At 70.5% G+C, this 55,379-nt stretch carries 50 protein-coding genes, 1 tRNA gene and 3 pseudogenes (2 of these 54 cut by a window edge); 17 read left to right on the forward strand and 37 right to left on the reverse strand.

Going from position 1 to position 55,379, the window contains the following annotated elements:
* The 7 genes from DEW08_RS12665 to DEW08_RS12690 form a co-directional block, all read right to left on the reverse strand.
* A protein-coding gene (locus DEW08_RS12665) for a glycosyltransferase family protein (protein WP_245986189.1) crosses the window boundary here: on the reverse strand, positions 1-538 show its 5' portion. The gene continues 101 nt to the left of window position 1, outside the view; the window shows 538 of its 639 coding nt (coding positions 1-538); the start codon lies at positions 536-538; the stop codon falls past the left edge of the window.
* Positions 499-726: a glycosyltransferase family protein gene (locus tag DEW08_RS32305; RefSeq protein WP_245986190.1), complete on the reverse strand. Its 228-nt coding sequence runs from the start codon at positions 724-726 to the stop codon at positions 499-501. Before DEW08_RS32305 ends, DEW08_RS12665 begins: the two co-directional genes overlap by 40 nt.
* Entirely contained in the window at positions 723-3,593 is a 2,871-nt protein-coding gene (locus DEW08_RS12670) for an SLBB domain-containing protein (RefSeq protein WP_245986193.1), read from the reverse strand. The genes DEW08_RS32305 and DEW08_RS12670 overlap by 4 nt, the downstream gene beginning before the upstream one ends.
* Positions 3,594-3,775: 182 nt before the next feature.
* Positions 3,776-4,405, reverse strand: coding sequence for a glycosyltransferase (locus DEW08_RS12675; protein WP_109327615.1), 630 nt, complete (start codon positions 4,403-4,405; stop codon positions 3,776-3,778).
* A 47-nt stretch (positions 4,406-4,452) separates the two neighbouring features.
* On the reverse strand, positions 4,453-4,833 hold the full coding sequence (locus DEW08_RS12680; RefSeq protein ID WP_146214688.1) for a glycosyltransferase family protein: 381 nt from the start codon (positions 4,831-4,833) through the stop codon (positions 4,453-4,455).
* 88 nt (positions 4,834-4,921) lie between these two features.
* The gene (locus DEW08_RS12685; RefSeq protein WP_109327619.1) at positions 4,922-6,025 is read right to left on the reverse strand and encodes a CgeB family protein; all 1,104 of its coding nucleotides are present in this window, start codon (positions 6,023-6,025) and stop codon (positions 4,922-4,924) included.
* 108 nt (positions 6,026-6,133) lie between these two features.
* Positions 6,134-6,484: a hypothetical protein gene (locus tag DEW08_RS12690; RefSeq protein WP_109327621.1), complete on the reverse strand. Its 351-nt coding sequence runs from the start codon at positions 6,482-6,484 to the stop codon at positions 6,134-6,136.
* Between the two features lie 263 nt (positions 6,485-6,747).
* On the opposite strand from DEW08_RS12690, the gene DEW08_RS12695 reads away from it, so the two are divergent.
* Entirely contained in the window at positions 6,748-8,076 is a 1,329-nt protein-coding gene (locus tag DEW08_RS12695; protein ID WP_109327623.1) for a lytic murein transglycosylase, read from the forward strand.
* 88 nt (positions 8,077-8,164) lie between these two features.
* Here the strand turns inward: DEW08_RS12695 and DEW08_RS12700 are convergent, their stop codons facing one another.
* Complete coding sequence (locus DEW08_RS12700) at positions 8,165-8,518, reverse strand: hypothetical protein (protein WP_109327625.1); 354 nt, start codon at positions 8,516-8,518, stop codon at positions 8,165-8,167.
* Positions 8,519-8,583: 65 nt separating this feature from the next.
* On the reverse strand, positions 8,584-9,297 hold the full coding sequence (phoU, locus tag DEW08_RS12705; RefSeq protein ID WP_109327627.1) for a phosphate signaling complex protein PhoU: 714 nt from the start codon (positions 9,295-9,297) through the stop codon (positions 8,584-8,586).
* A gap of 206 nt (positions 9,298-9,503) precedes the next feature.
* On the opposite strand from phoU, the gene DEW08_RS12710 reads away from it, so the two are divergent.
* Both DEW08_RS12710 and DEW08_RS12715 read left to right on the forward strand, forming a co-directional pair.
* Positions 9,504-10,823, forward strand: a complete 1,320-nt coding sequence (locus DEW08_RS12710) for a pentapeptide repeat-containing protein (protein ID WP_109327630.1) — start codon at positions 9,504-9,506, stop codon at positions 10,821-10,823.
* 134 nt (positions 10,824-10,957) lie between these two features.
* Positions 10,958-11,299 (forward strand): GIY-YIG nuclease family protein, encoded by a 342-nt coding sequence (locus DEW08_RS12715; protein WP_109327632.1) that lies wholly within the window; start codon positions 10,958-10,960, stop codon positions 11,297-11,299.
* Between the two features lie 16 nt (positions 11,300-11,315).
* Here DEW08_RS12715 and DEW08_RS12720 read toward each other — a convergent pair whose 3' ends face one another.
* On the reverse strand, positions 11,316-11,849 hold the full coding sequence (locus DEW08_RS12720; RefSeq protein ID WP_109327635.1) for a MarR family winged helix-turn-helix transcriptional regulator: 534 nt from the start codon (positions 11,847-11,849) through the stop codon (positions 11,316-11,318).
* 472 nt (positions 11,850-12,321) lie between these two features.
* Here DEW08_RS12720 and aguB point away from each other — a divergent pair, with 472 nt between their 5' ends.
* The gene (gene aguB / locus DEW08_RS12725; protein WP_109327636.1) at positions 12,322-13,215 is read left to right on the forward strand and encodes an N-carbamoylputrescine amidase; all 894 of its coding nucleotides are present in this window, start codon (positions 12,322-12,324) and stop codon (positions 13,213-13,215) included.
* Between the two features lie 9 nt (positions 13,216-13,224).
* Here the strand turns inward: aguB and DEW08_RS12730 are convergent, their stop codons facing one another.
* Positions 13,225-13,896 carry a putative metalloprotease CJM1_0395 family protein gene (locus DEW08_RS12730; protein WP_109327638.1) on the reverse strand — a complete coding sequence of 224 codons (672 nt, stop codon included), beginning with the start codon at positions 13,894-13,896 and terminating at the stop codon, positions 13,225-13,227.
* Positions 13,897-14,066: 170 nt separating this feature from the next.
* Here DEW08_RS12730 and DEW08_RS12735 point away from each other — a divergent pair, with 170 nt between their 5' ends.
* The 6 genes and pseudogenes from DEW08_RS12735 to DEW08_RS12755 all read left to right on the forward strand — a co-directional run bounded on the left by DEW08_RS12735 (position 14,067) and on the right by DEW08_RS12755 (position 19,062).
* Positions 14,067-15,731, forward strand: coding sequence for an intermembrane phospholipid transport YdbH family protein (locus DEW08_RS12735; protein WP_245986194.1), 1,665 nt, complete (start codon positions 14,067-14,069; stop codon positions 15,729-15,731).
* Positions 15,732-15,739: 8 nt separating this feature from the next.
* Entirely contained in the window at positions 15,740-16,006 is a 267-nt protein-coding gene (locus DEW08_RS12740; RefSeq protein ID WP_109327641.1) for a YnbE family lipoprotein, read from the forward strand.
* Positions 16,003-16,338, forward strand: coding sequence for a YdbL family probable chaperone protein (locus DEW08_RS12745; protein WP_109327643.1), 336 nt, complete (start codon positions 16,003-16,005; stop codon positions 16,336-16,338). Before DEW08_RS12740 ends, DEW08_RS12745 begins: the two co-directional genes overlap by 4 nt.
* A 16-nt stretch (positions 16,339-16,354) precedes the next feature.
* The gene (locus tag DEW08_RS32310) at positions 16,355-16,684 is read left to right on the forward strand and encodes a tetratricopeptide repeat protein (protein WP_245986195.1); all 330 of its coding nucleotides are present in this window, start codon (positions 16,355-16,357) and stop codon (positions 16,682-16,684) included.
* On the forward strand, positions 16,684-18,336 hold the full coding sequence (locus DEW08_RS12750) for an O-linked N-acetylglucosamine transferase, SPINDLY family protein (protein WP_245986196.1): 1,653 nt from the start codon (positions 16,684-16,686) through the stop codon (positions 18,334-18,336). The genes DEW08_RS32310 and DEW08_RS12750 overlap by 1 nt, the downstream gene beginning before the upstream one ends.
* A gap of 29 nt (positions 18,337-18,365) precedes the next feature.
* Positions 18,366-19,062 (forward strand): annotated as a pseudogene (locus DEW08_RS12755) (DUF6065 family protein).
* 31 nt (positions 19,063-19,093) lie between these two features.
* Here DEW08_RS12755 and DEW08_RS12760 read toward each other — a convergent pair.
* The 9 genes from DEW08_RS12760 to DEW08_RS12800 all read right to left on the reverse strand — a co-directional run bounded on the left by DEW08_RS12760 (position 19,094) and on the right by DEW08_RS12800 (position 28,272).
* A complete protein-coding gene (locus DEW08_RS12760) occupies positions 19,094-20,728 on the reverse strand; it encodes an NTP transferase domain-containing protein (protein ID WP_109327645.1) in 1,635 nt (544 codons plus the stop codon).
* Positions 20,729-20,743: 15 nt separating this feature from the next.
* Entirely contained in the window at positions 20,744-21,457 is a 714-nt protein-coding gene (locus DEW08_RS12765) for an XdhC family protein (RefSeq protein WP_109327647.1), read from the reverse strand.
* Positions 21,454-21,783, reverse strand: a complete 330-nt coding sequence (locus DEW08_RS12770) for an XdhC family protein (protein ID WP_168220355.1) — start codon at positions 21,781-21,783, stop codon at positions 21,454-21,456. Before DEW08_RS12770 ends, DEW08_RS12765 begins: the two co-directional genes overlap by 4 nt.
* Positions 21,780-23,015, reverse strand: coding sequence for a vWA domain-containing protein (locus DEW08_RS12775; protein WP_109327649.1), 1,236 nt, complete (start codon positions 23,013-23,015; stop codon positions 21,780-21,782). Before DEW08_RS12775 ends, DEW08_RS12770 begins: the two co-directional genes overlap by 4 nt.
* Positions 23,012-23,947 (reverse strand): AAA family ATPase, encoded by a 936-nt coding sequence (locus DEW08_RS12780; RefSeq protein ID WP_109327651.1) that lies wholly within the window; start codon positions 23,945-23,947, stop codon positions 23,012-23,014. Before DEW08_RS12780 ends, DEW08_RS12775 begins: the two co-directional genes overlap by 4 nt.
* Positions 23,948-24,078: 131 nt before the next feature.
* Positions 24,079-24,402: a hypothetical protein gene (locus DEW08_RS12785; protein ID WP_109327653.1), complete on the reverse strand. Its 324-nt coding sequence runs from the start codon at positions 24,400-24,402 to the stop codon at positions 24,079-24,081.
* Between the two features lie 115 nt (positions 24,403-24,517).
* Complete coding sequence (locus DEW08_RS12790; RefSeq protein ID WP_109327655.1) at positions 24,518-25,309, reverse strand: FAD binding domain-containing protein; 792 nt, start codon at positions 25,307-25,309, stop codon at positions 24,518-24,520.
* Positions 25,310-25,320: 11 nt separating this feature from the next.
* A complete protein-coding gene (locus DEW08_RS12795) occupies positions 25,321-27,708 on the reverse strand; it encodes a xanthine dehydrogenase family protein molybdopterin-binding subunit (RefSeq protein ID WP_109327657.1) in 2,388 nt (795 codons plus the stop codon).
* 63 nt (positions 27,709-27,771) lie between these two features.
* Positions 27,772-28,272 carry a (2Fe-2S)-binding protein gene (locus DEW08_RS12800; RefSeq protein ID WP_109327660.1) on the reverse strand — a complete coding sequence of 167 codons (501 nt, stop codon included), beginning with the start codon at positions 28,270-28,272 and terminating at the stop codon, positions 27,772-27,774.
* Between the two features lie 326 nt (positions 28,273-28,598).
* Here DEW08_RS12800 and DEW08_RS12805 point away from each other — a divergent pair, with 326 nt between their 5' ends.
* The 4 genes from DEW08_RS12805 (at position 28,599) to DEW08_RS12820 (ending at position 33,602) form a co-directional block, all read left to right on the forward strand.
* Entirely contained in the window at positions 28,599-29,552 is a 954-nt protein-coding gene (locus DEW08_RS12805) for a TAXI family TRAP transporter solute-binding subunit (RefSeq protein WP_109327662.1), read from the forward strand.
* A gap of 25 nt (positions 29,553-29,577) precedes the next feature.
* Entirely contained in the window at positions 29,578-31,671 is a 2,094-nt protein-coding gene (locus DEW08_RS12810) for a TRAP transporter permease (RefSeq protein ID WP_109327664.1), read from the forward strand.
* 10 nt (positions 31,672-31,681) lie between these two features.
* Positions 31,682-32,086, forward strand: coding sequence for a DUF1850 domain-containing protein (locus DEW08_RS12815; RefSeq protein WP_109327666.1), 405 nt, complete (start codon positions 31,682-31,684; stop codon positions 32,084-32,086).
* A gap of 70 nt (positions 32,087-32,156) precedes the next feature.
* Positions 32,157-33,602 carry a sodium:proton antiporter gene (locus tag DEW08_RS12820; protein ID WP_109327668.1) on the forward strand — a complete coding sequence of 482 codons (1,446 nt, stop codon included), beginning with the start codon at positions 32,157-32,159 and terminating at the stop codon, positions 33,600-33,602.
* Positions 33,603-33,630: 28 nt separating this feature from the next.
* Here DEW08_RS12820 and mazG read toward each other — a convergent pair whose 3' ends face one another.
* Positions 33,631-34,440, reverse strand: coding sequence for a nucleoside triphosphate pyrophosphohydrolase (mazG, locus tag DEW08_RS12825; RefSeq protein ID WP_109327670.1), 810 nt, complete (start codon positions 34,438-34,440; stop codon positions 33,631-33,633).
* A 218-nt stretch (positions 34,441-34,658) separates the two neighbouring features.
* On the opposite strand from mazG, the gene DEW08_RS12830 reads away from it, so the two are divergent.
* Positions 34,659-35,840, forward strand: a complete 1,182-nt coding sequence (locus DEW08_RS12830; RefSeq protein ID WP_168220356.1) for a lysozyme inhibitor LprI family protein — start codon at positions 34,659-34,661, stop codon at positions 35,838-35,840.
* 9 nt (positions 35,841-35,849) lie between these two features.
* Here DEW08_RS12830 and DEW08_RS12835 read toward each other — a convergent pair whose 3' ends face one another.
* The 8 genes from DEW08_RS12835 to DEW08_RS12870 form a co-directional block, all read right to left on the reverse strand.
* Positions 35,850-36,617: an MBL fold metallo-hydrolase gene (locus tag DEW08_RS12835; RefSeq protein WP_109327674.1), complete on the reverse strand. Its 768-nt coding sequence runs from the start codon at positions 36,615-36,617 to the stop codon at positions 35,850-35,852.
* Between the two features lie 47 nt (positions 36,618-36,664).
* Positions 36,665-37,474 (reverse strand): TatD family hydrolase, encoded by an 810-nt coding sequence (locus tag DEW08_RS12840; protein ID WP_109329814.1) that lies wholly within the window; start codon positions 37,472-37,474, stop codon positions 36,665-36,667.
* Between the two features lie 7 nt (positions 37,475-37,481).
* Positions 37,482-39,038, reverse strand: a complete 1,557-nt coding sequence (metG, locus tag DEW08_RS12845) for a methionine--tRNA ligase (RefSeq protein ID WP_109327676.1) — start codon at positions 39,036-39,038, stop codon at positions 37,482-37,484.
* 39 nt (positions 39,039-39,077) lie between these two features.
* A complete protein-coding gene (locus tag DEW08_RS12850) occupies positions 39,078-40,193 on the reverse strand; it encodes a DNA polymerase III subunit delta' (protein WP_245986199.1) in 1,116 nt (371 codons plus the stop codon).
* Positions 40,194-40,556: 363 nt separating this feature from the next.
* On the reverse strand, positions 40,557-41,198 hold the full coding sequence (tmk, locus tag DEW08_RS12855) for a dTMP kinase (RefSeq protein ID WP_109327680.1): 642 nt from the start codon (positions 41,196-41,198) through the stop codon (positions 40,557-40,559).
* The gene (locus DEW08_RS12860; RefSeq protein ID WP_109327682.1) at positions 41,198-42,358 is read right to left on the reverse strand and encodes a D-alanyl-D-alanine carboxypeptidase family protein; all 1,161 of its coding nucleotides are present in this window, start codon (positions 42,356-42,358) and stop codon (positions 41,198-41,200) included. The genes tmk and DEW08_RS12860 overlap by 1 nt, the downstream gene beginning before the upstream one ends.
* A 61-nt stretch (positions 42,359-42,419) precedes the next feature.
* A complete protein-coding gene (locus DEW08_RS12865) occupies positions 42,420-43,376 on the reverse strand; it encodes a septal ring lytic transglycosylase RlpA family protein (protein WP_109327684.1) in 957 nt (318 codons plus the stop codon).
* Between the two features lie 100 nt (positions 43,377-43,476).
* A complete protein-coding gene (locus tag DEW08_RS12870) occupies positions 43,477-44,271 on the reverse strand; it encodes a YdcF family protein (RefSeq protein WP_109327686.1) in 795 nt (264 codons plus the stop codon).
* Between the two features lie 1,157 nt (positions 44,272-45,428).
* Here DEW08_RS12870 and DEW08_RS33945 point away from each other — a divergent pair.
* Positions 45,429-46,427 (forward strand): annotated as a pseudogene (locus DEW08_RS33945) (methyl-accepting chemotaxis protein); the annotation flags it as partial.
* An 8-nt stretch (positions 46,428-46,435) separates the two neighbouring features.
* Here the strand turns inward: DEW08_RS33945 and DEW08_RS12880 are convergent.
* The 8 genes and pseudogenes from DEW08_RS12880 to DEW08_RS12910 form a co-directional block, all read right to left on the reverse strand.
* The gene (locus tag DEW08_RS12880) at positions 46,436-48,022 is read right to left on the reverse strand and encodes a tetratricopeptide repeat protein (protein ID WP_245986201.1); all 1,587 of its coding nucleotides are present in this window, start codon (positions 48,020-48,022) and stop codon (positions 46,436-46,438) included.
* A 78-nt stretch (positions 48,023-48,100) separates the two neighbouring features.
* A pseudogene (locus DEW08_RS33790) lies at positions 48,101-48,220 on the reverse strand (ATP-binding protein); the annotation flags it as partial.
* A gap of 156 nt (positions 48,221-48,376) precedes the next feature.
* A complete protein-coding gene (locus tag DEW08_RS12885) occupies positions 48,377-48,841 on the reverse strand; it encodes a hypothetical protein (protein WP_109327692.1) in 465 nt (154 codons plus the stop codon).
* Positions 48,842-49,028: 187 nt separating this feature from the next.
* On the reverse strand, positions 49,029-51,680 hold the full coding sequence (locus tag DEW08_RS12890) for a valine--tRNA ligase (RefSeq protein WP_181449420.1): 2,652 nt from the start codon (positions 51,678-51,680) through the stop codon (positions 49,029-49,031).
* A gap of 63 nt (positions 51,681-51,743) precedes the next feature.
* Positions 51,744-52,436, reverse strand: coding sequence for a DUF2497 domain-containing protein (locus DEW08_RS12895; RefSeq protein ID WP_109327696.1), 693 nt, complete (start codon positions 52,434-52,436; stop codon positions 51,744-51,746).
* 114 nt (positions 52,437-52,550) lie between these two features.
* Positions 52,551-53,936 carry a TolC family outer membrane protein gene (locus DEW08_RS12900; protein ID WP_342760731.1) on the reverse strand — a complete coding sequence of 462 codons (1,386 nt, stop codon included), beginning with the start codon at positions 53,934-53,936 and terminating at the stop codon, positions 52,551-52,553.
* 8 nt (positions 53,937-53,944) lie between these two features.
* The gene (locus tag DEW08_RS12905) at positions 53,945-54,271 is read right to left on the reverse strand and encodes a rhodanese-like domain-containing protein (RefSeq protein ID WP_109327700.1); all 327 of its coding nucleotides are present in this window, start codon (positions 54,269-54,271) and stop codon (positions 53,945-53,947) included.
* 120 nt (positions 54,272-54,391) lie between these two features.
* On the reverse strand, positions 54,392-55,048 hold the full coding sequence (locus DEW08_RS12910) for a protein-L-isoaspartate O-methyltransferase family protein (RefSeq protein WP_109327702.1): 657 nt from the start codon (positions 55,046-55,048) through the stop codon (positions 54,392-54,394).
* 258 nt (positions 55,049-55,306) lie between these two features.
* On the opposite strand from DEW08_RS12910, the gene DEW08_RS12915 reads away from it, so the two are divergent.
* Positions 55,307-55,379, forward strand: a tRNA-Cys gene (locus DEW08_RS12915); it runs 1 nt beyond the window's last position.

Genomic DNA, 55,379 nt, shown 5'->3' on the forward strand with positions numbered 1-55,379 from the left:
GCCATTGAACGCCGTTTATTGCGTAGCTAAACCACAATCCGTGGTTCAGAACGTCGCGCCTGATCCGCGACTGTTCGCTGCGCCCCAATGCCGGACTCCTCTGCGACAGGCCGCCGGAGGCGAAGCGGCAGACGGAAAAGGGAAGGCGGACGGCACTCGCCCCGGTGCGCAACAGCCGCAGGGTGAGGTCGTAATCGGCAGCGACTCGATACCGTCCGTCGTAGCGCAGGCCGGCGAGGGCGTCGCAGCGATAGAGCATCGCCTGATGGTGGGTGAACATGCCGTAGGGCGCCGTCCGATGGGACCGCGCCCGTTTCAGAACCGGCCGGCCGTCCCATCCCGTCTCCAGCGCGTCGCCGTAGAGCAGGGCGGCCTCCGGCCGGTCGAATGCCGCCCGGCGGAGAAGTCCCGCCGTCCCCGGCCCGGCCAGCCGGTCGCCGGCATTGAGGAACAGCACGTGGCTGGTGCCGAGGCGCAGGGCCGCCTCCAGCCCGGTGTTCATGGCATCGAACGGGCCGTCGTCGGGGCGGAGCGCCACCAGTGCGGCTCGCCGCCATGGGCGCGCAGCCAGCCGGCGGTCCCGTCGGTCGACCCGCCGTCGACCACGATCCAGGCGAAATCCTGCCGCCGCTGGATGCGCAGGCTGTCGCGGGTGGCGAGCAGGCCGGGAAGGTCGTCGCGGACGACGGTGACGAAGGCGATGACGGGACGCGGCGGGCCGCTCATCGCGTGATGACCGCGATGGACGCGGCGGTGATGGCGAGCTGGCTGAAGATGCTGCCGAGCGTCTTGGAGAGGTCGAGGAACTCGAAGGGCTTGGGGTCGCGCGGCACGACCAGGACCGATCCCGGCGGAATCACCTCCACCCGGTGGTTCCAGGAGGACAGCGACAGAGGCTGCGCCCGCCCGTCCGGCAGGACGAGGTAGGCGCGGCCGGTATCGGCGTTGCGGGTCGGCCCGCCCGCCTCGGCGATGTACGCGGAGGCGTCCTTGCCGCTGATGAACTGGACGGCGGCGGGATGCTGCACCTCTCCCGCGACGGCGACGGTCAGCGGGCGCTTCGGGATCACGATGCGGTCGCCGGCCTCCAGCAGGACGTCGAGTTCCGGCCGGCTGCGCAGGACCACGGGATCGGCTTCCACCACGATGCGGCCGAGCGGCTCCATGCCGCGGAGCTGGGCGGCGAGCTGATGGGCCAGCGCGGCGTTGCCGGAGCTGACCTGTTCGCCCTTCTCCAGTTCCAGGGTCAGCGCCCGTTCGAGTTCGCGCGCCTGCTGGGCGAAGCTCTCCTTCTCGCGGCGCCTCTCGCTTTCCCGGGTGAAGACGGCGCCGGCCGGGTAGGCATCCTCGGTCAGGCCGCCGGCCCGCGCGATCAGCGAGGACAAGACCTCGCCACGGCCGACGTCATAGCTGCCGGGCCGGCGGACGGCGCCCTCGATGGCGACGCTGCGCGGCTCCAGCGCCTGGGCGATCGGGTTCACGCGCAGGGCGTCGCCCGGCCCGACCGTGCGCCGCGCTTCGGCCGGTCTGCCGAGGTCGAGGGTGGACCGCACCCCGTCGGCCATGGTCACCTCCACCGCCGCCGGGTCGGCATCGCTCGACAGGCCGCCGGCCGCGGCCAGCACCGCCTCCACCGGCGTGGCGTCGGCGACGGGATAGGCGCCGGGTTGCAGGACGGCGCCGCGCACCTGCACCCGCCGCTCGGTCACCAGAGCCAGGATGGCGGGATCCGGCGCCTCCTCCGCCTCCTGCACCCTGTCCTTGGGCGTGAGGAGGTCGCGGATGCGGGAGGCGGCGAACAGATGGATGCGGTCGCCGTCGGCGAGGCGGCGGTTGCTGCGTCCGGCCCGCACCTCCTGCGGCGAGAAGGGGATCAGGCTGCGCGTGAGGCTGTGGCGGTCGAACCGCTCGATGACGCCGAGAAGCGGATAGACGTCGCGCTTCACCTCTCCTTCGCCACCCAACGCCGAACGCAGGGTGGCCCCCTGGACCAGCGGCCGGATGCCGGGTCGGCGGACATGGCCGACCAGCTCGTAGGACGGCGCCTTGTCCTCCTGGATGGCGGCGCCCGGACCGGCGCCTTCCTCGTCCGGCCCGGCCGCTCCGCCGGTGCGGGGATAGAAGCCGGGGCGGGGGACGCCGGTCAGCATCAGGACGGAGTGGCGAAGGGCGAAGGGCAGCAGGTCCGGCACTTGGGCGAACAGGGCGGGGCAGGCCTGCCGTCCGCCGGTCAGGCCGGTGGCGGCGCGGGCCTGCGGTCCGGCGGCCAGCGGTCCGTCCGGGGCGGCATCGAGCGTGCGGGCGAGCAGGAGCAGGCCGGGGCAGGCGTCGGGAGGCGGCGGCCGGGTGCCGCGCAGCAGATCCAGCACCGGCTCGCTGGTCAGGTAGCCGACCTCCTCGCTGCCGAAGACATGGAGCGTGTCGCCTTCGGACAGGCGGCGGCCGTCCCGCCCCTTCAGCACCGCGGCGAGGTCGACGGCCTGCAGGCGCCGGCCGCGTCCGGCGCCATCCGGCGAGGACAGCACGGCGAAGGGCAGATAGGCGTCCGGCCGCAGGTCCGGCCGGCCGACCAGCGCGTCCAGACTGCGGGCGTGCGCCAGGGCACGCGGGCCGGGCCGCCGCACATGGCCTTCCAGCCGGACCTCGTTGCGGCGGTCCTCGCGCTCCGGGGCGAGCATCAGCAGGTCGCCGTCGCCGAAGCGGGGAGAGTCGGGATCCGCGATCTCCTCCACCGTCTCCTCGCCGGCGGGGCCGATGCCGAAGCGCAGGGCCCGGTGCGCGCCGGGGCGCAGCAGGCCGCCGGCCAGCATGCGCAGATCCGCCACCGCCTGGATGGGGCGGTCGGGCGGCAGCTCGTAGATGGCCGGGCGCTTGACGGCGCCGGCCACCGCGACGGCCGCGCCGAGCGGCGGGACGAACAGCCGGTCGCCATCGCGCAGACGCAGGTCGGCGGCCCCGCCTCCGGCCAGCAGAAGGTCGTAGAGGTCGACCGGCTGCCCGCCCCCGGGCGTGCCGGCGCGGATCAGCCGGATGCGGCGGAGCGACCCCGTCGGCGCGACGCCCCCGGCGGCCGACAGGGCATCCAGCACCGTCGCGAAGGCGTGGAGGTCGTGCCGCCCCGGCCGCGGCACGGAACCGGTGACGAGCACGCCGATGCGGCGGACCTCGGCCAGCGAGACGAAGGTCTCGGTGTTCGGCAGGGCGGCGGAGACGGCCGCCGCCAGTTCCCCCCGCAGGACCGAGAGAGGGAGCCCGGCGGCGGTGACCGGCGCCACCTCGTCGACGATCAGCAGGCCGGCGCTGTCGACGGCGAAGCGCTTGCTGAAGGACTTCTGCCCGCGCAGCGTCACCAGCAGCTCGTCGCCGGTGTTCAGCACATAGTCGCCCTGGATGCCGCCGGGCGGCTGGCGGGGATCGGCCGGCCTGCCGAACAGCTCAAGCCCGAACAGGCGCAGCGTCTCCCCGGCCCGGGCGGAGAAGGCGGCTTCCAGCGGGGAAATCCCGTGCTCCGCCGCGAACGGCGGTTGGGCAGGCGGACCGGGGGACGCCGGCTCCGCTGCCCGGACGGCGATGGCCCACAGCAAAGGTGCCATGAGCGGCACCATGAGGATGAGGAGTCGGCACGCGGTTGCGAACATGGAGTGTCTACAGGATGCCACGGCCAGCCGCCTGCGGGTGCGGCGGTTGCCTGAATACACTCATGCGTGTGTTTTCGAGGAAATGCAACCTGATCCTGCCGGCCGGCGGCGGGCAGCCCGGTGGCGTCGGTCGGGGCTCAGGCCACCCCGACCGCAGGCTCCCGGCCCATCGCGAGGTCGTCGTAGAGCGTGAGGTAGCGCTCCGCCATCACGTCGATGGAGTGGCGGGTGCGGGCGGCGGCGCGGCAGGCGTCGGGGTCGATGGTCGCGGCGGCCTCCACCGCCTTGACGAAGCCCTCGACATCCTCGGCGAGGAAGCCGGTCACGCCGGGCTCGACGATCCCGGGAAGCGGGCCGGCGGGGTAGCCGACGACGGGCGTGCCGCAGGCCAGCGCCTCCAGCGCCGCCAGCGAGGTCGGCTCGACGCTGCGGCGCGGCGAGATCAGGCAGCGCGCCGCACCCAGCATCCAGCGCTTGCGCGCGAAGCCGATCGGGCCGAGGAAGCGCCGGCGCTGGTCGAGGCGCGGGCGGATGACGTCCTGGAAATAGCTGCGCGCCTCCGCCGTCGCCGGCACCTCGCCGCTGAGGACGAGCTGCATGTCGCTGGCGTGCGCGGCCTCCAGCGCGAGGTCGAAGCCGCTGTCGGGATCGACGCTGCCGAGCCCGACGACGAAGTTGCGCTTGGGAATGCGGATGTAGAGCCGGTCGACCGCGACCCCGATCTCGATCGGCGGCAGCAGGGGGGCGGCGGGCGGGGCGTCGCGCATTTGCCAGGCGGACAGGCCGGTCAGCCAGACGTCGGGCCGGTCGGGCGTCAGGGCGTCCGCGGATAGTCGTCCAGCGGACGGTGGAGCGTGACCAAGGTGGGGAGCCCCGTCGCCGGCAGGCAGACGGGAAAATCCTCGAGATGCAGATGGACCAGATCGACCGGATGGCGCTCCAGCGTCGAGGCGATGGTCGCCGCGACGCGCTTCGCGACGATGCCGCGCGCCCGCTGGTTCACCGCCCCCGCGACGCGCGGCAGCGGGATCAGCGATCCCGACACGGCCGACCCTTCGACCCCGATCACCAGGGAGCGATGACCTGCCCTGACCAGCGCCGCGTCCAGGGCCGCGACCATGAGCCCGTCCGTGGCACCGGAATCCGGATCGACCGGCGCATAGGGTGATGCAACGCTGAGGATCGTAAGGGTCATCACACCGCCTTTAACCGTTCAGGGTATGGGTGGTGAGGAGGCGCCGGGAATGGAAGGCTCCCGAAAGGAGAGGTCGCCGGAAGAACGCTCAGTCGTCGCCGCCGCCTCCCTTGAGGTCGAGCAGGCTGCGCAGGTCCTGCACCCGCCGCTCCGCGCTGTGCTCCGCCAGGACGCGGCGGCGGGCGCGGGCGCCGAGATCGGCGAGATGGCTGCGCGGCAGCATCAGGGCGGTGGTGACGTCGTCGCTCTGCGACGCGGCGAGGATCTCGCGGCCGGGATCGAAGAAGCTGTCCAGCCCCTCCCAGCGGTCGGAGACGATGGGCACGCCGCAGGCCGCGGCCTCCAGCAGCCGGGCGGGCGGGCACCAGCCGGCATCCCGCGCGTCGTCGCGCACCAGGGCCAGCGTCAGGGTGGAGGAGGCGAGGAAGGCCGGCCGGTCCCGCGGCGGCAGGTCGGGCACGGTCTTGATGTTGGCGGTGCGCCCCACCTCGTCCGGCAGGCCGGATCCGGCGATGACGAACCGGCGGCGCGACAGCCGCTGCGCCGGGTCGAGGAACAGCCGCTCCAGCCCCTTGCGCAGGACCGTCCCGTCCGGGGCGAGGCAGCAGAGGTCGCCGAGGAACTCCTGACGGGCATCTGCAGGTCGATGCAGATCCGGAACGATCCACGGGTAGAGCGGCGCCACATCGCGTGCACCGGTTCGGATGCGCAACGAGTCGAGAAGGGAGCCGCCGGCCGCCGCCAGGACCATGTCGAAGCCGGAAAGACCGTCGGCGGGAAGATGCGCCGCCTGCTCCCCGGCAGCCAGCGCCGCGACGGTCGAGGGCGTTTCGGGGTCGTAAAGAACCTTGCGCGCCGCCTGGGAGTTCAGGACCAGCCCGGCCGCGGCGACGGCGTCGGGTCCATGGGCGACGACCAGCGCGACGGCCGCGTCGTCGCTCTGCCGGGCGGCCTCGGCGGAGATCTCGTCCCAGTCGCGATAGGCCAGCCGGTCGCCGCCGGGGATCGCCCAATCGACCGCCGCCCCTCCCGCCATGGGATCGGCGGACTGGGCGGCAGGATCGGCGAGCCGTTCCACGGCGACCACGCGATGACCGCGGCTGGCGAGCGCCTGGACCAGGGCGCGCCATCTGGCGCCGTGGCCGGTCTCCTCGCGATAGCCGTTGGTCAGTCCGAAAATCACGATCTTCATTGCGTCGGCACCCCGCTGCAGCCCGTCTGGCTGCCCTCGGTTTCGGTTGCAGGCCGATGGGTCCCGGTTCCCGTTCCCCGCTATTCGTCTGCTGTTCCTATAATCCGATCAATGAACGGCAGCCGCGGTGCCCGTGTTCCGCGAACAAGCGTGGAACAGGGGCATCTCTTTCGACAGGCTGCCCTTCGCGCGCAGGGCCTTGTCCCGCTCGTACAGCGGCCGGTACTTCCCGACATAGCCCTTGCGGCAAGCCCGGTGGAACCGCTCGCCGGCGGTCCTCCAGTCGTCGCCGGGCCGCACCCAGCTCACATAGGTGGTGCCGGTCCGCGGATCGGTGCGGAGATAGCGGCCGCTGCCCTTGCCGCCCCGCACCCATTGGCCGGGGTTCAGCCGCAGCATGCCGCGCGCCAGCAGCATGGAGACCTGAGGCGTCAGGTCGATGGTCGGGACATAGGGCATCGCAACTCCTCCGGGCCGGGCAGGGGCCGGCCGCGATCTGATCTTCCGCTTGTTTCGGTATGCAAACCATATGGTGCCGCGACGTCTTCCGTTCAAGGTTCGTTCCCGGTTCCACGGCCGCCGGAAACCAGGATTCCCAAGCCTTGCGCAGTTGTCCGTTGAGCCGGGGAGCGGAGCGTCCTAGGGTCTGCGGATCCGGTCTTCCCGGTCCGGCCCCGCCGGTTCGGGAGGGGCAATCCCCAAGCAACGGCTTCGACACGCGCATGCGCATCCAGTTTCCTGCCCTCGTCCGCCATCGCCCGTCCCGGCTGCTGATGGCGGCGCTCCTGCTCGCCGGCTGCCAGACCACCGGCGCCTCCTCGCAAGCGACGGCGACGACCGCCGGCACGGCTGCCGCGGCGCCGGCCCTCTCCGCCGCCCAGACCGCCGCACAGCCAGCATCCTTCGACGACTGGCTGCGCGGGCTGCGCGCCGAGGCGCTGGCCCAGGGCATCCGGCCGCAGACCTTCGACCGCGCCTTCCAGAAGGTGAAGCTGTCCGACCGGGTGGTCGAGCTGGACCGCAGCCAGCCGGAGTTCACGCGCCAGCCCTGGCAGTATCTCGACAGCGCGGTCAACGAGCGTCGGGTGCAGGCCGGCCGCCAGCGGATCCAGGAGAACGCCGCGCTGCTGCAGCGGATCAACCAGCGCACCGGCGTCCCGCCCGAGATCCTGATGGGGTTCTGGGCGGTGGAGAGCGACTTCGGCAACTCCATGGGCAATTTCCCGGTCATCGACGCCCTGACCACGCTGGCCTTCGAGGGGCGTCGCGCCGCCTATTTCCGGACGGAGCTGCTGGCGGCTCTGCGCATCCTCGATGCCGGCGACATCCCGCTGGAGCGGATGAACGGTTCCTGGGCCGGCGCGATGGGCCAGACGCAGTTCATGCCGACCGTGTTCCTGAAGAACGCGGTGGACGAGGACGGCGACGGCCGCCGCGACATCTGGGGCAGCATGCCCGACGTGCTGGCCTCCACCGCCAAGTTCGTCCTGGCCAACGGCTGGCGCGCCGGCGAACGCTGGGGCGAGGAGGTGCGGCTCCCCTCCGGCTTCCCCTACGAGCTGGCGGAGCTGAACGTGACGCGGCCGGTATCGGAATGGCGCCGGATGGGCGTCGTCCCGGCGGCCGGCAGCGACCTGTCGGGCGACGACCCCGCCGCGATCCTGGTGCTGGCCGGCCATCGCGGGCCGGCCTTCCTGGTGCGGGAGAATTTCCGCGCCATCATGCGCTACAACCCCTCCACCAGCTATGCGCTGGCGGTGGCGCTGCTGGCCGACCGCATGTCGGGCCGTCCGGGCATCATCGGAATCTGGCCGCGGGAGGAACAGGCGCTGAGCCGCGACGAGCGGATGGAACTGCAGCAGCGGCTCGCCTCGCTCGGCTACGAGCCGGGAACGCCGGACGGCATCGTCGGCGCCAACACGCGCAACGCCGTCCGCCGCTTCCAGAAGTCGGTGGGCGCCATTCCCGACGGCTTCGCGACCAAGGGCCTGCTCGACCGCCTGCGCCAGTCGGGCACCGGCACACCGGCGCCGGGCGCCACCCCGGGCTGAACCGCGCGAGGGCGTCAGGCCGCGCCGCGCAGCCGCGCCACCTCCTCGTTGAGGGCGGCGAGGTCCGGTCCGGCCAGAACATCGCGGATCAGGGGGAGGAGAACCGTCTCCTCCCGTCCGCACTGGTATCGAACAGGGCGCGCAACGTCTCGAAATCGGCGAGCCAGCGGTGATCGGCGTCGCGCTGCGGCGCGCGGCGGGCGAGGTCATCGGCCATCGCCGCGACGCGGCGGCTGCCCTCGGCCACCGAGGTCACCCGCTCGTCGGCCGGCAGGCGGCGCAGCACGGCCTGCTCCAGCATCGCCGTGTGGGCCTGCCAGCGCCCGGCGAGCGCCCGCATCTCCCCCTCACGCTCCGCCCAGGCCTGCTGGGGCGCGTTTCCCACCGCGGCGAAGAGTTCGCGTCCGGCCCGGTGGTCGGATTGGATGAGGTCGGCGATCATGGCCCGGTCTCCGCTGGCTTGGTTTCAGCGGAAAACCGGGCGGAGGACGCCGGGGTTCCCGTGGATCAGTCCTTCGGCGGCACGACGGTGGAGCTGGAGAGATCCTCCTTGTGCCGCTCCTCGCTCGGCAGGCGGCCCTTGACGAGGAAGCAGACATTCTCCGCCACGTTGGTCGCGTGGTCGCCGATGCGCTCGATCGACTTGGCGGCGAACAGCAGGTGCGTGCAGCCGCTGATCTGCTGCGGCGTCTCCATCATGTAGGTCAGCACCTCGCGGAACAGGCTGGTGTAGGCGGCATCCACCTCGCCGTCGCGGTCGCGCACCGCGGTGGCGAGCGCCGCGTCCTGCTCGGCGTAGGCGCGCCGCATGTCGCGGATCATGCCCAGCACCATCTGCCCCATCCAGGACAGCGAGGAGAGCGGCGGCGCCACCGGCAGGCCGGCGAGCGTGATGGCACGCTTGGCGACGGAGCCGGCGAAGTCGCCCATCCGTTCCAGGTTGGAGGCGATCTTGAGGGCCGAGACGATCTCCCGCAGATCCTTCGCCATGGGCTGGCGCAGGGCCAGCATGCGTACGACCATCGCCTCCACCTCGGCCTCCAGCCGGTCGATGGCGGCGTCCTCCTTGACGATGGCGGCGGCGCGGACGGAGTCGCGGGCGGCCAGCGCCTCGATCGCATCGCCGACCTGACGTTCCACCAGCTCCGCCATGCTGTCGATGGTCCGGCGCAGAGCGGCAAGTTCCGCATCGAAGGCCGCTACGGTGTGGCTGGTCGTCATGCCTGATCCCCCTCAACGCGTTTCGCCGGAGCATAGATGGCGGCGGCGGCGGCCGGCTGCCATGGCCCCACCCCCCTTAACCTTTGGAATAGATTATTTCGGGAGAGTGGTCTATCGATTGGAGTGACCTTGCAGCCATCCTCGACCGGTACCGGCCCAGCGGGCTGGCAGCCCCATGTCGAGGCGGCGGAAACCGGACCGGGCCCATGACGCCACATGAGTTGGTCGCCGTGCTCGAAAAGCACGAGCGCTGGCTGAAGAACAAGCCGGGCGGATCGCGCGCCAACCTGACCATGGTCAACCTGGAGGGGGCCAACCTGTCCGGCGTCGACCTGACCCAGGGCAAGCTGTCCGGGGCCGTCCTGACCCATTGCGATTTCAGCCGGGCCAACCTCAGCCATGCCGACCTGTTCGCCGCCCACCTGACCAAGGCGGACCTGACCGGCTGCAACCTGTTCCGCGCCGACCTGCGCGGCGCCCATATGCGGGGCGCCAAGCTGAAGGGCGCCATCCTGAAGGAAGCCGACCTGCGCGGCGGCGCGCTGCTCTACGGCGGCGGCGCCCCCGGCACCGGCGCCGGGGCGAAGGGGCTGGACTTCGTCCGCTCCGACCTGTCCGGCACCAATTTCGACGACGCGTCGATGACCAACGCGAACCTGTCGGGCGCCGACCTGACGGACGTGTCGATGAACGGGGCGGACTGCGAGGGGGCGCTGCTGACCGGCGCCACGCTGCTGCGCTCCACCATGAAGAACTGCAACCTCGCCCGCGCCGACCTGCGGAGCTGCAACCTGTCCGGGGTGAACCTGCAGGGGGCGGTGCTGCGCGACGCCAATCTGGCCGGGGCGCATCTGACCGGGGCCAACCTGCGCAACGCCGACCTGCAGGGCGCCAAGCTGGAGGGGGCGGACCTGTCGGGCGCCGACACGACGGGGGCCAACCTCGCCCGCTCGGCCGACAATTTCTCGATCCAGATCCAGCACGCGCTGCACGACCACTACAACTGGATCAACACCAACGGCTCGCTGGGCGCACGGGCCGACCTCAGCGGCGCCGACCTGTCGCACATCGACCTGCACGGCGTGAACCTGTCGGGCGCCAGCCTGAAGGGCGTGAACCTGTCCGGCGCCAAGATGGGCGAGGCGCTGCTGATCATGTGCGACCTGTCGGAAGCCAACCTGTCCGGCGCCGATTTCGCCGGGGCGATCCTCGACGGGTCGAACCTGCGCGGCGCCAACTTCAATGGGGCGCGGCTGGACGGGGCGGGGATCGGCTGGGTGGACATAAAGGGGCCGGACGGCAAGCCCACCGGGCGGCTGTGGGCGGCCAACCTGACCGGCTGCAGCTTCGTCGGGGCGTCCTGCGTGCGGACAAACATGCGCGGGGCCAATCTGGCGGGCAGCAACTTCGCCAATGCGAACCTGACCGGCGCCATCCTGAGCGACGCCAACATCCGCGACGCCGGCTTCACCAACGCCAACCTGACCGGCGCCAGCCTGCCGCCGCCGCCCGACCCCGACGACTGAGCCCGAGGACTGATCCCGACGGCCGGCCGCGACAATCGGGAATTTTCCCTGGGTAAAAACTTTACCGGTATTTGACCCGGGTATAAATCTCCCGGCGCGGCGTGTCCTTTGCGCCGCCCGGGAAGGAGCGGGTCATGAAGGGTGAAGAGCGGCGGGCCGCCGTATCGGCCTACAAGGAGCGCAAGGTGTCCGCCGGCGTCTATGCGGTGCGCTGCGCCGCCAGCGGGCAGGTCTGGGTCGGCACGGCGCCGGACCTGGCCACCATCCGGAACCGGCTGTGGTTCCAGCTCCGCATGGGGGTGAGCCCGCACCGCGACCTGCAGGCGGCCTGGACGGCACACGGTCCCGACGGCCTGGCGTTCGAGGTGGTGGACCCCGTCGAGTTCAAGGAGGAGGAGCCGGCCTATGCCCGTGCCGCCACGCTGAAGGAGCGCCTCGCGCACTGGTCGCGGACGCTGGAGGCGGGAAGGCTGTGATCCGCGTCCGGCGGGCTCAGTCCTGGTCGAGGGCGAAGGGGGAGCGCTCGCCCGCCGTGACGCCCAGGTTGGTGCCGATGCGGCGCAGGATGTCGATCGCCTGCGCGATCTCCTGCGACTCGACCCCCCGGGTCGCCTGGGTGGCGATGTCGGCCACTCCCGGAAGCACCTCGTCGCGCAGGGCGCGGCCCTTGGCGGTGAGGAAGACGTTGACCTTGCGGCGGTCGTGGGCGTTGCGCACGCGCTGGACGAGGTCCTGTTCCTCCATCGCGTTGATGGCGGTGACGGTGGTGGGCTCCATCATGCCGGCGCGGTGGCTCAACTGCCGCTGGGTCAGCCCGTCCTCCTCCCACAGCGCGCGCAGGAAGAACCAGTGGCCCATGCTGACGCCATAGCTGGCGATCCGCGCCTGGACGGTGCGCGCGAAGGCACGGTTCACGTCGCGCACCACCTGCAGAAGGGTGTCGTCCTGCCGTACCGGAACGCAAGGCGCAAGCGTCTCCGCCCCCTCGACATTCTTCGGCCCGGCGCTCTTGAAACTCGCCACCATCCCGACAATCTCTCAGCCGTCATTGGCCCGGCCGTGCGGCGATCGACAGGACGATCTGCCACCTTGGCATGAACGGGCGCCCTGGTTTCTCCCGATCATAACGGGCAGGAGCCAAAGAGCAAAGAAATTGCGCCAAGCAAACGTTGTGGCCGCAGTGACCGGAGCATCGGCACGCGACGTCGCGCGGCCGGACGCAGTCGAAACCATGGTTGCGGGTGGAACAGCTTTCGCCCGCGGGGTGGAAGAGGGGGCGAGCTGCGACCGTTCCGGTCATATTGGGATATGTAGTTCAATGGAATGGATACGAGTTCTTCCCCGGTGACCGCGATACCTCCGATGTCTACACGGGTTTCGTGACAGCCGGATGAAATCAGCAGGGGCCGGTGCGCAGGGCTGTTGCGCTGCCGGCGGTTCGACGCCAAACAGCACGCAGTTTCCGTCTTCCAGACGCATTCCAGGAGATGCCAGCGCCATGACCACCGCGTCCCGCACCGTCACCGTCGCCGCCACCCAGACGTCCTGCAGTTGGGACCGCGACGCCAACGTGGCCTCGGTCGAGCGCCTGGTCCGCGAGGCGGCTGGCCGTGGCGCGCAGATCATCCTGCCGCAGGAGCTGTTCGAGACTCCGTACTTCTGCAAGGACCAGAAGCAGTCGCTCTTCTCGCTGGCCGCCCCGGTCGAGGACCATCCGGTCATCGCGCGGATGAGCGCGCTCGCCCGCGAGCTGTCGGTGGTGATTCCCGTCAGCTTCTTCGAGAAGGCGCGCAACGCCTATTACAATTCGGTCGCCATCGTCGACGCCGACGGCACGGTGCTGGGCGTCTACCGCAAGTCCCACATCCCCGACGGGCCGGGCTACCAGGAGAAGTTCTATTTCAGCCCCGGCGACACCGGCATCCAGGTCTACAAGACCCGCTACGCCACCATCGGCTGCGCCATCTGCTGGGACCAGTGGTTCCCGGAGACCGCGAGGGTCATGGCGCTGAAGGGGGCGGAGGTGCTGCTCTATCCGACCGCCATCGGGTCGGAGCCGCAGGATTCCGGCATCGACAGCCAGGGCCACTGGACCCGCGTGATGCAGGGCCATGCCGGGGCGAACCTGATGCCGCTCGTCGCCTCCAACCGCATCGGGCGCGAGGAGGGGGAGACCTGCGGGATCACCTTCTACGGCTCGTCCTTCATCGCCGGGCCGCAGGGCGAGATCGTCGCCCAGGCCGACCGGGAGAGCGAGACGGTGCTGACGGCGACCTTCGACCTCGACCGGATCGCCCTGCAGCGGGCGTCCTGGGGCGTATTCCGCGACCGCCGGCCGGAGCTGTACGGCCCGCTGCTGACGCTCGACGGCGAGACGCCGGTCCGGCGATAGGGACGGCGGCTATACCACGAGGCCGGCGCCGCGATTCGGCGCCGCGCCGAGGCCCTGGGCAGACGAATAGGCGGCGATGCCCCTGGCCATGGCCGCCATGCCGCCTGCGGGGCCATCGGTCTCCCGCGAGCCGGACCCCGGCGAACCACCGGCCTGGGTTCCGTTCGCCTGGGTTCCGTTCGCCTGGGATTGGGCGCGGCTGAGTTCCTGCCGGGCCTGCGCCTTGGTGGCGTCGGCCTGGGCGGCCACGCGGAGATCCTGCGGCGACGGGTCGGCGGGGGCGAGGGCGGCGGCCTTGACCTGCTCCATCTTGGCGATGGTGGCCTGCGGGTCGGCTTCCCTGCTGATGTCGATGGGGACCTCGCCGCCGGTGGCGTAGGTCTTGCCGTCCGGTCCGCGGGTCGTGGTGAAGGACGCGCCGCCGGCCAGCCCGCCGCCGGCCGCCTGATGCGCCGCCTCGTGCTGGCGGACGCGGCTGTCCGTCTCCTTCAGCTTCTGGATCTGCTGCTGGATCTCCGGCGACTGCAGATCCGGCGACTGCGGGCCGCCGGCGGCCTGCGTGGCCGCCTCCCGGTCCGTTTCCTGGCCGCCCTTGCCGGCACGCGCTTCCGCCCCGCCGCCGAGGCGCGGCAGGCCGTAGGAGGCCGCAAGCGGCGACAGGGAGGACAGGCCGCCAACCATGGTCCGGGCGTTCCGCCAGAGTCGATCCGTTATGGAAATTACTCCGACTCGCGCCCCGCCGCAATCGGCTGTGGCGAAGCTCTGGCCGGATCGGCTACCCACCAAAGGTCACGGACGAAACGGATGGATCCCGGCGTTCATGTCGGCAGACCGATGGGAGGAGGCGGACCGTGCGGCAGACGGGGAAGTGGCGGAAGAGGCTGCGGTGGAGCGCGCTGGGCGTCGTGACGCTCGGCGCGGCCGGCGTCCTGTTCGCCAGGCCCTTGGCCGAGGCCATCGCGACCGCCGCTCTGCGCGACTCCGGCTTTCCGGAGGCGCGGGTGTCGATTGCCGGCATCGGGCTGGACGGGGCGCGGCTTCGGCTGGACAGCCTGGTCGCGTTCGGCGCTCTCGGCCCGGCGGGGGAGCGCTATGGGCTGGCGCTGGCGGGGCGCGGGACGCTTTCCGGACCGTTGCTGATCGGGTTGACGCCGGAGGGCGTCGTGGCGAGCCCGCTCGGCTGTCTGGAGGGAAGCGTCGAGGGGCTGGAGGTGGCGGGCGAGGCGGTCGCCGCGCCGCAGGGCCTGCGCGTCTGCACGCCGGCCGCCGGGGAGGTGCTGCGCTGGGGATCGGCCGGATTGCGGCTCGCCGCCCGGATCGAGAGCCCGCGGATCGAGCTGACCGGCCGCAGAATTCTGGCCGAAGGGGTGGAGGCCGATCTGGCGCAGGACGCCGCCGCCCAGGCGGCCGACCTGCGCGTCGCCTCCCTCCGGCCGACCGGCAAGCCGGCCGACTTCGCCCCGCTGGCGCTTGCCGTCCGGGCGGAACAGCCGGCGGGGCAGGCGATCGCGCTCACCGCCACGGTGACCGGCGCCGACGGGGTGTTGTCCGCCGGCGGAGAGGGCCGGCACGATCCGGCGAGCGGCGAGGGGCGGTTCGTCCTGACCGCGAAGCCGATCCGGCTGAAGCCCGGCGGGCCGGGGCTAGGCGCCCTGTCGCCGCGGCTGGCGGCCCTGGTCGACGAGGCCGCGGGGACGATCGGCGGCAGCGCGACCTTCGCCTGGACCGGGAAGGGGTTGCGATCCGGCGCCCAGGTGAAGCTCGCCGGAGTGACGGGGCGGGTGGGGCCGGTGACGGTCGCGGCGGCCAGCGGCACCATCGCGCTCACCAGCCTGCTGCCGCCGGAGGTGCCGGCCGGGCAGATTCTGAAGATCGGGCTGCTCGACGTCGGGGTTCCGCTGACCGACGGGACGGTGCGCTTCGGCTACGGCCGCGACGGACGTCTGTCCATCGAGGAGGCGCAGTGGCATTGGGCCGGCGGCCTCCTGCGCTCCGACCCCGTCGCCTTCCGGCCGGAGGCGCCGAAGGGAGCGGTGACGCTGCATGCCGAGGGGGTGGACCTCGCCCGGCTCTTCGCGATGATCGACGTCGACGGGCTGGAGGCCAGCGGACGGCTTGGCGGCTCGTTGCCGGTCACGCTGGCCGGCGACGTGGTCCGGGTCGACGGCGGGATTCTCGAATCGGCCGGACCGGGAACGCTGCGCTATGATCCCGAGAAGCCGCCGAGCGCCCTGCAGGGCGATCCCGGCAGCCCCACCGGCATGCTGCTGGGCGCGCTGACCGACTTCCGCTATGAGAGCCTGCGCCTGACGGTGGACGGGCAGGCGGGCGGCGAGCTCAGCGTCGGCGTCGCGGTGCGCGGCGCCAACCCGGCATTCTACGATGGCTATCCGGTCGCGCTTAACCTTAAGCTCTCCGGCGCGCTCGACCGGATCCTGCGCCAGAGCCTGGACGCTGCCCGCATTCCCGACGCCGTGCGGGAAGGCATGACCGATTTCGGACGAAAGGACCGCTGACCCAGACCATGACGACCCGCCTTTTCCGCCGCGGCCCCGCCGGGCTTGCCGTGACGACCCTGCTGGCGCTCGCCGCCTGCGCCCCGACGGTGAAGATCGAAGCGCCCGACAAGCCGATCGAGATCAACCTGAACGTCCGGATCGAACAGGAGGTCCGCGTGAAGCTGGAACGCGACGTGGACAAGGCCATCGCCAGCGATCCCGCCCTGTTCGGCCTGCCGCCGGCCGCCGTGAAGGAAGCGGCCGAGAAGAGCGGAAAGGAGAAGACGAAATGAAGCGCCTGATCGCTCCGGTCCTCATCGCGCTGTCGCTGGCCGGCGCGCCGGCCTTGGCGCCGGCCCAGGACGCCCTGTCCGCCGCCAAGGCCGCCGGCCAGATCGGCGAGCGGCCGGACGGGCTGGTCGGCGCGGTGCCGGGTGCGCCCGCCGCCGCCCAGAGCCTCGCCGCCGAGATCAACGGCCAGCGCCTCGCCCGCTACCGCGACATCGCCCAGACCAACGGCACGGCGCTGGACAAGGTGCAGGCGGTGGCCGGCAAGCAGTTGATCGACCTGACGCCGCCGGGCCAGTTCGTCATGACGCCGGCCGGCCAGTGGCAGCGCAAGTGAGGGGGCACCCCCCGACGTGACCAGCGAGGCCAGCCTGCGCGCCGCCGTCGCCCTGCACCGCCGCACCCTGGCGACCCGCCCGGACGATGCGGCGGCGCTGGCCGGCCTGTTCGACGCGCTCGACGCGCTGGGCGAGCCCGGCCGGCCGGAGGAGGCGGTGGCCCGCACCAACTTCGGGGAGGCGCTGCGCCGACAGGGCCGGGTGACGGAGGCGGAGGCACATCACCGCAAGGCCCTCGGCTGGCTGCCGGGCTTCGGCGGCATCCACTTCAACCTCGGCGTCGTGCTGCAGGCGCGGGGCTGCTCGCCGAGGCTGCCGAGTGCTATGGCGAGGCGGCGCGGCTGATGCCGGCCTTCGCCGCCGCCCCCTGCAACCAGGGCGCCATGCTGCGCGACCTGGGCCGGCTGGCGGAGGCGGAGGCGGCGCTGCGCCGCGCGCTCGCCGTCGACGCCGGGCTGGTTCCGGCCTGGCTGAACCTCGCCGCCGTGCTGCGCGACCGCGGCGACATCCAGGGCGCTGTCGGTGGCGTCCGCATCGCGCTGGCCCTCAAGCCCGATCTGGCGGAGGGGCATGCGACCCTGGCGCTGGCGCAGCGCGACGCCGGCCGTCTGGCGCAGGCGGTCGCCGGCCTCACCCGCGCGCTGGCGCTCGGTCTGCCCGATCCGGGCGGGGCGCTCGCCCAACTGATCCAGCAGAAGCGTCACCTCTGCCGCTGGGGCGGGCTGGCGGATCTGTCCGCCCGGCTGGTCGCGCTGGTCGCGGAGGGACGGACGCAGCAGGCCCATCCCTGGATCTTTCTCGGCGAGGGGGCCGGGCCGGCGCTGGAGCGGGTCTGCGCCGAGCGCTACAGCGCCTGGAAGACGCGCGGCATCGTCCCGGCCGTCCACCACACGGCGGGACCTCGGGAGCGGCTGCGCATCGGCTATCTCTCCGCCGACTTCCACGAGCACGCCACCGCAATCCTGATCGCCGAACTGATCGAGCGGCACGACCGGGCGCGCGTCGAGCCGGTCGGCTGCTCCTACGGGCCGGACGACGGCGGGCCGCTGCGCCGCCGGCTCAAGGGGGCCTTCGACCGATTCCTCGACCTCTCGACGCTGCCGGACGACGAGGCGGCGCGGGCGATCCGGGTGGCCGGCGTCGACATCCTGGTCGACCTGAAGGGCCACACCAACCACGCCCGGCCCGGCATTGCGGCGCGCCGTCCGGCACCGGTGCAGGCGCAGTGGCTGGGCTATCCCGGCACCATGGGGGCGCCCTTCATCGACCATGTCATCGCCGATCCGGTGGTGGCGCCGCCCTGGCTGCAGCCCGCCTTCAGCGAGCGGATCGTCGCTCTGCCCGACTGCTATCAGCCGAACGACCGCAGCCGGCCCATCGGCACCACCCCGCCCAGGAGCGCCTGCGGCCTGCCGGAGGACGGCTTCGTCTTCTGCTGCTTCAACGCCGCCTACAAGATCACCCCCGTCTGGTTCGATCTGTGGGCCCGCCTGCTGGCCGCCGTGCCGGGCAGCGTGCTGTGGCTGCTGGAGAGCCATCCGGAGGTGCCGGGCAACCTGCGGCGGGAGGCGGTGCGGCGCGGCCTGTCGCCGGAGCGGCTGGTCTTCTCGCCGCGCCTGCCCTTGCCGGACTATCTCGCGCGCTACCGGCTGGCCGACCTGTTCCTCGATACGTCGCCGGTCGGCGCCCACACCACGGCCAGCGATGCGCTGTGGGCCGGCCTGCCGGTGCTGACGATGGCCGGCGACAGCTTCGCTTCGCGGGTCGGGGCCAGCCTGCTGACGGCGGTGGGGCTGCCGGAGCTGGTGACCGCCGGCCCGGCCGGCTACGAGGCGGCGGCGCTGGACCTCGCGTCGCGGCCCGAGGTCCTGGCGGCGCTCAAGGCCCGCCTCGCGGCTGCGCGTGACACGGCCCCGCTGTTCGATACCGATCGCCTCGCCCGCGCGCTGGAGGAGGCCTATGCGGCGATGTGGCGCGAGAGGATGGGGCGGCCATGAGCCTGGTCGCCTACCCGCTGTCCGGAGTGATGCCGGCGATCCGGCCGGCCCGCCCGACCCGCGACTGGATCGACGCGCTGCCCGACCAGTACGGCTACCGCTGCCTGCCGCTGAACATGGCGAGCATGCATGGCTGGGAGATCCTGTGCCCGGTGCGGGTCACGGCGGTGTGGGACGGCGGGACGGGCACCGAGGCCATCACCGTCACGGAGGACGCGCCGCATCCGCTGCTGCCGGCCAGCCATTTCGGGGCGGGCATCCTGACCTTCCACGTCGCGGTGCTGTTCCGCACGCCGCCGGGGATCAACCTGATGGTCACCGGACCGGTCAACCACCCAAGCACGGCATCGCCGGCCTGTCCGGCATCATCGAGACGGACTGGTCGCCCTATCCCTTCACCATGAACTGGAAGTTCACCGCCCCCGACACGCCGGTGACCTGGGAGACGGGGAGCCCTTCGCGACGCTGATGCCGATCCAGCGCACGTTGATCGAGAGCCTTGAGCCGGAGGTGCGCGACCTCGACAGCGATCCCGAGCTGGCAGCGCGCTACCGGCTGTGGGCGGGATCCCGCGCGCAGTTCAACGAGGATCTGCAAAGCCCCGGCAGCGAGGCGGCACAGGCACGCTGGCAGAAGGGTTATTACCGCGGCCGGCAGCCCGACGGCGGCGACGGTCCGCCGGACCATCAGACGAAGGTGAGGCCGAAACCGTTTCCCGGCCCCTGATTGGCGGATGCCTGACCGGAGCGGCGCGGGGTCAGCCGGCCGTCCGCAACTGCGCCAGCAGGTCCGGCGTGTCGACGTCGAACAGGACGCCGGCATCGTCCACCGGCACCTCGCACAGCCGGTCGGCGTGGGCGCCGATCAGCCGCTTGGCCCCGGCATCGCCGCTCAGCGCCGCCATCTCGGCGAAGAAGCCGCGGTCCCACAGGACGGGGTTGCCCTGCTTTCCCTGGATCGTCGGGATGCAGATCGCCCGGCCCTCCAGGGGGTTGTAGGCGGCGATCAGCCGGTCGATCACCGCGGCGGATACCAGCGGCATGTCGCCCAGGCACACCACCACCCCGTCGGCATCGCCGGGCACGGCGGCCAGCCCGGCGCGCAGCGAACTGCTCAGCCCCTCGGCGAAGGAGGGGTTGTGGACCAGCGTGACGCGCCGGTCGGCCAGGGCGGCGCCGACCGCCTCCCCCTGGTGGCCGGTCACCACGATGACCTGGACGGCCTGGGACGCCAGGACCGCATCCACCGTCCGGGCGACGAGCGGGCGGCCCTCCACCTCGGCCAGCAGCTTGTTGGTGCCGCCCATGCGGCTCGACCGGCCGGCGGCAAGGACCAGGGCGGCGATGCGCGGGGCGCGCGGCGCCTCGGTGACGCCGGCCCGCGGCAGGGGACGGGTCGGAATCTCGGCGAGCAGGCCACCGAGCCCCATGCGCATGACGTCCTGCCGCGTCACCGGCAGGCCGGCGGCGATGCGCTGGAGCACCCAGTCGAAGCCGTTCAGCTTGGGCGAGCGGGCACAGCCCGGCAGGCCCAGCACGGGCATCCCGCCCAACCGGGCGAGCAGCAGCAGGTTGCCCGGATCGACCGGCATGCCGAAATGCTCGACGCTGCCTCCGGCCAGGGAGATTCCGGCCGGCAGCACGTCGCGCCGGTCGGTGATCGCCGAGGCTCCGGCGATCAGCAGCAGGCCGAGCGGTGCCTGTCCGGCCGCGCCCCGCTCGGCGAGGAGAGAGCCGATGCAGGTGGCGAGCGCCCCATCCTCGTGATCGCAGCGCGTCTCGACCATCAGGCGGCCGCCCAGCGCCTCCAGCCGCTCGGCGGTGACCGCGACGGTCTTGTCGAGCACGCTGTCCTTCATGCCCGGCAGGCGGGTCTGGATCAGCCCGGCCGCCAGCGATCCGAAGGGCTTCACCGACAGGGGCGGGTCGCCGGCCGCGAGCGCCTCGGCAGACGCGACGGTCGCCTCGGGAGCGGCGAAAGGGATGATCTTGACGGTCGCCACCATCTGCCCCGGCTCGACCGGCGAGAAGGCGGGCAGGGTGGCGACGGTGACGCTCTCGTCCAGCAGGTTGATCGCGTCGATCCGTCCGCCGTCGAGCACCAGCAGGCCACGGGTCGCCGCGAAGAGGTTGACGCGGCCGGTGAAGGCGGCGCCGGCCGTGACGTTCCCGCCCGCCAGCACCGCCGCGATGCGGGTCGCCGCGGCATCCTCGCCGAGATCGCCGGGGCCGAGCCTGGCGGCGGTGACATGGGTGACGCCGGCCTCGGCCAGGGTGGCGAGGTCGGCGGCGGTGAGGACGCGCCCCTTCTTGAAGACGGCCCGCCCGTGCCGCAGCGAATGCGCCAGGATGGCGCCTTCGGCATCGCTCAGCGGCAGGGGGCCGAACTCCATCGGGTCAGGGCTCCGTCAGCAGGGATGGCGCTCCCCGCGGCGCGCGCAGGTGATCTGCGCCATGATCGACAGGGCGATTTCCGGCGGAGTGACGGCGCCGATCGACAGGCCGACCGGCCCGCGGATGCGCATCACCTCGGCCTCGCTCAGCCCCATGTCGCGCAGCCGGTCGAGCCGCTTGGCATGGGTGCGCTTGCTGCCCAGCGCCCCGACATAGAAGGCGGGCGAGCGCAGAGCGGCCACCAGGGCCGGGTCGTCCAGCTTGGGATCGTGGGTCAGCACGACCACGGCGGTGCGGCCGTCCGGCTTCAGCGCGGCGAGCGCCTCGTCCGGCCAGTCGGTGTTCAGGGTGACGCCGGGGAACCGCTCCGCCGAGGCGAAGGCGGTGCGCGGGTCGATGACCGTGACGTCGTAGCCGGTCAGCCGGGCGACGGGGGCCAGCGCCTGGGCGATGTGCACGGCGCCGACGACGAAGAGCCGCATCGGCGGATTGTTGACCTGGACGAACAGGCGATCCTCGTCGCCCGCCATGTCCTCCATCATGCCGGAACGGTCCTGGCGCAGGCGGCAGCGCACCTCCTCCAGCCGCGGCTCCTCCAGCGAGAAGGCGCCGTGCACGGCATCATGGAAGACCAGGGTCTGCAGGCCGGTCGCAAGGTCGGTGACCAGCGCGACCGGAGTGCCGGCGGTCTTGGCCGCCAGCAGCCGTTCAAGGATGTCGCGTTTCATTCCACCGCCTCGACATAGACCTGCACCTGCCCGCCGCAGGCCAGCCCGACTTCCCAAGCCATCTCGTTGGTCACGCCGAAGGAGAGCAGGCGCGGCTCGCCGTCCTGCATGGTCTTCCGCGCCTCGTGCGCGACGGCCCCTTCGATGCAGCCGCCGGAGACCGATCCGGCCATGGCGCCGGCCTCGTCGACCGCCATCTGGCTGCCGACCGGGCGGGGCGACGAGCCCCAGGTGGACACCACCGTCGCCAACGCGACCCTGCGGCCCTGCGCCCGCCAAGCGGCGGCCCGCTCCAATATGTCGTCCGCCATCAGGGTGTCGCTCATCCTGCCGCCTCCTTCAACCACCGGCGCATGCCCTCATGCCTGCGCGGACCCTCGCGCGACAGGACGTCGGCTAGTTCCGCCAGGCTGTTCAGGCTGTGCGCGGCACGAAAATCGTCCACATGCGGCAGCAGCGCCCGGATTCCCGATGATTTCGGGGCGAACCCCTCCCAACGCAACAAAGGGTTCAGCCAGACGAGCCGCCGACAGCTTTTGTGCAACCGATCAGCCTCGTCTGCAAGCCCTTCCCCTGCATCCCTGTCCAGCCCGTCGGTAATGAGAAGGACGATGGCCCCCTGGCCCAGCACCCGCCGCGCCCACACGCGGTTGAAGCTGCGCAGCGCCGAGCCGATGCGGGTGCCGCCCGACCAGTCGGCGACGGCCTGCGACACCGCGTCCACCGCGACATCCACGTCCTTGTGCCGCAGGTGGCGGGTGATGTTGGTCAGCCGGGTTCCGAAGACGAAGCTGTGGACGCGGTCGCGGTCGTTGGTCACCGCATGCATGAAGTGCAGCAGCATGCGGGAATAGCGGGTCATCGAGCCGGAGATGTCGCACAGCACCACCAGCGGCGGCGGCCTGGTGCGGCGCCGGCGGCGGGCGAGGTCGGTGAGGTCGCCGCCGGCGCGCAGCATGCGGCGCAGCGTCGCACGCGGGTCCACCCGCGGCCCGGAGGGGTCGGGGCGGAAGCGGCGGGTGGTCGCCTCGGCCACCGGCAGGGCGATGCGGGCCAGCATGCGCTTGGCCTCCGCCATCTCCGCCGCGGTCATCGTCTCGAAGTCCTTGGACTGCAGCCGTTCGGCGGCGGAGACGGTGAAGGAGGCCTCCAGCTCGATCTCCGTCTTCTCCGGCGCCTCGACCCCCGGTGCGGCCTCGCGCAGGGCATCGGCGACGCGCTGGGACATCTCCGGCTGGTTGGTCGTCGCCTCCGTCCGCACGGTCGGCAGCATCATCGCCATCATCCGTTTCAGGATGTCGGGATTGCGCCAGAAGACATGGAAGGCCTGGTCGAACAGCTCGCTCTGGTCGTGGCGGGTGACGAGGACGGCGTGCAGCGCCCAGTAGAAGTCGGCGCGGTTGCCGAGCCCGACCGCCTCCACCGCCTCGATCGCCTCCAGCAGCTTGCCCGGCCCGACCGGCAGGCCGGCGGCGCGCAGCGCGCGGGCGAAGTGCATGAGGTTGAGGGCGAGGCGGTCGCCGGGCTTGCGCGCGGCCGGGGTGTCGGCGGCGCTCATCGCGCGGTGGTCGCGGCCAGCTCGGTCTTGACCTGCGCCAGGATGCGTGCTGCCTCGCTGCCCTGGATGCGGGCGATGTCGTCCTGGTACTTCAGCAGCGTGCCGAGCGTGTCGTTGATGACCGTCGGCTCCAGCTCGAGCTGGTTGAGTTCGACCAGGGCCTGGGCCCAGTCCAGCGTCTCCGCGACCCCGGGGGCCTTGTAGAGGTCCATCCCGCGCAGCGACTGGACGAAGCCGACGACCTGGGCGGCCAGCCGGGCGTCGGCCTGCGGCGCCTTCACCGCCAGGATCTCGCGCTCGCGCGCCGCCGAGGGGTAATCGACCCAGTGGTAGAAGCAGCGCCGCTTCAGCGCGTCGTGAATCTCGCGGGTGCGGTTGGAGGTCAGGATGACGATCGGCGGCTCGGCGGCGCGGATCGTGCCGTATTCCGGGATGCTGACCTGGAAGTCCGAGAGGATCTCCAGCAGATAGGCCTCGAAGGGCTCGTCGGTGCGGTCCAGCTCGTCGATCAGCAGGACGGGCGGACCGGCGAGGTCGGGCTCCAGCGCCTGGAGCAGCGGTCGCTTGACCAGGAAGCGGTCGGAGAACAGGTCGGCCGACAGCGCGTCCCGGTCGCGGTCACCCGTCGCCTCCGCCAACCGGATCTCCATCATCTGGCGGGCGTAGTTCCACTCATAGACCGCGGCGGCGGCGTCCAGCCCCTCGTAGCACTGCAGCCGCAGCAGCTTCCTCCCCAGCGTGGCGGAGAGGACCTTGGCGATCTCCGTCTTGCCGACGCCGGCCTCGCCCTCCAGGAACAGCGGCCGCCTCAGCTTCAGCGCGAGATAGAGCGATGTGGCCAGCGAGCGGTCGGCGACGTAGCTGCCGCCCGTCAGCAGATCCAGCGTGGCATCGACGGAGGCGGGGAGGGGGGCGGGACGAGGATTGGGCATGAGGGGATGCGCCGTACCGTGGGTAAGTGTTCGACCTCTCCAACATCATCGCGCCGCAAAAAGCGTCGACACCGTCGGTGAGGCAGGGGAGGCGGCCCGGATGGCGTCGGGGAACGCCGGTGCCGGTGCGGTCAGTGGAACGCCGGGCGCTGGTGGGTCAGATCGCCGCCTCCCCTGGAGAAGAGCATCGTCAGTTGCCCCGACAGGTCCTGCTCGGACTCCGCCCAGTCGCCCGCGGCGGGCCGGTCCAGGATGAACCCGGCCTCGACAAGGGAGCGTGCGAACGCCTCGGCGCGGTTGGCTGGAATGACGAACGCGATCATGGCCATGACGTCCGAGAGCAGGTTGTGGTCCTCGATCCATCCCCCGGCCGCCGAAATCGCGTCGCCGGCCGTCTTCAGGGCGGCATGCCGTTCCGTGTGAACCACCGCCTCCAGCCTCAGACAGCGTCTCATGGCGAGTTTCCCGTTCCGCGACAGACCAGCGGAGGATGGGCGGCGACCGCAGCGACGTCAACCCGAGGGTGGGCGGCCGGTCGGGCGGGGGTGTCGTGCCCCCGCCCGAAGGTCATCACCCCGCCGCCTCCACCGCCCGCTTCGCCATGACGGTGACGAGGTGGGCGCGGTAGTCGGCGCTGGCGTGGATGTCGGCGTTCAGGCCGTCGGACGGCACGGTGATGCCGTCGAGCGCGCCGGCGCGGAAGTCGGCGGCCAGCGCCGCTTCCATGTCGGTGGCCCGGAAGACGGAACCGGCCGCACCGGTCACCGCGACGCGCACCTCCGCCCCGAACCGCGCGACATAGACGCCGACGATGGCGTAGCGGCTGGCCGGGTTGCGGAACTTGGCGTAGGCCGCCTTGTCCGGCCGGCGGAAGCTGACGGCGGTGAGGACCTCCTCCGGTTCCAGCGCGGTCTCGAACATGCCGGTGAAGAAGTCGTCGCCGGCGATCTCGCGCCGGTCGGTGCGGACCGTCGCCTTCAGCGCCACCACGGCCGAGGGATAGTCGGCCGAGGGGTCGGCGTTGGCGATCGACCCGCCCATGGTGCCGAGATTGCGCACCTGCCGGTCGCCGATCCCCTCGGCCAGCGCGGCCAGCGACGGGATGACGCGCTTGACGAGGTCGGAATGGGCGACCTCGGCATGGCGGGTGAAGGCGCCGATCTCCAGCCCGTCGGCGGTCTCGCGGATGCCCTTCAGCTCGGGCACGCCGCTGAGATCGACCAGCAGGCTGGGGCGGGCGAGCCGCTGCTTGAGCGTCGGCAGCAGGGTCTGGCCGCCGCCGAGCAGCTTGGCGTCTTCCGTCTTAAGGGCCGCCAGCGCGTCGGCGACGGTGCGGGGCCGTTGGTACGAGAATGCGTACATGGGCTTCTCCTTTACTCCGCAGCCATGGCCGGCGTGGCGGCCTGGATGGCGCGCCAGACCTTCTCGGGCGTGGCGGGCATGTCGAGGTGGGTGATGCCGTGGTCCGACAGGGCGTCCATCACCGCGTTCATCACGGCGGCCGAGGCGCCGATGGTCCCGGCCTCGCCGCAGCCCTTCACGCCCAGCGGGTTGTGGGTGCAGGGCTGGTCCTCGTGATAGGCCACGGTGAAGGACGGCACGTCGTCCGCCCGCGGCATGCAGTAGTCCATGTAGGAGCCGGTGATGAGCTGGCCGGACTCGTCATAGACGCAGTTCTCGAACAGCGCCTGGCCGATGCCCTGGACGATGCCGCCATGCACCTGCCCCTCGACGATCAGCGGGTTGATGACCCGGCCGAAATCGTCCACCGCGGTGAAGGCGACGACCTGGGTGACGCCGGTCTCCGGATCGATCTCCACCTCGCAGACGTGGCAGCCGTTGGGATAGGTGAAGTTCTTCGGGTCGTAGAAGGCCTGCTCGTCCAGGCCGGGCTCCAGCTCGTCGAGCGGGAAGTTGTGCGGGACATAGGCCTGCAGCGCGATGTCGCCGATGCCCAGCGCCTTGTCGGTGCCGGCGACGGTGAAGCGGCCGTCCTTCACCTCGATGTCGGTCTCGGCGGCCTCCAGCATGTGGGCGGCGATCTTCTTCGCCTTGCGCTCCACCTTGTCCATCGCCTTCACGAGCGCCGAACCGCCGACCGCCAGCGAGCGGGAGCCGTAGGTGCCCATGCCGAAGGGGATCCTGCTGGTGTCGCCGTGGACGATCTCGACATTCTCGATCGGGATGCCGAAGCGGTCGGCGACGAGCTGGGCGAAGGTCGTCTCGTGGCCCTGGCCGTGGCTGTGGGCGCCGGTGAAGACGGTGACCGAGCCGGTGGGGTGGAAGCGCACCTCGGCGCATTCATAGAGCCCGGCACGGGCGCCGAGCGCGCCGGCGACGTTGCTCGGCGCGATGCCGCAGGCCTCGATGTAGGTGGCGAAGCCGATGCCGCGCAGCTTGCCGCGGGCACGGGCCGCCGCCTTGCGGGCGGGGAAGCCGGCGTAGTCCACCATCGGCAGCGCCATGTCGAGGTTCTTGGCGAAGTCGCCGGTGTCGTACTGCAGGGCCACCGGGGTCTGGTACGGCATCGCCGCGGCGGGGATGAAGTTGCGGCGGCGGATCTCCGCCTTGTCCAGCCCGACCACGCCGGCCGCCACGTCGACCAGCCGCTCGATCAGGTAGCAGGCCTCGGGACGGCCGGCGCCGCGGTAGGCGTCGACCGGGGCGGTGTTGGTGAAGACCGCCTTCACCTCGGCATAGATCGCCGGGGTCTTGTACTGGCCGGCGAGCAGCGTGGCATAGAGGTAGGTCGGAATGGACGGCGCGAAGGTCGAGAGATAGGCGCCGAGGTTGGCCAGGGTGGAGACGCGCAGCGCCAGGAAGTTGCCGTCGCGGTCCATCGCCAGCTCGGCATGGCTGACATGGTCGCGGCCGTGGGCGTCGGTCAGGAAGCTCTCCGAGCGGTCGGCGGTCCACTTCACCGGCCGGCCGACCTTGCGGGCCGCCCAGGTCACCGAGGCCTCTTCGCCGTAGTGGAAGATCTTCGACCCGAAACCGCCGCCGACATCCGGCGCCACCACCCGCAGCTTGTGCTCGGGGATGCCCAGCACGAAGGCGCCCATCAGCAGGCGGATGACGTGCGGATTCTGGCTGGTGGTGGTCAGCGTGTACTCGCCGGTCGCTGCGTCGAACTCGCCCAGCGCCGAGCGCGGCTCCATGGCGTTGGGGACGAGCCGGTTGTTGACGAGGTCGATGGTCGCGACATGCGCGGCCTGGGCGAAGGCCGCGTCCACCGCCGCCTTGTCGCCGAGGTGCCAGTCGTAGCAGAGGTTGCCCGGCGCATCGTCATGGACCAGCGCGGCCGAGGCGTCGGACGCGGCGGTGGAGGAGGCGACCGCCGGCAGCTCCTCGTAATCGACCATCACCAGCTCCGCGGCGTCGCGGGCGGCGTCGCGGCTCTCGGCGATCACCATCGCCACCGCGTCGCCGACATAGCGCACGCGGTCGCGCGCCAGCGGGTAGTGCGGCGGCTCCTTCATCGGCGAGCCGTCCTTGGAGTGGATCTGCCAGCCGCAGGGCAGGCTGCCCACATTGTCCGCCGCCATGTCGGCGCCGGTCAGCACCGCGACGACGCCGGGGGCGGCCAGCGCCTCCGTCGCGTCGATGCCGGCGACCCTGGCATGGGCGTGGGGGGAGCGGACGAAGACCGCATGGGTCATGCTCGGCCGCTTGAAATCGTCGGTGTAGCTGCCTCGACCGGTCAGGAAACGCGCATCTTCCCGGCGGCGCACGGAGGCGCCGATGCCGTTGGGGTTGGCCATAACTTGATTCCTCCCGTAGGAAACCTCGCCTTCGGTCCTGCTCGCGCCTTGCCCGTACGCTTGTTATTCGGCGGCCACCGGGGCGGGTGCCGCCGTCTTCATCGCCTCGGCCCCCGCCTGCACCGCCTTGACGATGTTGTGGTAGCCGGTGCAGCGGCAGATGTTGCCTTCCAGCCCGTCGCGGATGTCCTGCTCGGTCGGGTTCGGGGTGTTGGCGACGAGATCGACGGCGCTCATCACCATGCCCGGCGTGCAGAAGCCGCACTGCAGGCCGTGATGCTCGCGGAAGGCCGCCTGCATCGGGTGCAGCGTGCCGTCGGCGGCGGCCAGCCCCTCGATCGTGGTGATGCTGGCGCCGTCGGCCTGGACCGCCAGGATCGTGCAGGACTTGACCGAGCGGCCGTCGAGATGGACGACGCAGGCGCCGCACTGGCTGGTGTCGCAGCCGATGTGGGTTCCGGTCAGGCCCAGATGGTCGCGCAGGAAACTGACGAGGAGGGTGCGCTCCTCCACCTCGCGCGAGACCGTCTTGCCGTTGACGGTGATCGTAACGGTACTCGGCATGTCGTTCCTCCCTCCAAGGTCCGGACCCGTGTCCGGCGGGTCTCGAGTCGTGTCGGCGGCCGGTCCCGGCTTGTCCCCGGCGGCGCGTTCGGCCGTGCCATGCCAAGCATAGGGGATCACCACCCGTTTTGGTCAAGGTTCCGAACAGTCCGTGAGACGAAAGAATCGGACCGGGGCCGTCCCGCTATCGGATTGTACGTACTGGCGCGCTATTTTGGCCCGCGTTACAGTGGCTTGGGAAACCATACGCCCCGGGATGTGCGCCTGCATGTCCGCGACTCCGCGCGAAGAACGCGCCCATGAACAACGTCTTGGGAGGACACCCGATGAAACGCCTGCTCGCCGCGGTCGGACTCTGCCTGATCGCCTCGTCTCCGGTCGCCAGCACCCAGGCCAGGGCCGAATCCTTCATCACCGTCCTGACCGGCGGCACGAGCGGCGTCTATTACCCGCTGGGGGTGGCGCTCTCCAACATCTACGGCAAGGCCCTGCCGGGCGCCAAGGTGACCGCCCAGGCGACCAAGGCATCGGTCGAGAACCTGAACCTTCTGCAGGCCGGGCGCGGCGAGATCGGCTTCACGCTCGGCGATTCGCTGGGCGACGCCTGGAAGGGCAACGAGGAGGCCGGCTTCAAGAGCAAGCTGGACAAGCTGCGGACCATCGCCGCCATCTATCCCAACTACATCCAGGTGGTCGCCAGCAAGGAATCGGGCATCAGGACCCTGGCCGACCTGAAGGGCAAGCGCGTGTCGGTCGGCGCGCCGAAGTCGGGGACGGAGCTGAACGCGCGCGCCATCTTCGGCGCCGCCGGCCTGACCTACAAGGACTTCGCCAAGACCGAGTATCTGCCCTTCGGCGAATCGGTGGATCTGATCAAGAACCGCCAGCTCGACGCCACGCTGATCTCCGCCGGGCTGGGCGTGGCGGCGATCAAGGACCTGTCGTCCTCGCAGGAGGTCACCATCGTGTCGATCCCGGCCGAGGTGGTGCAGAAGGTCGGCGATGACGCCTACATCGCGGAGACGGTGCCGGCCAACACCTATCCCGGCCAGACCGAGGCCGTGCCGACCGCCGCCGTCCGCAACCTGCTGGTCAGCCATTCCGGCGTCTCGGACGAGGCGGCCTATGCCATGACCAGGACGCTGTTCGAGAATCTCGACGCGCTGGCCGCCGCCCACGTCGCGGCGAAGCAGATCAAGCTGGACCCGGCCGCCACCCGGTCGCCGGTGCCCCTGCACCCCGGAGCGATCAGGTTCTACAAGGAAAAGGGCCTGATGTAAGCGCCGCGCCCCCGGAGTCCTTCTGTTGACTGCCAAGCAGAGCGAGGCGGACGCCCAGATCCGCCAGGCGATCGACCGCGAGAATCCGGCAACCGTCGCGGCCTTCGAGGGCTTCGACGGCAAGCTCGTCTTCGCGATCGCGGTCGCCTTCTCGGCCTTCCAGATCTGGACGGCGGCGTTCAACCCGCTGTCCACCGTCGTGGTGCGGTCGATCCATGTCGGATTCCTGCTGCTGATGACCTTCACCCTGTTCGGGTTCCGCAAGGTGGGCGAGCGGCGGCGGGTTCCCTGGTACGACTGGCTTCTCGGCCTCGGCGCCTTCGCCATCGGGCTCTACCACTATGTCTTCGAGGTTGACCTGATCCAGCGGGCCGGCGATCCCAGCGGCGCCGACATCGCCGTCGGCATCGTCGCGGTGGCGCTGGTGTTCGAGGCGGCCCGGCGGATCATGGGGCTGGCGCTGCCGATCCTCTGCGGCGTCTTCATCCCTTATGCGCTGTTCGGCCGGTCGCTGCCCTTCGGGCTGGCCCATCGCGGCTACGACCTGGACCAGGTGATCGACACGCTGTTCCTGTCGACCGAGGGCATCTACGGCACGCCGACCTTCGTTTCCTCCACCTACATCTTCCTGTTCATCCTGTTCGGCGCCTTCCTGGAGCGGGCCGGGATGATCAAGCTGTTCAACGACGTCTCGCTCGGGCTGGTCGGCCACGCCAGGGGCGGGCCGGCCAAGGTGGCGGTGATCTCCTCCGGATTCATGGGGACGATCAACGGGTCGGGTGTCGCCAATGTGCTGACGACGGGCCAGTTCACCATCCCGCTGATGATGCGCTTCGGCTATCGCCCGGCCTTCGCCGGTGCCGTGGAGGCGACAGCCAGCATGGGGGGGCAGCTCATGCCGCCGGTGATGGGGGCCGCCGCCTTCATCATGGCGGAGACCATCGGCGTGCCCTACAGCCAGGTCGCCCTGGCCGCGACCATCCCGGCGATCCTCTATTTCGGCAGCGCCTTCTGGATGGTTCATCTGGAAGCCGGGATGCGCAACCTGGTCGGCCTGCCGAAGGACCAGTGCCCGAGCGCCTCGCGGGCGCTGGTGGAAGGCTGGTACCTGATCCTGCCGCTGGCGGCGCTGGTCTATCTGCTGTTCGCCGGCTTCACGCCGCTGTTCGCCGGCGTCATCGGCATCGCGGCGACGGTGGCGCTGATCCTGGGGATGCGGGTGGTCACGACGATCGGGCCGGTGGTACTGCGCGCCCTGTTCTGGATCGCGCTCGGGCTGGCCGCCGCCGCGCTGTGGCGGGCCGGATTGCGGACCGAGCATCTGGCCTTCGCCTTGGTCGCCCTGCTGGTGGTGCCCTGCCTGCTGTTCAAGGGCGGGCGGGAGACGCTGGCGCTGGTCGTCCATGCCGCCGCGGACGGTGCGCGCAACGCCATCGGCGTCGGCATCGCCTGCGCGTTGGTCGGTGTGCTGATCGGCATGATGACGCTGACGGGCCTCGCCTCCAGCTTCGCGACGACCATCGTGAACTGGTCCGGCGGCAGCCTGCTGGCGGCGCTGGTGCTGACCATGGTCACCTGCATCGTGCTGGGCACCGGCCTGCCGACCACCGCGAACTACATCATCACCGCCTCGATCGCGGCACCGGCCCTGCTGACCATGGGGGTGCCGCTGATCGTCAGCCACATGTTCGTCTTCTACTTCGGCATCATGGCCGACCTGACACCGCCGGTGGCGCTCGCGGCACTCGCCGCCTCGTCCATCTGCCGGGCCGGGCACATGCAGATCGGCTTCATCGCCACGCGCATCGCCATGGCCGGCTATGTCGTGCCCTTCATGGCGGTCTACGATCCGGCGCTGGTGCTGCAGAGCGGCGACTGGATGGCCGTCGCCTACATCTTCGTGAAGGCCTGCATCGCCATCGGCCTGTGGGGCGCTGCCGCCATCGGGTTCTTCTGGACGCCGCTGAACTGGGCGGAGCGGGGCCTCGCCACCGCGGGCGCCTTCCTGTTCGTCGTCGCCCTCCCGATCACCGACGAGGTGGCGTTCGCCGTGACCGCGTTGTTCGTCCTCTGGCAGTATCGCCGCCGCAAGGGCGTGCAGGCGGCCCAGCCGGCATGACGGCCGGCCGGTGAGCACGGCGCTGTGCATCGCGGCGCTGGGCGGCGCGGTTTTGGCGAGCCTGCCGGGGCCGCTCGTCACCCTGTCCTGGACCCACTCCGTCGAGAAGACGCAATGGCGGGAGGTCTGGCGGGTGGGGGAGGGGCTCCTTCATCCGGTGGAGGCCCGCGTGAAGGGGACGGGCGCCGGCATGGAACCCGGACCGGACGCCCGGCTGCGCGACGGCTGGCTGGTCTGGGTTCCGAACCTGCCGCCGCAGGAGCGGATCCTGCTGGCGGCCTCCGCCTTTACCGGCGACCACCGCCTCTGCGCAGGCGGGGAGTGCAGGGCGCTGTCCGGCTGGACCGGGCCACGGGCCGACGGGCCGGTCGAACTGCGCGCCTGCCGTGCCGGCGAGGCGCCTGCCCGGCCTTAAAGGCTTGCGGCCACGCCTTCGCTTTGCCAAACACTTACGACCCCTGATCATTTCCCATCCGGCTGAACCAATGACCCGAACCAGCGTCGCCCGCCTTCTTCCCCTCGCGGCCAGCGTCCTTCTGGCAGCCTGGCCCGGACCAGCCATGGCGGTGGAAGGGGCGGGGGTGCCGCATCTCGACGGGCGGGAGCTCGGAGTGCTGTGGGTGCTGCCCTTCGCCGGGATCCTGCTGTCGATCGCGCTGCTGCCGCTGATGGCGCCGGGGCTCTGGCACCACCATTTCGGCAAGATCGCCGCAGCCTGGGCGCTGGCCTTCCTGCTGCCCTTCGCCGCGGTGTTCGGGGTCGATCTGGCGGCCTACGAGCTGGCCCATACGGTGCTGCTGGAATACATACCCTTCATCGTGCTGCTGACAGCCCTGTTCACGGTGGCCGGCGGGGTCCGGATCGCCGGATCGCTGGTGGGAACGCCGCTCGCCAACACGCTGGGGCTGGCGCTGGGAACGGCGCTGGCCAGCCTGATGGGGACGACCGGGGCGTCGATGCTGCTGATCCGCCCGTTGCTGCGCGCCAACGAGCATCGCAAGCACAAGGTCCACACCGTCGTCTTCTTCATCTTCCTGGTGTCGAACGTCGGCGGATCGCTGACTCCGTTGGGCGACCCGCCGCTGTTCCTGGGCTTCCTGAAGGGCGTCGACTTCTTCTGGCCGACCGTCCACCTGCTGGCGCCGATGGGATTCCTGGCGGCCTGTCTGCTGGCGATCTATTTCGTGCTGGACGTCTGGCTGCACACCCGCGATCCCGGCAAGCACCCGCTGATCGAGGGGGTGCACGAGCGCGAGCCGGTACGGATCGAGGGGGCGGTCAACCTGCTGCTGCTGGTCGCCATCGTCGGCGCCGTCCTGCTGAGCGGCGTCTGGCATCCCGGCGTCGGCGTCACGATCTACCATGTGCCGGTGCCGCTGGAGACCATCGTCTCCCAGTTCCTGCTGATCGGGATCACGCTGCTGTCGCTGCGGCTGACCAGCAAGAAGAGCCGCAGCCTGAACGCCTTCAGCTGGGGGCCGATCCTGGAGGTGGCGAAGCTGTTCGCCGCCATCTTCCTGACCATCATCCCGGCCATCGCCATCCTGAAGGCCGGCACCGACGGGGCGCTGGGCGGCATCATCGCGGCGGTGAACGAGGGCGGACGGCCGAACCCGGCCGCCTATTTCTGGGCGACCGGGCTGCTGTCGAGCTTCCTCGACAACGCACCGACCTACCTGATCTTCTTCAACACGGCGGGAGGCGATGCGCAGGTTCTGATGACCGACCTGTCGGTGACGCTCGCCGCGATTTCCGCCGGGGCCGTCTTCATGGGCGCCAACAGCTATATCGGCAATGCCCCGAACTTCATGGTCAAGGCCATCGCCGAGGAGCGCGGCGTGGCGATGCCCAGCTTCTTCGGCTATCTGCTCTGGTCCTTCGGCATCCTGGTGCCGCTGTTCGTCCTGGTGACGCTGATCTTCTTCCGGTAAGGGCAGGGGCGGGCGGGGGCAGGCGGCATCAGCCCTCGCCCCGCTCCTCCCGCTTGGCCTGCTGCCAAAGTGCTTCCATCTCGTCCAGCGTGGCGTCCTGCGGCTTGCGGCCCTGGGCGGCCAGAAGCGCCTCGATCCGGTGGAAGCGGCGCTCGAACTTGGCGTTGGTGCCGCGCAGGGCCGTTTCCGGCTCCACCTTCAGGCGGCGGGCGAGGTTGACCAGGGCGAAGAGCAGGTCGCCCATCTCGTCCGCCACCCGCTCAGGGGCGGCATTCGCGTCCATTTCGGCGCGCAGTTCACCGATCTCCTCCTCGATCTTGTCGAGGATGTCGCGGGCGTCGGTCCAGTCGAAGCCGACGCGGGCAGCGCGATTCTGCAGTTTCAGCGCGCGGGTGAGGGCAGGGAGGCCGGTGATGACGCCCTCCAGCGCGGACGGGGCGCGCCCTTCCTCGGCGGCCTTGGCGGCGCGCTCGGCGGCCTTGTGCTCCTCCCAGCGGGAGGTCTGGTGGTCGGCCGTCTTCACCTCGTCGGCGCCGAAGACGTGGGGATGGCGGCGGATCATCTTGTCGGCGATGACGCCGGCCACCTCCTCGAAGTCGAACAGGCCTTCTTCCCGCGCCATCTGGCTGTAGTAGACGACCTGGAACAGCAGGTCGCCCAGCTCCTCGCGCAGGGCCGGCATATCATTCTTCTCGATCGCGTCGGCGACCTCGTAGGCCTCCTCGATCGTATGGGGGGCGATGCTGCGGTAGGTCTGCTCCAGGTCCCAGGGGCAGCCGCCGTTAGGGTCGCGCAGCCGCGCCATGACGTCGAGAAGCCGGTCGATGTTGCGGGACATGTGAATTCCGGTCACTGTTTGGACCGGCCGACCATAGCCCACACCCGGCGGTCTTGAGAAGGCCGCGACTAAAATCGCATAACCTAGATTATGGAAATAAAGCGTGCCTTCGGAATAGGGGCCATCGTATGGCTTCCGGTCTCCGGGGGCATCGATTATCGTCCGCGCTGCTCGCCGGACGGCTGAGGACGGCCGGCTGTCGCCAAAGGTATCCCGTAATGCTCCGTATCGCTTCGTGGCTTCTGGCCGGCATTGCCGTCGCCACCGTTTCCGCCGGTGCCGCGATGGCGGCCGATGCCGTGTCCTGCGCCAAGCCGGCCTCGCCAGCCGAGCGGACGATCTGCGGCAGCGCCGACCTGAAGCTGGCCGCCGAGGATATCGCCACCTCGCTGCGGAGCCTCACGGGCAACACGCCGGTGGCGGAGCGCGACGGCGTGCAGCGGGCGCAGCAGGCCTTTCTGGCGGAACGCGACCGGGTCTGTGCCGACAAATCCGGCCTGCAGGCCTGCCAGCGCCTGCACGAAAGGCGGGTTGCCGAGCTTCAGAGCCAGGACAGCGCGGCGCAGAAGAGGGTCGGCGCCATTGCCGCCGGGATCCCGAAGGATGCCAAGGCCGCGGCGGCGGCACTGCAACGCTACGACGGGGCGGCGGCCAAGGCGTGGCTCGTCTACCTCTATCACAGCGGCGCCGTGCCGGTGGCCGACCGCGAGTCGGCCGAGCGGGCCCTGGTCGGCGCGGTGATCGACCGCGACCTGCCGCCCGATCGTGAACTGGCGGAGGAGATGCGCAACCTCGGCGATGTCGCGGCGGCGCCGCTGGCGACGGCGCTGCTGTTCCTGCGTCATGTGCTGTCGACCACGGAGCTGGAGGCGCCCTGCTTCCTGTTCACCAGGCATGGGCAGCCGGCCTTCGAGGCGTTCGGCGCCTTCTGGGGCAACAGCCGGGACGACTCCCCTGCCCTCTGCCGGGCGCCAAGTTCGGTCTACGACATGCCGGAGTGGAAGAAGGTCGCCGCCCACATCGATCCCGTCCTGGAGCCGGCGCTGGAGGAGCGCGGCAGCATCCGCCTCGGCTACGAGCGGCAGTTCGACGTCGACGACCTGCAGGCCTCGCTGGTGCCGTCGACCCTGCTGGAATCGCCGATGTCGCCGGATGCCAGGCGGGCGGCCGAGCAGCGGCAGCGCGCCATCGCCCTGTTCCGCAACTGGAAGGATTTCGGCCTGTGGCGGGAGGCGGACTACAAGGCGACGCTTGCCGCCCTGCCCGCCGCCGTCTCGGCTACGGCGAAGCTCTACCGCGAGAGGTTCGGCATGAATGGCCCGACGGCGGAGCAGGCGGCGAAGGCGGCCGCCGACCGCTTCATCGCCGGCCGGCTCGCCCTGCTCCTGCCGGAGGAATGAGGCGGCGGGTCAGAGCGTGATCACCAGCCCGTCATGGGCGGGCTCGACCCCTTCGGGGACCAGACGGCGGACGGTGTCGTAGTCCATCGTGTTGTCCATGTGGGTCAGGTAGGCGCGCTTCGGCCGGACACGGGCGATCCACTCCAGGGTCAGTTCGAGATGGGCGTGGACGACGTGCGGCGGCTTGATCCGCGCACAGTCGACGATCCAGACCTCGATCCCCTCCAGTGCGGCGAAGGCCGCATCGTCCAGCCGGACCACGTCCGTCGAATAGGCGAAGCGGCCGAACCGGAAGCCCAGCGTCTCCATGTAGCCGTGATCCTGGGTGAAAGGAATCACGCCCAAGCCATTGATCGAAAACGGTCCCTCGATATCGTGAGGCGTCAGGGCGGGCCGGTAGAAGGGATAGCTGCCGGACAGCGGCTCGAAGCAGTAGGCGAAGCGGGACTTCAACTCCGCCAGATGGTCCGCCCGGGCATAGGCGGGGATCGGCGCATGCATGAGGGCGCAGATCTCGCGCAGCTCGTCGATCCCGTGGCAATGGTCGGCGTGGGCATGCGTCCAGAGGACGGCGTCGAGCCGCCGCACGTCGTTGACCAGCAGCTGCTGGCGGAGGTCAGGAGAGGTGTCGATCAGGACGCTCACTCCGCCCTGCTCCACCAGGATCGACGGCCGCATCCGCCGGTTCTTCGGGTTGGCCGGGTCGCAGGCTCCCCAGCCGAGACCGACGATCGGCACGCCGCGCGACCCGCCGCAACCGAGCACGGTCACGCGCATCGCCTCATCGGACCGGGTGCCCGCCGGCTCTCCGGCCGGTGTGGAGGTCACGCAGCGGCCCGCGCGTCGCCGCGCGCCGCCCGGTCGGCGCGGGTGAACAGGCGGAAGAAGTTGTCGGTGGTGCGGCGGGCCAGCTCGGTCGGGTCCACCCCCTTCACCTCGGCCACGCAGGCGGCGGTGAGCGCAGTGAAGGCCGGCTCGTTCCGCCTGCCGCGGTGCGGCACCGGGGCAAGGTAGGGCGCGTCGGTCTCGACCAGGATCCGGTCGAGCGGCACGTCCTTCACGATGGCGCGCAGGTCGTCCGACTTCTTGAAGGTGACGATGCCCGACAGCGACAGGTGGAAGCCGAAATCGAGTGCTTCCTCAGCCAGTTGCCGGCCGGAGCTGAAGCAGTGCAGCAACCCGGTCACCGGCCGGCCCGCGGCCTCCTCCCTGACGATCCGCATCGTGTCGTCATCGGCGTCGCGGGTGTGGATGATCAGCGGCAGCCCGGTCTCCAGCGCCGCGCGGATGTGGCGGCGGAAGCAGTCCTGCTGAACGTCGCGCGGGCTCTTGTCGTAGAAGTAGTCGAGGCCGGTCTCGCCGAGCCCGACGACCTTCGGATGGGCGGACAGCTCGACCAGCCGCTCCACCGTCAGCAGGGCGTCCTCCTCGGCGGCCTGATGCGGATGAACGCCGAGCGAGCAATAGACGTCGTCGAACCGCTCGGCCACCGCCGCCACCCTCTCGAACCGGCTGAGGTGGGTGCAGATGGTGACCATCCGGCCGATGCCGGCCTGCCGGGCACGGTCCACGACCGCGTCCAGCTCCTCCGCGAAGTCCGGGAAGTCCAGGTGGCAGTGGCTGTCAACCAGCATCGTCATCTCAGGCTTTGGTCTCTTCGACATAGCGCGGGAACACACCCTGCGGTGCCGGCAGCGGCGTACCGGCCACCAGCGCCCCGCCCGCCCCCAGGCTGCCGAAGCCGCGCGCCCCGGCCGGCTGGGCGAGCTGGTCGAGGATCTTCGCCGAAGCGTCGGGCATGAAGGGCTGCGTCAGGATCGCCACGTGACGGATCGTCTCCGCCAGGACGTAGAGGACGGTCGCCATGCGCGCCGGATCGGTCTTCTTCAGCGCCCAGGGGGCCTGCTCGTCCACATAACGGTTGGCATCGCCCACCACCGCCCACAGGGCGTCGAGCGCCTTGTGGAAGGCCTGGGCGGTGATCTCCGCGCGCACCGTGCCGAGCAGCGCATGAGCCGCCCCCAGCAGGGCGTCGTCGGCCTCGGTGAAGGGACCGGGGGTCGGGACGGCGGCGCCGCAGTTCTTGTTGATCATCGACAGGACGCGCTGCACGAGGTTGCCGTAATCGTTGGCGAGGTTGCCGTTGATCCGGTTGACCATCTGCTTGTGCGAGAAGTCGCCGTCGTTGCCGAACGGCACCTCGCGCAACAGGAAATAGCGCGTCTGGTCCAGGCCGTAGGTGGTGACCAGCGTCTCCGGCGCGATGACGTTGCCGAGCGACTTCGACATCTTCTGGCCTTCGATGGTCCACCAGCCATGGGCGAACACGCGGCGCGGCGGCTCCAGCCCGGCGGCCATCAGGAAGGCCGGCCAGTAGACCGCGTGGAAGCGCAGGATGTCCTTGCCCACCATGTGCAGGTCGGCCGGCCAGTATTTGGCGTAGGGGCTGCTCTCGCCCGTCTCGGGATAGCCGACGGCGGTGATGTAGTTGGCCAGCGCGTCGAGCCACACATACATGATGTGCGCGTCGTTGCCGGGAACCGGGATGCCCCACTTGAAGGTGGTGCGGCTGACCGACAGGTCCTTCAGCCCGGACTTAACGAAGGCCATGACCTCGTTGCGCTTGCCGGCCGGGGCGATGAAGTCCGGGTTCTTCTCGTAGAACTCGATCAGCCGGTCCTGCCAGGCCGAGAGGCGGAAGAAGTAGGACGGCTCCTCCACCCACTCGCACTCGGCACCGGTCGGTGCGATCTTCTTGCCGGCCGGGCTGGTGGTCAGCTCGTCCTCGCCATAGAACGCCTCGTCGCGCACCGAATACCAGCCGGCATAGGAGCCGAGATAGATCTCGCCGTTCTCCTCCAGCTTGCGCCAGAGCGCCTGCACCGACCTGACGTGGCGCGGCTCCGTCGTCCGGATGAAGTCGTCGTTCGAGTAGTTCATCAGCGAGACGAGGTCGCGGAAGTTCTGCGACACCCGGTCGGTGAACTGCTGTGGCGGGATGCCGGCCTTCTCCGCCGATTTCTCCACCTTCTGCCCGTGCTCGTCGGTGCCGGTGAGGAACTTCACGTCATAGCCGTCGAGGCGCATGAAGCGGGCGAGCACGTCGCAGGCCAGGGTCGTGTAGGCGTGGCCGATGTGCGGCACGTCGTTCACGTAATAGATCGGCGTCGTGAGGTAGAAGGTCTTCGACCCGGCCATCGTCAGGCACTCTCCCGAGGGGTTACTTCGGCACATAGTTCAGGCGGCGGCTGCTTCCAGCGTCGCCAGGGCATTCAGCACGACCTGCTTGCGGTCGAGATTTGCGGATTCCGCACGGGCGAAAAGGCGCTGGACCTTTTCCCACACCTCCACCCAGCGTTCAAGACCGCGAGCGTGGGCCAGACGGGTCATCAGGGCAGCCTCGCCCGCCACCACCTCGGCCGGCCAGGCGCCGCGGGCGAGCGAGCGGGCGAAGCGGGCCAGCCACCAGACGAGGAGCCCGGTCGCCGTCTCGTACATCCCGTCGTCCTGCTTGCGGGTCAGCTTGTCGCCGAACGCATGGGCGGCGACGATGTCGAGCCGCGGCAGCGAGGACAGCAGCCCGACCATCTCGCGGTAGAGCGCCAGCCCGCCGGCGTCCGCCAGTTCGATCGCCCGGCCGATGCTGCCCTCCGACAGGCGGGCAAGCGCCGCCCGATCCTCCGCGGCCACGTCCGGGCGATGCGATTCCAGCAGCTTGACGACGGTGTCCTCAGGTAGCGGCTTAAGAGTGAGCTTGCGGCAGCGCGAGCGGATGGTCGGCAGCATGCCGCCCGGATTGTCGCTGACCAGCAGAAGCAGGGCTCCGGGCGGCGGCTCTTCCAGAATCTTCAAAATGGCGTTCAAGCCGCTGAGATTCATGCGGTCTGCGCCGTCGATCACCGCGATGCGCCAGCCGCCCTCGGCCGAGGTCCGGCGCAGGAAGGGGCCGATCTTGCGGACGTCGTCCACGGCGATGTCGCGCTTCAGCCGATCACGCTTCTCGTCGCGCTGACGCTCGACGGTCAGCAGGTCGGCATGGCCGCCGGAGGCGACACGGCGGAAGACCGGATGGCCAGGATCGATCCGCAGGCTGGACGGCGGTGCGGCGTCCCCGAACAGCCCCGCCGCCGGCTCCCCGCCCTGGGCGAGGACGAAGCGGGCGAAGCGGAAGGCCAGCGTCGCCTTGCCGATGCCCGGCGCCCCGCCGATCAGCCAGGCGTGCGGCAGCCGGCCGGAGCTCCAGGCCTCCAGCAGCAGCCGCTCGGCCTCGTCATGGCCGGTCAGGTCGGGGTTGCGGCGCGGGTCGAGCAGGTCGGCCTCGACCGGCGCCTCGGTACGGGCCGCACGGCTCAAGGGGCTGGTCCTTCCGGTTGATCGATCTGGGGCGAGAGAGTGGCGCAACGGAGGACGCGGGTCCAGCGCTACGTCATGGCGGCCGGAGCGGACGAGACCGGACGGCGCCGCCGGGCGCATCGTGCAGCGCGTCGATCGCGCACAACAGGATCCAAGGCGACATTTCCGTGACGGAGCAACGACTTCCAGGCGATCATTCGCGTGCCTTCATTGTGCGTCGGCTGCACAATGCGGGGTGCGGTCCGCCATCGCACAGGCCTTGCCGGCCCGGCGGCGCGGCGAGGGACTGCGGGACGCGCGATGATCGGACAACTCTATCCGCCGTCCGGAATCCGGGCAAGCGCCGCCCGAAACGTGGCGAGGTCAGCCCCTCAGCCGCGCGTCCACCGCGTCGAGGATCGCCGCATGCACCTCGTCGAGGCTGCGGCTCGCGTCGATGACGACGCAGCGGTCGGGCTCGCGCCGGGCGATGTCGAGGAAGCCGTCGCGCAGGCGGTGATGGAAGCTGGTGTCCATCCGCTCGTAGCGGTCCTCGCCGCCCCGGCGGGCGGCGGCGCGGTCGAGGCCGGTTTCCACCGGCAGGTCGAGGATCAGCGTCAGGTCGGGACGGAAATCGCCCAGCGCCACCCGCTGGAGCCCGGCGACCAGGTCGCGGCCAAGGCCGAGCCCGTAGCCCTGGTAGGCCATGGTGCTGTCGAAGAAGCGGTCGCACAGCACCCAGCCGCCGGCCTGCAAGGCCGGCCAGACCGTCCGCTCCAGATGGTCGCGGCGGGCGGCGGTGTGCAGCAGCGCCTCCGTCACCGGACCCCAGCGGCCGGTCTCGCCGGAGACCAGCAGGGCGCGGATCTCCTCCGCACCCGGCGAGCCGCCGGGTTCCCGCGTCACGGTCACGGGCAGGCCGCGGCCCTCCAGCACCCCGGCGAGGCGGCGGAGCTGGGTGGACTTGCCCGCCCCCTCCCCGCCTTCCAGGGTGATGAACCGGCCGCGCGAAGCGTCGCCGGTCATCACGAACCGAAGACGAGGTATTTGGCCGCCGCGAAGGCACGGCCGATGAAGCCGAGCTTCTCGACATCCTGGGCGGCCACCACCGGCACCTCCTTGCCCGGGAAGCCGGGGGCGGTGATCACCACCTTGCCGACCACGTCGCCCTTCCTGATCGGGGCGGCGACCGGCGCGTTGCTGACCAGCGACACCTTCATGCCCGGCCGGTCGGCGCGGGCCAGCGTCACCTTCATGTCCTGCGGGACGGTGACCGGCACGGTGTCCTGCGCGCCCAGCCAGACCGGGACCTGCTCGATCGTCTCGCCGGCGCGGAACAGCGCATAGGTCGAGAACTCGCGGAACCCCCACTCGATCAGGCGGGCCGATTCGTCGGCGCGGGCCTGCATGCTGGGCAGGCCGTTGACCACCAGGATCAGGCGCCGCCCCTCGCGCTCGCCCGACGCCGTCAGGCCGTAGCCGCCGGCCTCGGTGTGGCCGGTCTTCATGCCGTCCACGTTGATGCCGCGGTAGAGCAGCGGGTTGCGGTTCCCCTGGTTGATCCCGTGATACTTGAAGTCGCGGATCGAATAGTAGTGGTAGTATTCCGGGAAATCGCGGATCAGCCGCTCGGCCAGCGTCGCAAGGTCGCGGGCGGTCATGTAGTGGTTGGGGTCGGGCCAGCCGGTGGAGTTCACCAGGTTGCTGTTCCTCAGCCCCAGTTCCTTCGCCTTCTTCGTCGCCAGCTCGGCGAAGCTGGGTTCGGAACCGGCGAGACCTTCGGCGAGCACGATGCAGGCGTCGTTGCCCGACTGCACGATCATGCCCTTGATCAGGTCGTCGACCTTGATGTTGTTGTGCAGCTCCACGAACATCTTGGAGCCCTGCATCCGCCAGGCGCGCTCGCTGACCGGCAGGGTGCTGTCCAGCGACAGGCGGCCCGTCTTCAGGGCGTCGAACACCATGTAGCCGGTCATGATCTTGCTCATCGACGAGGGCGCCATGCGCTCGTCGGCGTTCTTCTCGAACAGGACGGTGTTCGTCGTCATGTCCACCAGGATCGCCTGCTTGGCGATGGTCTCCAGCGGCGCGGCCTTGGCCGGCAGGCTGAGCGCAGCGCCGACGCCCGCCGCAACGACCGCCACTGCCACGCCAAGCACGGCGCGGGCGCGGACAACACCGATCATGTCTAGTACCCTCCGAGGAAAAACAGGTGACGCTCCCTGAGCGTGACCGATGGACATGCGATCAATCGACGACGATTTTGGCTTCCGTAAGGCCGGCCTGGAGGATCTGGTTCAACACCGAATCCGCCTGGTCGACCGACTGCAACGGCCCCACCCGCACGCGATCCAGCCGCTGGCGGCCGGCCATGGTCGGAGTGACCACGGCCTGCTGCCCGATCGCCGCGAGACGCGCGCGCACCCGGGCCACATTTTCCGCGCTGCCGAAGGCGCCGACCTGGACAAAGATATTCTCCTGCGACTTGACCGGCATGTCGACCACAACCGGCGCCGGGACGAACCGCCCGCCCACCACCGCACCGGGGACGGTGCTGGGCGGCGGCACCGGCGCGCCGACGACGCCGGACGAGGCCGGCCGGCCGTTGGAGACCGGCCCCGAGGCACCGGCGACCTCCACCTTCGACCGCGGGGCGGCCTTGGGCGGCGGCCCTTCCGTCTCCGCGAGGATCGGGGCGGGCGTTCCCTGGCGGGCGGCCGCCGCGATGGCGCGGCTTTCCTCCGCCAGGATCTGGACGCGGACCTTGGCGGTCCCGACGGACTCATACCCCAGAAGCTGGGCGCCGCGTCGTGACAGGTCGATGACACGGCCATTCACGAAGGGACCGCGATCGTTGATGCGGACCACGATGGAGCGCCCGTTCTCCAGGTTGGTGACGCGCACCAGACTGGGCATCGGCAGAGTCTTGTGGGCGGCGGTCAGCTCGTTCTGGTCGTAGAGCTCGCCGTTGGCGGTGGTCTTCTCGTGGAAGCCCGGCCCGTACCAGGAGCCGATCCCCGTCTCGTCGTAGGAGTAATCCTCCGACGGATAGTACCAGACGCCGTTGACCTGATAGGGCTTGCCGACCTTGTAGATGCCGCTGGTGGGGAGCCCGCCGGGCTTCACCGGCTTTTCCGCGCAGGCCGCGAGCGCCAGGACGCCCGCCAGCACGATCGCCGCCCTCAGACCCATCCCGCGCGCCATGCCGCCTGCCCCGCTCTGCCCGCCCCGCCGATCCGGCGGCCCGCACTCTATCCGAGTTACCCCCGCCGCGCCAATGGCCTGCCCGCCTCCGCCGGCCCGGTCAGGGCGCGGGGAACAGGGCATCGGTGCGGTCCATCAGCCGGTAGGAGACGAGCCCGATCCACTCGCGCACGGCATCCTCCAGGATCATGAGGGTGCGGGCGGACTCATAGCGCAGGTAGGGCTTGGCGTCATGCGTCGTGCGGTAGTCCACCGGATAGGGGATGACCTCCCATCCGATCCTGCGGAAGATCCCGACCGAACGGGGCATGTGCATCGCCGAGGTGACCAGCACCCACACCTCCCCCGGCTTGGGATCGAGCAGCCGGCGGCTGTACAGCGCGTTTTCCCAGGTGTTGCGCGAGTCCGCCTCGAACACCACGCGGCCCTCGGCAAGGCCGGCCTCGCGCAGGGCGCCGCGTGCGGAATCATCCTCCTTCAGCGTCTGGTCGAACAGCCGGCCCGACCCGCCGGTGAACACCGCGCGGGCGTCCGGGTAGCGCCGGGCGAGGTCGGCGAAGGCCAGCAGCCGTTCCGCCGCGTCGTTGACCGAAGGATCGCCGCGGTCGGCGGTGATCGGCGGGTTGACGGCGCCGCCCAGCACGATGAGGCCGTCGATATGGGCGGGCAGCTCCGGCCTGGGGAAGCGGTTCTCCAGCGGCAGCGCGACGAGCGGCCCGAAGGCGGTGAAGCCGGCCAGCAGCCCCAGCAGCGCGGCCAGCGTGACGAGGCGCCGCCCTGCCCGCTGCCAGCGCCGGCTGCGCAGCAGCAGTGCCCCGGCCGCCATCATCAGGATCAGCGCGTTGCCCGGCATGGCGAGCATCCAGAACAGCTTCGACAGTGCGAAGGACAGCATCGCCGGCCCCACTCCTCCCCGATCTTGCGCGGCGCAGCATAAGCGCTGCCCCGGCGGTTTCCCAGCGCGGCGACTGCAATGATTCTGCAACCGAAGCTTAACAGGGACGACCCGGCAGGGCGGTTAAGGTGCGGCCGTCGTCACCGCGCCGGCCGGACCGGCGATTGGCCGTGCGCATAACAAGGGAAGCCTCCGCCATGCTCTCCAACCTGTCCATCGGCACGCGCATCGCGCTGCTGGTCGCCGCGTCGCTGGTCACGCTGGCCCTGCTGGGCGGGGCGGTCACGCTGGGAGCCGGGCGCGTGTTCGAGGCCGTGGCGGAGCTGAACCGGTTCCGCGACGCCTCCGAGCATACCACCGACCTGGAGCGGCGGGTGGCGCGGCTGCGGCTGATGGGCATGCGGTTCGTGACGGAGCGCGACCCGGAGGCCGCCACCGCCTTCACCACCACGGCGACCGAGGCGGCCCGGCTGCTGGACGAGATGAAGAACAAGTCCGCCGGGCTGCTGGCGGTCGAGGACCTGGAGAATCTGCAGCAGGGGCTGGTGGCGCTCAACGGCCTGTTCGCCACGGTGGTCGGCACGGCGACCGACCTCGGCCTGACCGACGAGGCGGGCTTGCGCGGGGCGCTGCGCGGCTCCGCCCGCGCCATCGAGGACGAGCTGAAGCAGTGGCCCAATGCCGACAAGCTGACCGGGCGCATGGAGGCGATGCGCAAGATGGAGAAGGACTTCATCATCTACCAGGACGAGGGGCTGCTGTCCGGCCACCGCAAGGCCTTCAACGAGTTCACCTTCTTCCTGGCCGATTCCGGGCTGGACGAGGCGACGCAGGCGCGGCTGGAGACGCTGGCGCGCGGCTACCGCTCCGACCTCGGCAAGTTCGTCGACGGCACCAAGGCCTTCCGCACCCAGGTGCAGGCCTTCAACGACGCCTTCCAGGCGCTGACGCCGCGCTTCGACGCCCTGCTGGTCGCCGCCGGCAGCGGCATGGCGGCGGCGGTGGAGACACAGACGGCGGTGCGCGACACGGTGATCCGCACGGTGCTGACGGTGGGGACGCTGCTGCTGGCCGGCTTCGTCGTCACCAGTCTCTATGTCGCGCGCAGCATCACCCGGCCGCTGCGCCTGATCGAGCGGGCGATGGAGATGCTGGCCGGCGGCGACCGCAGCGTCGCCATCCCCGGCACCACCCGCGGCGACGAGATCGGCGCCATGGCACGGGCGGTCGCGGTGTTCCAGGACAGCCTGCAGCGCGCCCATGCCGTGGAGCTGGAAGCGCGCGAGCATGAGCGCCGGGTCGAGGCGGAGCGCAAGGAGGCGCTGCGCGTCGTCGCCGGCGACTTCGACGGCGCCTTCGGCCGGGTGCTGCAGACCGTCGATTCGGCGACGGCGCAGATCCGCGCCGGTTCCCACATCCTGCGCGACACCGCCGAGAAGATGCGCGAACAGGCGCTCTACACGGCGGAGAAGGCGGAGCAGACGGCCGAGGTGGTCGGCATCGTCAACACCGTGTCGCAGACGCTGTCCACCTCGATCGGCGAGATCGGCGAGCGGGCGACGACGACGGCCGAGGCGGTGAAGCGCGCGGTCGCCCGTGCCCGGCAGAGCGACACGGCGGTGCAGGCGCTGGCCGACAGCTCGCAGCGGATCGGCGAGATCGTCAAGCTGATCACCGCCATCGCCGGCCAGACCAACCTGCTGGCGCTGAACGCCACCATCGAGGCGGCGCGGGCGGGCGAGGCCGGGCGCGGCTTCGCCGTGGTGGCGCAGGAGGTCAAGCACCTCGCCACCCAGACCGCCCAGGCGACGGAGGACATCGGCGCCCAGATCGACGCCATCCAGGCCGCCACCGGCGACGTGGTGGACGCCATCCGCGCCATCCGCGGCACGGTGGAGGAGGTCCACGGCCTGTCGGAGGAGGTCTCCGCCGCCGTCAGCCAGCAGCTCGTCCAGACCCGCGAGATCGTCTCGGCCGTCGACCGCGCCAGCCACAACTCGTCGGAGGTGTCGGACGGGGTCAGCACCATGGCGATCACCGCGGCGGAGACCGGCAAGTCGGCCATCGAGATGATCTATTCCGCCGGCCAGCTCGGCCAGGAACTCGACCAGCTCCGGGCCGACGCGGAGCGGTTCGTGTCGTCGATCCGGGTGTGAGGGGGATGCTATTCGGAGAGCTTGCTTCGGCAGAAGGCGGCGGATTGGCGAAATGAAGCCAGCAGCGCGTCGTCGACCCGGCCGTGGATGTCGCCCTTCCCTGCCGCGGCGACGGCGCGGTCGAACCAGGACATCGCTTCGCCGTAGCGCTCCTGTTGCGACAGGCAGTAGCCGATTTGATGCAGGCTCCTGCCAAGGCTGCCTTGATCGACGCGGCAGTGGATGTCGCCCTGTTCCTTGGCGGTGACGGCGCGCTGATACCAGGGCATGGCCTCATCGTATTGCCCCTGCTGCGACAGGCAGAAGCCGACCTCATGCAGGCTCCTGCCAAGGCTCTCCTGATCGACGCGGCCGTGGATGTCGCCCGTCTCCGCTGCGGTAACGGCGCGCTGATACCAGGACAGCGCCTCGTCGTATCGACCCTGCCGCGACAGGCAGCGGCCGACCTCATGCAGGCTCCTGCCAAGACTCTCCTGATCGATGCGGCCGTGGATGTCGCCTTCTTCCTTGGCGGTGACGGCGCGCCGATACCAGCACATGGCCTCGTCGTATTGCCCCTGCTGCGACAGGCAAATGCCGACCAGATGCAAGCTCATTCCAAGGCTGCTCTGATCGACGATGCCGTCGATGCCGCCGCTCTCGGCTGCAGCGACGGCACGCTGACACCAGGACAGTGCGGCTGGGAACTGACCGACCTCCAGCAATGCCCTACCCAGAATGTGGTAATCCCGCCAGGAGAGGTCGATGTCGGACCAGACATCGGGGGCAATGGCGAAGCCTTGCAGGTCGTCCGCGAGGTCGCTGCGGGCCGGCGCGTCGGCCAGCTCTGCAGCGATCGCGATCATCCGGTCCTTTTGCGCCGTGCGGATGCGGGCCAGGTCCGCCTCCCGTCCCTCCGGTGCGGCGCGGCGCAGAAGATGGGCGGCATAGAGCTGGTGCATGCGCAGCGTTGCGCCGCCTTCCATCAGATGGAGATCCTGGCAGGCGTCGAGATGATCGAGGAACCGCTCCTCGCCCCATCCGGCACCGTCCGCCATGTCGCGGGCAAGCGCATCCCGGTCGATCCGCTGGCAGTTGCGCATCGCGGCCGCATGCAGGAGAAGCTGCGCATCCGGGGCGAGCAGGCCATAGGCCGCCCCGTAGCTCCTTTGCAGATCCTCGCCGATGCCAAGGGCGGAGGAGATCGGGCGGTCGCGCCCGACCGCCTTGGCGAGGACGGCGGAGGCCGGGACGAGCTGGACCGGCAAGCCGCCGAACGCGGCGACCAGGGCGTCGCCATGGCGGGAGGCCGCCGCCTCGCCGGCGATTCCCGCGACGAGGTCCCGGCTTTCGGCGGCCGACAGCGGCGGCACCGGCCAGGCCGGCCACCCCTGCCAGCGCTCGAACAGGCTCGTCACGATGGCGTGGCAGGGCGCGCCGGACGGCGGCAGCCAGGGACGGATCGCGTCGGGGGAGGCGGCGTTGTCGAAGATCAGCAGCGTCTCCTCCGCACACAGGCGATGGACGGTCCATTCGCACTGTTCGGGGATCGGCCGGTCGCCGGGAAATTCCGCACCGAAGCGGTTGCGGCCGATGGCCGCGAGCCCGCCCGGCATCCCGCCGGTGGCATCCAGGAAGTAGCGGCCGCCGGGATAGCGGGCGGCATGGCGCCGGGCATATTCCCGCGCCAGTTCGCTCTTGCCCACGCCGGGCGGCCCGTGCAGCACGACGACCGGCGGCTGTGCGTCATCGCCAAGGGCTGCCGCGATCCGCTCCAGCAGATCCGTCCGGCCGACATAGCGCCGCCCGTGCATCGCGTCGATGGTGCAGCGGAGGACCGGCCCTCCCCCGGCGCTGGAGGGGGGCCGTAATTGTTGACCTGCACTCCGCCGCCGATGGAGGCGGATCCGAACAGTGCCGGTCCTGTGCTGTCGGGGGCGGCGGTCTGCACCGTCGGTCCGGCGCCCCGGTCAGTATTTTTCGGGGGACCCGCCGGTCTGGCGGATGCCGCTGATCACCACCTCGTCGTCGAAGACCGCCTTCCGCGCCTTGATCACGGTGCCGAGCGCGGTGACGTCGCGGATCTCGAACCGCTTGGCGGCCTGCAGCCGGTCGAAGTCGAACAGGGGTGCGGCGGCGGGGCGGTCGCGCAGTGTCAGCAGTGCCTCCAGAAGATGACCGACCGCGTCGCGGAAGGCCTCGTCCCGCTGCGCCTGCGACTCCTCCAGGCTGGCCGCAAGGCTGATCCTCGCGGCTTCGGCCTGCGGCTGGGCCTCCAGCAGCGTGACGGCGGGCGACACCTTGGCGAACCGGCCGGCGATCAGCCCCTTGACCTTCTCGTAGGCATCCTTGCCAGCCGCGGAGGCGGCGCCGTTGCCGACGGCCAGGGCCCCGGCGGTAATGGCGGCAACCGCGGAAAGCGTGAACGGATCCATCTTCCCTCACCATGACAGGAGTGAAGGCAGAGTGGCGTCCGTTTCCGATCCCTTCAACCGGAAAACTACAACCGTGCAAGAGCCGGGGCCGTTCGCCGCAGTCGCCGCCCCCTCAGGCAGAGATTCTCAAGGCAAAGAAAAACCCAGCCCCGGTGGTCCGGAGCGGGGTTCCTCGCGGTGGCGGCGATCAGCCCGCCAGCATCTCCAGCGCCTTCTGCAGCTTGTCGCGCGCCTGGGCGGCGGCATCGCGGCGGTCGCGCTGTTCCTCGATCACGTCCTCCGGTGCCTTGGCGACGAACTGCTCGTTCGACAGCTTGGCGTCGATCTTGTCGATCTCCTTCGACAGCTTGTCGATCTCCTTGGTCAGGCGGGCGCGCTCCTTGTCCAGGTCCACGATGCCTTCCAGCGGCAGGATCAGCGTCGCCTCGTCCAGCACGTCCTGCACGGCGCTCTTCGGAACCGGGCCGGACAGCGGCTCGACGCTCGCCAGACGGGCCATGCGCAGGATCAGGTCGCGGTGGGTGGCGAGCCGCGACAGGCTCTCCGCCGCCGGGTCCTTCAGCTTCAGCTCGATCTGCGCCGCCGGCGGGACGTTCATCTCCGACCGCATGGAGCGGACGGCGGTGATCAGCCGCACCACCCAGTCCATCTCGTCCCGCGCCGCCGGATCGATCAGATCGGCCCCGAGATCCGGCCATTCGGCGGAGATCAGGCGGTTGGCGCGCCCGGCCGACAGCTGTTCCCACAGCTCCTCGGTGATGTAGGGCATGATCGGGTGCATGATGTGCAGGATGTTGTCCAGCACCCAGGCGGTGGTCGCCCGCGTCTCCGCCTTCGCCGCCTCGTCGCTGCCGGCGAGGATCGGCTTGGTGAACTCCATGTACCAGTCGCAGAAGGTGCCCCAGGTGAACTGGTAGGCCGCACTCGCCGCCTCGTTGAACCTGTAGGCGTCGATGGCCTCCGCCACCTTCTTCGCGGCGTCGGCGAGCGCGCCGACGATCCAGCGGTTGACCGTCTGCGTCAGCCCGACCGGGCGGTAGCCGGCGACCGGCTCGCAGCCGTTCATCTGGCAGTAACGGGCGGCATTCCACAGCTTGGTCGAGAAGTTGCGGTAGCCCTCGACCCGGCTGACCGCCAGCTTGATGTCGCGGCCCTGGGCGGCCATGGCGGCGAGCGTGAAGCGCAGCGCGTCGGTGCCGTACTGGTCGATCAGGTCCAGCGGGTCGATGACGTTGCCCTTGGACTTCGACATCTTCTGGCCCTTCTCGTCGCGGACAAGGGCGTGGATGTAGACGGTGCGGAAGGGCACGTCCTTCATGAAGTGCAGGCCCATCATCATCATCCGGGCGACCCAGAAGAAGATGATGTCGAAGCCCGTCACCAGCACGTCGGTCGGGTAGTAGCGCTGCAGCTCCGGCGTCTCGTCCGGCCAGCCGAGCGTCGAGAAGGGCCAGAGCGCCGATGAGAACCAGGTGTCCAGCACGTCCGGATCGCGGGTCAGTTCCACGTCCTGGCCGTAATGGGTCCTGGCGGCGGTGCGCGCCTCCTCCTCCGTCTCCTCGACGAAGAACGAGCCGTCCGGGCCGTACCAGGCCGGGATCTGGTGGCCCCACCAGAGCTGGCGGCTGATGCACCAGGGCTGGATGTTGCGCATCCACTCGAAATAGGTGTTCTCCCACTGCTTGGGCACGAACACCGTCCTGCCGGTCTCCACCGCCTCGATCGCCGGCTTGGCCAGCGTGGCGGCATCGACATACCACTGGTCGGTCAGCCAGGGCTCGATGGCGACGCCGGAACGGTCGCCGTGCGGCACCATGTGGGTGTGCGGCTCGATCTTCTCGAGCAGGCCGAGCGCCTCGATCTCGGCGACGACCTTCTTGCGCGCCTCGTAGCGGTCGAGGCCGCGATAGGCCTCCGGAACGTCGTCGCCGGTGAGGCGGGCGTCGCGGTCCATGATGTTGATGGCGGCAAGGCCGCAGCGGCGCCCGACCTCGAAGTCGTTGAAGTCGTGGGCCGGGGTGATCTTCACCGCGCCCGAGCCGGTCGCCGGGTCGGCATACTCGTCACCGACGATGGGGATGCGGCGGCCGACCAGCGGCAGGATGACGTGCCTGCCGATCAGGTCCTGGTAGCGCTCATCCTCCGGATGGACGGCGACGCCGGTATCGCCCAGCATCGTCTCCGGCCGGGTGGTGGCGACGGTGATGAAGCGGCCCTCCTCGCCCTCGATCGGGTAGCGGAAGTGCCAGAGGTTGCCCTTCACCTCCTTCTGCTCGACCTCCAGGTCGGAGATGGCGGTGTGCAGCTTGGGGTCCCAGTTGACCAGCCGCTTGTCCTTGTAGATCAGCCCCTGCCTGTGCAGCTCGACGAACACCTTGCGGACGGCGCGGGACAGCCCCTCGTCCATGGTGAAGCGCTCCTTCGCCCAGTCGGGCGAGGCGCCGAGGCGGCGGAGCTGGCGGGTGATGGTGCTGCCGGACTCGGCCTTCCACTCCCAGACCTTTCCGACGAACTTCTCGCGGCCCAGGTCGTGGCGGGTGACGCCCTCCTTCGCAAGGTTGCGCTCGACCACCATCTGGGTGGCGATTCCGGCATGGTCGGTGCCGGGCTGCCACAGCGTGTCGCGCCCGCGCATCCGGTTGTAGCGGATCAGCAGGTCCTGGATGGTGAAGGTCAGCGCGTGGCCCATGTGCAGGCTGCCGGTGACGTTCGGCGGCGGCATCATGATCGTGTAGGGAACGGCGTTGGAGCCGGTGTCGGCGGCGAACGCGCCCGACTCTTCCCACAGACGATAGTGCTTTTCCTCGACCTCGGCCGGCCGGTACGTCTTGTCCAACATCACCAGGAACTTTCGCTTTGGGCCCTAATCAGACGGCGGGGCGGGCGGCGGGCGCCGCCCGGTTCAGAACTTCTGCGACCGCCGGATCATGCGGTCGATCTCCTGCTGGACCAGCCGCTCGACGATCGTCGGCAGATTCTCGTCCAGCCATTCCTTGAGCAACGGCTTCAACAGCTCGCGGACCACTTCCTCCACGGTGCGGATGCCGACGGGCATCGGGCCGATGGACAGGTCGTCGCCGAGCTCGCGCGCCAGATGGGTGAAATGGTGCGAGGCATCCTCGGCGGTGCGGCGCGAGATCAGCCCGTCATCCAGGTCGAGCGCCCGCGAGCGCGGCCGGGGGCGCGGCGGCGGCTCGTCGTCGTCCTCGAACTCGTCGAAGGCCGGCATCGGCCGCTTGGGAGCGGGGCGCGGCGGCGGGGGCGGCGGTTCCGGATCCGGCATGTGGAAGGCCGGCATCGGCTCGGGCTCCGGCTCCGGGAAGGCCGGCTCGTCGGGCCAGGGATCGGGCTCCGGCTCCGCCATCGGCGGCGTGTCGTCCTCCACCATCTGGGTGAGTTCGAGCACGTCGTCATCGTCGTCGTCCATCACCGGCGGCGGCGGTGGCGGGGGCGGCGGAGGGGGAGGCGGCGGGGGCGGCGGAGGGGCGGCGCTGGTCGTCTCTGGCCGCCCGGGTTCGCCGTCTTCCGAGATGATTCGGCGAATGGAGGCGAGGATCTCCTCCATCGACGGTTCTTGCTGATTCTTATCACTCATCGTGGCAAACCCAGAACGTCATCGAACCGCAACCACCCTGCCCCGGCGACACTAGGACAGGCCAGGACAAAAAGCCACCAGACAAGAACGGCCCGCCGAGGCGGGCCGTCTGGATCACTCCGACACCTCGGTGCCGAACCACTTGTTCCGTGTCTTGTCGTAGTTGGCCTTGGGGTCATAATACTGCACCGGCAGGCTGAGCTGCTGGGCGGTCAACTGACCCGTCGCGGCGAGCACGTTGAAGGCGGCGACCATCTCGTCGCGCTGGGCGCGCACCAGGAAGACGCGGGCGTTGAGCAGTTCCTGCTCCTGGTTCAGCACGTCGAGAACCGTGCGGGAACCGACCTGCGCCTCCTGCCGGACGCCCTCCAGGGCGATTTCCGCCGCCTTGATCTGGGCGGAGTAGGACTCGATGCTCGCCCGGGCGGTCTGCAGCGACTGCCATGCGCTGATCGCCGATTCGGAAACCTGGCGGCGGGCTTCCTCGATCTGCAGGCGGGCCTGGTTGGCGGTCTGCTTGGCCTCGCGGACAAGCGCCTCCGGCTGGCCGGCCTGGTAGAGCGGGATGGTGACCTGGGCCACCACCTGGGCGCTGTCCTGGCGGTTCAGCTCGATGCCCGACGTGCGGCCGGGGTCGAAGGTCCGGGTGCCCTGGGCGGTCACGTTGACCGACGGCAGGAGACGGCCGAACTGCTGGTCCACCGCGGCCTGCTGCGCCGACTCGGAATAGGAGGCGGCGAGCACGCTCGGGTTGTTGGCGCGGGCCATCTCGACCAGCTCGTCCAGCGTCGCCGGCAGCTTGAACTTCGGTTTCGGCGCCTTGAGCTGCTGGCCGGGGGAGGTGCCGATCACGCGCTCGTAGGTGGCGCGCACCGACTTGAGCTGGCCTTCCGCGGAAATGCGCGAGGCGATGGCGCCGGCCAGGCGCGACTCGGACTGGCTGACGTCGGTGCGGGTGTACTCGCCGACGCGGAAACGGTCGCGCGCGGCCTCGAGCTGGCGGCGCAGCACCTGCTCGTTGTTGATCTGCAACTGCAGCACGGCCTGGTTCATCACCACGTCGAGATAGGCCTGGGCGGCGGTGAGCAGCACCTGCTGTTCGGAGGAGATCAGCGAGGCGCGCTGCGCCTCGACCAGCCGCTCGGCCCGGCGGACGGCGGGGCCTACCGTGGGATCGTAGACGGGCTGGGTGGCGCTGAGCCCTACGGTCTTCGGGTTGTACTCGGTCCCGCTGCTGCCGCCGCTGAACTTCGCCTCGCCGGCGGTTCGGCCGATCGAGGCGGTGGCACGGACGGTCGGACGGTAGCCGGACAGGGCCTGCGGCACGCCTTCGTCGACCGCGCGCAGGCGGGCCCGCTGGGCGCCCAGCGTCGGGTTGTTGCCATAGGCCTGGGCAAGCGCCTGTTCGAGGGTCTGCGCCCACGCGCCATCGGCACCGATGACGGTCACGCCGAGGGTCAACGCGGTCGCCAGCAACCGGCGCGCAAAACGGCTTCGCATGGTCATGTTCAGTAGACCTTCATGTTCGGGTCGATTTGCCTTGCCCACGCATCGACGCCACCGCCCAGATTGGTGACGCGATCGAAGCCACGCATCCGCAGCCACATGGTCGCTTGCGCGCTGCGGCCGCCATGGTGGCACACGACGATGATGTCACGGTCGGCGGGAAGCTCGGACACCCGCTCCGGCAGGGTCGCCAGAGGCATCAGGACGCTCCCCCCGATCGCGCAGATGTCCCGTTCCCACGGCTCGCGCACGTCGAGGAGGAAGGGGGTCTCGCCGGCCTTCAGGCGCCGGTCCAGCTCCTCCACCTCGATCTCGAACGGAACGGCCATGGGCTCCTACCCCTGCGTGGACTCGGCTGAACTCACTCGTACCCAGGAAAGGACGGCCTGCGACAAAAAAGCAAACCAAAACGTCAGCGGGACCTTTGCGGCCCGCCGGAGCGCGTTGGATCAGAACACGAAGGCGGGCTTCGGCTCGAATCCCGGGAGGGTCCGGGGGTGCGCCTCGAACAGAATGCGGTGCGAAACCACCCCGCCGATTCGCTGATAGAGCCGGACCGAACCGACGCCGTTGTCGTTCAGCACGGGGGCGACCAGACGGCCGCCCTCGGCGAGTTGGTCGAGCAGCGCGTCGGGGATGTGGGCGACGGTGCCCTCGACGACGATGACGTCGTAGGGCGCCTTGGCCGCGTGGCCGCCGGTCATGTCGCCGGCGACGACGGCCGCGTTGGCGATGCCGGTGGCCGACAGCGCCGCGGAGGCCCGGGCGACCAGATCCGGGTCGGAATCGAGGCCGACCACGCTGGCGCCGAGCCGGGCCAGGACGGCGGTCGAATAGCCGCCGGCGCAGCCGACATCCAGCACCGTCTCCGTTTCGCCGACGCCCGCTTCCTGCAGCATGCGGGCGAAGACCATCGGCTCCATCACGAAGCGGCCCTTCCCGATCGGCAGGTCGTCGTCGACATAGGCGATGCCGCGGACCGATTCCGGCACGAACTGCTCGCGCGGGAGCTCGGACATCGCCTCGACGAGGCGATGATCGGTCACCTTGTTCGGGCGGATCTGGCCTTCGACCATGTGGAAACGGGCGGCGGCGTAATCGGTCATGGCGATCGCTTATGGATTTGTTGGGACGGCGAGGGGCGCCAAGCCGACTGCAACGGCTTTGCTGCCATGACGGCTATATATCCGCAAACACGCGCGAAACACAACGCCGCAACGCCCGCGGGGCGGCTGTCCAAGGCGTCGCACCCGGGCAGGTGAAAATACCCTCACCATTCGCCTTGACCTGCACCGCCCTGGCGGCTATACCAGCGCTCCCACACTGCAGCGCCCCCCGCAAGGGTGGCGCCGGATACCAAGGATGGCGCGGTGGCAGAGTGGTGATGCAGCGGACTGCAAATCCGTGTACGTGGGTTCGATTCCCGCCCGTGCCTCC

The organism is Azospirillum thermophilum (genome assembly GCF_003130795.1).
GTDB lineage: Bacteria > Pseudomonadota > Alphaproteobacteria > Azospirillales > Azospirillaceae > Azospirillum > Azospirillum thermophilum.

Coding starts and splice junctions, on each gene's coding strand:
- DEW08_RS12745 (WP_109327643.1), top strand. CDS start 16,003: ATGAAGCGCCTGATCGCTCCGGTCCTCATCGCGCTGTCGCTGGCCGGC.
- DEW08_RS12910 (WP_109327702.1), bottom strand. CDS start 55,048: ATGACCGATTACGCCGCCGCCCGTTTCCACATGGTCGAAGGCCAGATC.
- DEW08_RS12800 (WP_109327660.1), bottom strand. CDS start 28,272: ATGCCGAGTACCGTTACGATCACCGTCAACGGCAAGACGGTCTCGCGC.
- DEW08_RS12750 (WP_245986196.1), top strand. CDS start 16,684: ATGCCGGCCTTCGCCGCCGCCCCCTGCAACCAGGGCGCCATGCTGCGC.
- DEW08_RS12675 (WP_109327615.1), bottom strand. CDS start 4,405: ATGCGCGACGCCCCGCCCGCCGCCCCCCTGCTGCCGCCGATCGAGATC.
- DEW08_RS12785 (WP_109327653.1), bottom strand. CDS start 24,402: ATGAGACGCTGTCTGAGGCTGGAGGCGGTGGTTCACACGGAACGGCAT.
- DEW08_RS12685 (WP_109327619.1), bottom strand. CDS start 6,025: ATGAAGATCGTGATTTTCGGACTGACCAACGGCTATCGCGAGGAGACC.
- phoU (WP_109327627.1), bottom strand. CDS start 9,297: ATGACGACCAGCCACACCGTAGCGGCCTTCGATGCGGAACTTGCCGCT.
- DEW08_RS12895 (WP_109327696.1), bottom strand. CDS start 52,436: ATGAGTGATAAGAATCAGCAAGAACCGTCGATGGAGGAGATCCTCGCC.
- DEW08_RS12740 (WP_109327641.1), top strand. CDS start 15,740: ATGACGACCCGCCTTTTCCGCCGCGGCCCCGCCGGGCTTGCCGTGACG.
- aguB (WP_109327636.1), top strand. CDS start 12,322: ATGACCACCGCGTCCCGCACCGTCACCGTCGCCGCCACCCAGACGTCC.
- DEW08_RS12830 (WP_168220356.1), top strand. CDS start 34,659: ATGCTCCGTATCGCTTCGTGGCTTCTGGCCGGCATTGCCGTCGCCACC.
- DEW08_RS32305 (WP_245986190.1), bottom strand. CDS start 726: ATGAGCGGCCCGCCGCGTCCCGTCATCGCCTTCGTCACCGTCGTCCGC.
- DEW08_RS12870 (WP_109327686.1), bottom strand. CDS start 44,271: ATGCTGTCCTTCGCACTGTCGAAGCTGTTCTGGATGCTCGCCATGCCG.
- DEW08_RS12775 (WP_109327649.1), bottom strand. CDS start 23,015: ATGAGCGCCGCCGACACCCCGGCCGCGCGCAAGCCCGGCGACCGCCTC.
- DEW08_RS12690 (WP_109327621.1), bottom strand. CDS start 6,484: ATGCCCTATGTCCCGACCATCGACCTGACGCCTCAGGTCTCCATGCTG.
- DEW08_RS12880 (WP_245986201.1), bottom strand. CDS start 48,022: ATGCCGGGCGGGCTCGCGGCCATCGGCCGCAACCGCTTCGGTGCGGAA.
- DEW08_RS12795 (WP_109327657.1), bottom strand. CDS start 27,708: ATGGCCAACCCCAACGGCATCGGCGCCTCCGTGCGCCGCCGGGAAGAT.
- DEW08_RS12680 (WP_146214688.1), bottom strand. CDS start 4,833: ATGACCCTTACGATCCTCAGCGTTGCATCACCCTATGCGCCGGTCGAT.
- DEW08_RS12715 (WP_109327632.1), top strand. CDS start 10,958: ATGAAGGGTGAAGAGCGGCGGGCCGCCGTATCGGCCTACAAGGAGCGC.
- metG (WP_109327676.1), bottom strand. CDS start 39,038: ATGGCCGGGTCGAAGACCTTCTACCTCACGACGCCGATCTATTACGTG.
- mazG (WP_109327670.1), bottom strand. CDS start 34,440: ATGTCCCGCAACATCGACCGGCTTCTCGACGTCATGGCGCGGCTGCGC.
- DEW08_RS12865 (WP_109327684.1), bottom strand. CDS start 43,376: ATGGCGCGCGGGATGGGTCTGAGGGCGGCGATCGTGCTGGCGGGCGTC.
- DEW08_RS12885 (WP_109327692.1), bottom strand. CDS start 48,841: ATGGATCCGTTCACGCTTTCCGCGGTTGCCGCCATTACCGCCGGGGCC.
- DEW08_RS12730 (WP_109327638.1), bottom strand. CDS start 13,896: ATGGTTGGCGGCCTGTCCTCCCTGTCGCCGCTTGCGGCCTCCTACGGC.
- DEW08_RS12770 (WP_168220355.1), bottom strand. CDS start 21,783: ATGAGCGACACCCTGATGGCGGACGACATATTGGAGCGGGCCGCCGCT.
- DEW08_RS12890 (WP_181449420.1), bottom strand. CDS start 51,680: ATGTTGGACAAGACGTACCGGCCGGCCGAGGTCGAGGAAAAGCACTAT.
- DEW08_RS12840 (WP_109329814.1), bottom strand. CDS start 37,474: ATGCTGGTTGACAGCCACTGCCACCTGGACTTCCCGGACTTCGCGGAG.
- DEW08_RS12700 (WP_109327625.1), bottom strand. CDS start 8,518: ATGATCGCCGACCTCATCCAATCCGACCACCGGGCCGGACGCGAACTC.
- DEW08_RS12765 (WP_109327647.1), bottom strand. CDS start 21,457: ATGAAACGCGACATCCTTGAACGGCTGCTGGCGGCCAAGACCGCCGGC.
- DEW08_RS12790 (WP_109327655.1), bottom strand. CDS start 25,309: ATGTACGCATTCTCGTACCAACGGCCCCGCACCGTCGCCGACGCGCTG.
- DEW08_RS12805 (WP_109327662.1), top strand. CDS start 28,599: ATGAAACGCCTGCTCGCCGCGGTCGGACTCTGCCTGATCGCCTCGTCT.
- DEW08_RS12720 (WP_109327635.1), bottom strand. CDS start 11,849: ATGGTGGCGAGTTTCAAGAGCGCCGGGCCGAAGAATGTCGAGGGGGCG.
- DEW08_RS12820 (WP_109327668.1), top strand. CDS start 32,157: ATGACCCGAACCAGCGTCGCCCGCCTTCTTCCCCTCGCGGCCAGCGTC.
- DEW08_RS12780 (WP_109327651.1), bottom strand. CDS start 23,947: ATGCCCAATCCTCGTCCCGCCCCCCTCCCCGCCTCCGTCGATGCCACG.
- tmk (WP_109327680.1), bottom strand. CDS start 41,198: ATGACCGGCGACGCTTCGCGCGGCCGGTTCATCACCCTGGAAGGCGGG.
- DEW08_RS12905 (WP_109327700.1), bottom strand. CDS start 54,271: ATGGCCGTTCCGTTCGAGATCGAGGTGGAGGAGCTGGACCGGCGCCTG.
- DEW08_RS12860 (WP_109327682.1), bottom strand. CDS start 42,358: ATGATCGGTGTTGTCCGCGCCCGCGCCGTGCTTGGCGTGGCAGTGGCG.
- DEW08_RS12835 (WP_109327674.1), bottom strand. CDS start 36,617: ATGCGCGTGACCGTGCTCGGTTGCGGCGGGTCGCGCGGCGTGCCGATC.
- DEW08_RS12695 (WP_109327623.1), top strand. CDS start 6,748: ATGCGCATCCAGTTTCCTGCCCTCGTCCGCCATCGCCCGTCCCGGCTG.
- DEW08_RS12760 (WP_109327645.1), bottom strand. CDS start 20,728: ATGGAGTTCGGCCCCCTGCCGCTGAGCGATGCCGAAGGCGCCATCCTG.
- DEW08_RS12900 (WP_342760731.1), bottom strand. CDS start 53,936: ATGCGAAGCCGTTTTGCGCGCCGGTTGCTGGCGACCGCGTTGACCCTC.
- DEW08_RS12670 (WP_245986193.1), bottom strand. CDS start 3,593: ATGGCACCTTTGCTGTGGGCCATCGCCGTCCGGGCAGCGGAGCCGGCG.
- DEW08_RS12710 (WP_109327630.1), top strand. CDS start 9,504: ATGACGCCACATGAGTTGGTCGCCGTGCTCGAAAAGCACGAGCGCTGG.